The 54927-nt window shown below is 71.6% G+C and carries 53 protein-coding genes and 2 pseudogenes (2 of these 55 cut by a window edge); 25 read left to right on the forward strand and 30 right to left on the reverse strand.

Features of this window, described 5'->3' with window-relative positions:
* The 3 genes in view from ACFW9O_RS33110 to ACFW9O_RS33120 are tightly spaced (each overlapping or abutting the next) and all read right to left on the reverse strand, a layout consistent with a single transcriptional unit that may run on beyond the window.
* Positions 1-170, reverse strand: partial view of an ABC transporter substrate-binding protein gene (locus tag ACFW9O_RS33110; protein ID WP_384614500.1) — the start only. Its footprint begins 1132 nt before the window's first position; 170 of the gene's 1302 nt are visible here — the first part of the coding sequence; its start codon is at positions 168-170; its stop codon lies beyond the left edge, outside the window.
* Positions 170-1009 (reverse strand): carbohydrate ABC transporter permease, encoded by an 840-nt coding sequence (locus ACFW9O_RS33115; protein WP_384614502.1) that lies wholly within the window; start codon positions 1007-1009, stop codon positions 170-172. Before ACFW9O_RS33115 ends, ACFW9O_RS33110 begins: the two co-directional genes overlap by 1 nt.
* Positions 1006-1953 (reverse strand): sugar ABC transporter permease, encoded by a 948-nt coding sequence (locus ACFW9O_RS33120; protein ID WP_351173705.1) that lies wholly within the window; start codon positions 1951-1953, stop codon positions 1006-1008. The genes ACFW9O_RS33115 and ACFW9O_RS33120 overlap by 4 nt, the downstream gene beginning before the upstream one ends.
* 125 nt (positions 1954-2078) lie before the next feature.
* On the opposite strand from ACFW9O_RS33120, the gene ACFW9O_RS33125 reads away from it, so the two are divergent.
* The 6 genes from ACFW9O_RS33125 to ACFW9O_RS33150 all read left to right on the forward strand — a co-directional run bounded on the left by ACFW9O_RS33125 (position 2079) and on the right by ACFW9O_RS33150 (position 6377).
* Positions 2079-2945 (forward strand): phosphotransferase enzyme family protein, encoded by an 867-nt coding sequence (locus ACFW9O_RS33125; protein ID WP_384614504.1) that lies wholly within the window; start codon positions 2079-2081, stop codon positions 2943-2945.
* Between the two features lie 97 nt (positions 2946-3042).
* Positions 3043-3450, forward strand: coding sequence for a hypothetical protein (locus ACFW9O_RS33130; RefSeq protein ID WP_351173699.1), 408 nt, complete (start codon positions 3043-3045; stop codon positions 3448-3450).
* Between the two features lie 10 nt (positions 3451-3460).
* The gene (locus tag ACFW9O_RS33135) at positions 3461-4792 is read left to right on the forward strand and encodes a hypothetical protein (protein ID WP_384614506.1); all 1332 of its coding nucleotides are present in this window, start codon (positions 3461-3463) and stop codon (positions 4790-4792) included.
* 58 nt (positions 4793-4850) lie between these two features.
* Positions 4851-5348, forward strand: coding sequence for a hypothetical protein (locus ACFW9O_RS33140; RefSeq protein ID WP_384614508.1), 498 nt, complete (start codon positions 4851-4853; stop codon positions 5346-5348).
* Between the two features lie 61 nt (positions 5349-5409).
* Positions 5410-5922: a hypothetical protein gene (locus ACFW9O_RS33145; RefSeq protein ID WP_384614510.1), complete on the forward strand. Its 513-nt coding sequence runs from the start codon at positions 5410-5412 to the stop codon at positions 5920-5922.
* A 98-nt stretch (positions 5923-6020) separates the two neighbouring features.
* A complete protein-coding gene (locus tag ACFW9O_RS33150; RefSeq protein ID WP_351173687.1) occupies positions 6021-6377 on the forward strand; it encodes a DUF4333 domain-containing protein in 357 nt (118 codons plus the stop codon).
* A gap of 81 nt (positions 6378-6458) precedes the next feature.
* Here the strand turns inward: ACFW9O_RS33150 and ACFW9O_RS33155 are convergent, their stop codons facing one another.
* Complete coding sequence (locus tag ACFW9O_RS33155) at positions 6459-7172, reverse strand: 3'-5' exonuclease (RefSeq protein ID WP_384614511.1); 714 nt, start codon at positions 7170-7172, stop codon at positions 6459-6461.
* 78 nt (positions 7173-7250) lie between these two features.
* Positions 7251-8483, reverse strand: a complete 1233-nt coding sequence (locus ACFW9O_RS33160) for an SAV2148 family HEPN domain-containing protein (protein ID WP_384614513.1) — start codon at positions 8481-8483, stop codon at positions 7251-7253.
* Between the two features lie 383 nt (positions 8484-8866).
* Here ACFW9O_RS33160 and glgX point away from each other — a divergent pair, with 383 nt between their 5' ends.
* Both glgX and treY read left to right on the forward strand, forming a co-directional pair.
* On the forward strand, positions 8867-11023 hold the full coding sequence (gene glgX, locus ACFW9O_RS33165; RefSeq protein ID WP_384614515.1) for a glycogen debranching protein GlgX: 2157 nt from the start codon (positions 8867-8869) through the stop codon (positions 11021-11023).
* A 97-nt stretch (positions 11024-11120) separates the two neighbouring features.
* Positions 11121-13529 carry a malto-oligosyltrehalose synthase gene (gene treY / locus ACFW9O_RS33170; RefSeq protein WP_384614517.1) on the forward strand — a complete coding sequence of 803 codons (2409 nt, stop codon included), beginning with the start codon at positions 11121-11123 and terminating at the stop codon, positions 13527-13529.
* A gap of 13 nt (positions 13530-13542) precedes the next feature.
* Here the strand turns inward: treY and ACFW9O_RS33175 are convergent, their stop codons facing one another.
* Positions 13543-14109 carry a DUF1707 and FHA domain-containing protein gene (locus ACFW9O_RS33175; RefSeq protein ID WP_329206252.1) on the reverse strand — a complete coding sequence of 189 codons (567 nt, stop codon included), beginning with the start codon at positions 14107-14109 and terminating at the stop codon, positions 13543-13545.
* A 180-nt stretch (positions 14110-14289) separates the two neighbouring features.
* Between ACFW9O_RS33175 and ACFW9O_RS33180 the strand changes: the two genes are divergently transcribed.
* Positions 14290-15234 (forward strand): GNAT family N-acetyltransferase, encoded by a 945-nt coding sequence (locus ACFW9O_RS33180; protein WP_384614519.1) that lies wholly within the window; start codon positions 14290-14292, stop codon positions 15232-15234.
* 187 nt (positions 15235-15421) lie between these two features.
* A complete protein-coding gene (locus tag ACFW9O_RS33185) occupies positions 15422-16333 on the forward strand; it encodes a GNAT family N-acetyltransferase (RefSeq protein WP_384614520.1) in 912 nt (303 codons plus the stop codon).
* A gap of 23 nt (positions 16334-16356) precedes the next feature.
* Here ACFW9O_RS33185 and ACFW9O_RS33190 read toward each other — a convergent pair whose 3' ends face one another.
* From ACFW9O_RS33190 to ACFW9O_RS33200, 3 genes are all read right to left on the reverse strand, one after another.
* Complete coding sequence (locus tag ACFW9O_RS33190) at positions 16357-17715, reverse strand: GH1 family beta-glucosidase (RefSeq protein WP_351170998.1); 1359 nt, start codon at positions 17713-17715, stop codon at positions 16357-16359.
* Between the two features lie 143 nt (positions 17716-17858).
* Positions 17859-18863, reverse strand: a complete 1005-nt coding sequence (locus ACFW9O_RS33195) for an NADP-dependent oxidoreductase (RefSeq protein WP_384614523.1) — start codon at positions 18861-18863, stop codon at positions 17859-17861.
* A gap of 117 nt (positions 18864-18980) precedes the next feature.
* Positions 18981-19667 (reverse strand): SDR family oxidoreductase, encoded by a 687-nt coding sequence (locus ACFW9O_RS33200; protein ID WP_384614525.1) that lies wholly within the window; start codon positions 19665-19667, stop codon positions 18981-18983.
* Positions 19668-19780: 113 nt separating this feature from the next.
* On the opposite strand from ACFW9O_RS33200, the gene ACFW9O_RS33205 reads away from it, so the two are divergent.
* From ACFW9O_RS33205 to ACFW9O_RS33215, 3 genes are all read left to right on the forward strand, one after another.
* Positions 19781-20341 carry a TetR/AcrR family transcriptional regulator gene (locus ACFW9O_RS33205; protein WP_384614527.1) on the forward strand — a complete coding sequence of 187 codons (561 nt, stop codon included), beginning with the start codon at positions 19781-19783 and terminating at the stop codon, positions 20339-20341.
* 208 nt (positions 20342-20549) lie between these two features.
* On the forward strand, positions 20550-22310 hold the full coding sequence (treZ, locus tag ACFW9O_RS33210) for a malto-oligosyltrehalose trehalohydrolase (RefSeq protein WP_384614529.1): 1761 nt from the start codon (positions 20550-20552) through the stop codon (positions 22308-22310).
* A gap of 95 nt (positions 22311-22405) precedes the next feature.
* Positions 22406-23422 carry an aldo/keto reductase gene (locus ACFW9O_RS33215; protein ID WP_384614531.1) on the forward strand — a complete coding sequence of 339 codons (1017 nt, stop codon included), beginning with the start codon at positions 22406-22408 and terminating at the stop codon, positions 23420-23422.
* On the opposite strand, the gene ACFW9O_RS33220 is transcribed toward ACFW9O_RS33215, so the two are convergent.
* The gene (locus ACFW9O_RS33220; protein ID WP_384614532.1) at positions 23423-24553 is read right to left on the reverse strand and encodes an aminopeptidase P family protein; all 1131 of its coding nucleotides are present in this window, start codon (positions 24551-24553) and stop codon (positions 23423-23425) included. It abuts the gene before it with no gap.
* A 138-nt stretch (positions 24554-24691) separates the two neighbouring features.
* On the reverse strand, positions 24692-25219 hold the full coding sequence (locus tag ACFW9O_RS33225; RefSeq protein ID WP_384614534.1) for a MarR family winged helix-turn-helix transcriptional regulator: 528 nt from the start codon (positions 25217-25219) through the stop codon (positions 24692-24694).
* A 60-nt stretch (positions 25220-25279) separates the two neighbouring features.
* Here ACFW9O_RS33225 and ACFW9O_RS33230 point away from each other — a divergent pair, with 60 nt between their 5' ends.
* Together ACFW9O_RS33230 and ACFW9O_RS33235 are read left to right on the forward strand one after the other, a co-directional pair.
* The gene (locus ACFW9O_RS33230; protein ID WP_384614535.1) at positions 25280-26755 is read left to right on the forward strand and encodes an MFS transporter; all 1476 of its coding nucleotides are present in this window, start codon (positions 25280-25282) and stop codon (positions 26753-26755) included.
* A gap of 12 nt (positions 26756-26767) precedes the next feature.
* Entirely contained in the window at positions 26768-28333 is a 1566-nt protein-coding gene (locus tag ACFW9O_RS33235) for an LLM class flavin-dependent oxidoreductase (protein ID WP_384614537.1), read from the forward strand.
* A 46-nt stretch (positions 28334-28379) separates the two neighbouring features.
* On the opposite strand, the gene ACFW9O_RS33240 is transcribed toward ACFW9O_RS33235, so the two are convergent.
* The gene (locus ACFW9O_RS33240) at positions 28380-29015 is read right to left on the reverse strand and encodes a nucleoside/nucleotide kinase family protein (protein ID WP_384614539.1); all 636 of its coding nucleotides are present in this window, start codon (positions 29013-29015) and stop codon (positions 28380-28382) included.
* 108 nt (positions 29016-29123) lie between these two features.
* On the opposite strand from ACFW9O_RS33240, the gene ACFW9O_RS33245 reads away from it, so the two are divergent.
* Positions 29124-29510: a VOC family protein gene (locus ACFW9O_RS33245; RefSeq protein WP_351171030.1), complete on the forward strand. Its 387-nt coding sequence runs from the start codon at positions 29124-29126 to the stop codon at positions 29508-29510.
* 55 nt (positions 29511-29565) lie between these two features.
* On the opposite strand, the gene ACFW9O_RS33250 is transcribed toward ACFW9O_RS33245, so the two are convergent.
* From ACFW9O_RS33250 to ACFW9O_RS33275, 6 genes and pseudogenes are all read right to left on the reverse strand, one after another.
* Entirely contained in the window at positions 29566-30471 is a 906-nt protein-coding gene (locus ACFW9O_RS33250; RefSeq protein ID WP_351171033.1) for a LysR family transcriptional regulator, read from the reverse strand.
* 34 nt (positions 30472-30505) lie between these two features.
* Positions 30506-31699: a glycine C-acetyltransferase gene (locus ACFW9O_RS33255; RefSeq protein ID WP_384614541.1), complete on the reverse strand. Its 1194-nt coding sequence runs from the start codon at positions 31697-31699 to the stop codon at positions 30506-30508.
* A 53-nt stretch (positions 31700-31752) separates the two neighbouring features.
* The gene (tdh, locus tag ACFW9O_RS33260; protein ID WP_384614543.1) at positions 31753-32781 is read right to left on the reverse strand and encodes an L-threonine 3-dehydrogenase; all 1029 of its coding nucleotides are present in this window, start codon (positions 32779-32781) and stop codon (positions 31753-31755) included.
* Positions 32782-33081: 300 nt separating this feature from the next.
* Positions 33082-34032, reverse strand: a pseudogene (locus tag ACFW9O_RS33265) (serine/threonine-protein kinase); the annotation flags it as partial.
* 7 nt (positions 34033-34039) lie between these two features.
* Positions 34040-34198 carry a hypothetical protein gene (locus ACFW9O_RS33270; protein ID WP_384614545.1) on the reverse strand — a complete coding sequence of 53 codons (159 nt, stop codon included), beginning with the start codon at positions 34196-34198 and terminating at the stop codon, positions 34040-34042.
* 164 nt (positions 34199-34362) lie between these two features.
* Entirely contained in the window at positions 34363-34818 is a 456-nt protein-coding gene (locus tag ACFW9O_RS33275; protein WP_351171042.1) for a MarR family transcriptional regulator, read from the reverse strand.
* A gap of 171 nt (positions 34819-34989) precedes the next feature.
* On the opposite strand from ACFW9O_RS33275, the gene ACFW9O_RS33280 reads away from it, so the two are divergent.
* Positions 34990-35463, forward strand: coding sequence for a MarR family winged helix-turn-helix transcriptional regulator (locus ACFW9O_RS33280; RefSeq protein ID WP_384614546.1), 474 nt, complete (start codon positions 34990-34992; stop codon positions 35461-35463).
* 145 nt (positions 35464-35608) lie between these two features.
* A complete protein-coding gene (locus ACFW9O_RS33285) occupies positions 35609-37201 on the forward strand; it encodes a DHA2 family efflux MFS transporter permease subunit (protein ID WP_384614548.1) in 1593 nt (530 codons plus the stop codon).
* A gap of 35 nt (positions 37202-37236) precedes the next feature.
* On the opposite strand, the gene ACFW9O_RS33290 is transcribed toward ACFW9O_RS33285, so the two are convergent.
* Entirely contained in the window at positions 37237-38058 is an 822-nt protein-coding gene (locus ACFW9O_RS33290; protein WP_384614550.1) for a hypothetical protein, read from the reverse strand.
* 102 nt (positions 38059-38160) lie between these two features.
* Positions 38161-39360, reverse strand: a complete 1200-nt coding sequence (locus ACFW9O_RS33295) for an MFS transporter (RefSeq protein WP_384614552.1) — start codon at positions 39358-39360, stop codon at positions 38161-38163.
* A gap of 73 nt (positions 39361-39433) precedes the next feature.
* On the opposite strand from ACFW9O_RS33295, the gene ACFW9O_RS33300 reads away from it, so the two are divergent.
* The gene (locus ACFW9O_RS33300; RefSeq protein WP_351171057.1) at positions 39434-40192 is read left to right on the forward strand and encodes a DeoR/GlpR family DNA-binding transcription regulator; all 759 of its coding nucleotides are present in this window, start codon (positions 39434-39436) and stop codon (positions 40190-40192) included.
* 60 nt (positions 40193-40252) lie between these two features.
* Here ACFW9O_RS33300 and ACFW9O_RS33305 read toward each other — a convergent pair whose 3' ends face one another.
* Positions 40253-41098, reverse strand: coding sequence for an alpha/beta hydrolase (locus tag ACFW9O_RS33305; RefSeq protein WP_351171060.1), 846 nt, complete (start codon positions 41096-41098; stop codon positions 40253-40255).
* A 263-nt stretch (positions 41099-41361) separates the two neighbouring features.
* Here ACFW9O_RS33305 and ACFW9O_RS33310 point away from each other — a divergent pair, with 263 nt between their 5' ends.
* Positions 41362-43806: a GTPase-associated protein 1-related protein gene (locus ACFW9O_RS33310; protein ID WP_384614554.1), complete on the forward strand. Its 2445-nt coding sequence runs from the start codon at positions 41362-41364 to the stop codon at positions 43804-43806.
* 82 nt (positions 43807-43888) lie between these two features.
* Here the strand turns inward: ACFW9O_RS33310 and ACFW9O_RS33315 are convergent, their stop codons facing one another.
* Positions 43889-44761, reverse strand: a complete 873-nt coding sequence (locus ACFW9O_RS33315) for a peptidoglycan-binding protein (RefSeq protein ID WP_384614556.1) — start codon at positions 44759-44761, stop codon at positions 43889-43891.
* Positions 44762-45009: 248 nt separating this feature from the next.
* Between ACFW9O_RS33315 and ACFW9O_RS33320 the strand changes: the two genes are divergently transcribed.
* Positions 45010-45480 carry a hypothetical protein gene (locus ACFW9O_RS33320; protein WP_351171069.1) on the forward strand — a complete coding sequence of 157 codons (471 nt, stop codon included), beginning with the start codon at positions 45010-45012 and terminating at the stop codon, positions 45478-45480.
* Between the two features lie 82 nt (positions 45481-45562).
* Here ACFW9O_RS33320 and msrB read toward each other — a convergent pair whose 3' ends face one another.
* The 4 genes from msrB to ACFW9O_RS33340 form a co-directional block, all read right to left on the reverse strand.
* Positions 45563-45970, reverse strand: coding sequence for a peptide-methionine (R)-S-oxide reductase MsrB (gene msrB / locus ACFW9O_RS33325; protein WP_351171072.1), 408 nt, complete (start codon positions 45968-45970; stop codon positions 45563-45565).
* Positions 45971-45979: 9 nt separating this feature from the next.
* Positions 45980-47374, reverse strand: a complete 1395-nt coding sequence (gene murC, locus ACFW9O_RS33330; RefSeq protein ID WP_384614559.1) for a UDP-N-acetylmuramate--L-alanine ligase — start codon at positions 47372-47374, stop codon at positions 45980-45982.
* 44 nt (positions 47375-47418) lie between these two features.
* Positions 47419-47871: an indole-3-glycerol phosphate synthase gene (locus ACFW9O_RS33335; protein WP_351171077.1), complete on the reverse strand. Its 453-nt coding sequence runs from the start codon at positions 47869-47871 to the stop codon at positions 47419-47421.
* A 157-nt stretch (positions 47872-48028) separates the two neighbouring features.
* The gene (locus tag ACFW9O_RS33340) at positions 48029-48826 is read right to left on the reverse strand and encodes a pyrimidine reductase family protein (RefSeq protein ID WP_384614561.1); all 798 of its coding nucleotides are present in this window, start codon (positions 48824-48826) and stop codon (positions 48029-48031) included.
* 37 nt (positions 48827-48863) lie between these two features.
* On the opposite strand from ACFW9O_RS33340, the gene zapE reads away from it, so the two are divergent.
* The 4 genes from zapE to ACFW9O_RS33360 all read left to right on the forward strand — a co-directional run bounded on the left by zapE (position 48864) and on the right by ACFW9O_RS33360 (position 53010).
* Positions 48864-49955, forward strand: coding sequence for a cell division protein ZapE (zapE, locus tag ACFW9O_RS33345; protein WP_384614563.1), 1092 nt, complete (start codon positions 48864-48866; stop codon positions 49953-49955).
* Between the two features lie 83 nt (positions 49956-50038).
* A complete protein-coding gene (locus ACFW9O_RS33350; protein WP_384614565.1) occupies positions 50039-50464 on the forward strand; it encodes an OsmC family protein in 426 nt (141 codons plus the stop codon).
* 134 nt (positions 50465-50598) lie between these two features.
* Complete coding sequence (locus ACFW9O_RS33355) at positions 50599-51975, forward strand: alkaline phosphatase PhoX (protein WP_384614567.1); 1377 nt, start codon at positions 50599-50601, stop codon at positions 51973-51975.
* 171 nt (positions 51976-52146) lie between these two features.
* Positions 52147-53010 (forward strand): polysaccharide deacetylase family protein, encoded by an 864-nt coding sequence (locus ACFW9O_RS33360; protein WP_384614569.1) that lies wholly within the window; start codon positions 52147-52149, stop codon positions 53008-53010.
* A 9-nt stretch (positions 53011-53019) separates the two neighbouring features.
* On the opposite strand, the gene ACFW9O_RS33365 is transcribed toward ACFW9O_RS33360, so the two are convergent.
* The 4 genes and pseudogenes from ACFW9O_RS33365 to ACFW9O_RS33380 all read right to left on the reverse strand — a co-directional run.
* Positions 53020-53199 (reverse strand): hypothetical protein, encoded by a 180-nt coding sequence (locus ACFW9O_RS33365; RefSeq protein ID WP_351171095.1) that lies wholly within the window; start codon positions 53197-53199, stop codon positions 53020-53022.
* A gap of 14 nt (positions 53200-53213) precedes the next feature.
* The gene (locus ACFW9O_RS33370) at positions 53214-53924 is read right to left on the reverse strand and encodes an ABC transporter (RefSeq protein WP_384614606.1); all 711 of its coding nucleotides are present in this window, start codon (positions 53922-53924) and stop codon (positions 53214-53216) included.
* Positions 53925-54542: 618 nt separating this feature from the next.
* A pseudogene (locus ACFW9O_RS33375) lies at positions 54543-54911 on the reverse strand (ATP-binding cassette domain-containing protein); the annotation flags it as partial.
* 11 nt (positions 54912-54922) lie between these two features.
* Positions 54923-54927, reverse strand: the 3' portion of a protein-coding gene (locus ACFW9O_RS33380; RefSeq protein WP_384614571.1) for an AIM24 family protein. The gene runs 673 nt beyond the window's last position; the window shows 5 of its 678 coding nt (coding positions 674-678); the start codon falls outside the window, past its right edge; it ends in the stop codon at positions 54923-54925.

Raw genomic sequence — 54927 nt, forward strand, 5'->3', positions numbered from 1 at the left:
AGCTGCTTGTTGGCGTCGACGGACTCCTTCTGCCAGGCCAGCGACTGGAAGCTCAGCCGGATCGTGCCGTCGGCGTCCCGGCCGCCGCCGTCGCCCGAACAGCCGCTGAGCAGGAGTACCAGCGCGGTGGCCACAGCGGCGGCCGCCCTCGTCACGGTGGATGCGCGCATCAGTTCTTCACCGCCCCGGCCGTGAGTCCGCCCGTGATCCGCTTCTGGATGACCGCGAAGAGGACGAGGGAGGGGAGGGTGGCGAGGAACGCGGCGGCGGCCAGCGGCCCGAGGTCGGCCGCGCCCTCCGCGCCGAGGAAGTGGGTGAGTACGACCGGCAAGGTCTGCTTCTCCGGTGTCTTGAGCAGGACGAGAGCGAAGAAGAACTCGTTCCATGCGGTGATGAACGCGAAGAGTGCGGTGGCGACGATTCCGGGTGCCAGCAGCGGGGCGGTGACCGAGACGAGTATGCGCACCTTGCCCGCCCCGTCGACGGCGGCGGCCTCCTCCAGTTCGGGCGGCACGGCCCGCACGTATCCGGCCAGCATCCAGAGCGCGAAGGGCAGCGACCACACCACGTAGACCATGACCAGCCCCCCCAGCGAGTTGATCAGATGCAGGTTCTTGAGCACCAGGAAGAGCGGAATGATCACCAGCACGAACGGGAACGCCTGGCTGACCACGACCCATCCGGTGGCGGCGGTGGAGAGCCTGCCCCGGTGGCGGGCCATCACGTACGCCATGGGTGTGGCGATGACGACCGCGATGACGGCCGCCGAGAGCGCGGTGACAAGCGAGTTGGCGGCGGCGGAGAGAAGCGGCTGCTCGTCGAAGGCCTGCCGGAAGTTGTCCAGCGTCGGGGCCTCCGGAATCCACGTGGGATGCAGCGACCCCAGCTCGCGGGCGGGCTTGAACGCGGTGGAGATCAGCCAGAGGAAGGGGAACGCCAGGAACACGAGGTAGCACAGGAGAGCGGCGTACTGCCCCGCCCGTGCGGTTCGGCCGGTGCGCAGACTCATGCGTCGTCCCCTCCCCTGAGCCGGCCGACGAGATAGAACGCGAGGATCACGGAGATCACCGCGACCATCACACAGCCCATCGCCGCGGCATACCCGAACTGTCCGTAGCGGAACGCCTCTTCGTAGGCGAAGAGCATGGGAAGCCGGGTTCGCCCTCCCGGACCTCCGCTGGTCAGCACGTAGACCAGGGCGAAGGAGTTGAAGTTCCAGATGAAGTTCAGCGCGGTGATCGCGAGCGCCACCGGCTTGAGCGCGGGCCAGGTGACGGTACGGAACCGGCGCCAGGCCCCCGCGCCGTCGAGCGCCGCGGCCTCGTGGAGTTCGTGCGGGGTGTTCTGCAGTCCGGCCAGCAGCGCGACGGTGGTCTGCGGCATGCCCGCCCAGATGCCCACGACGATCACCGCGGGCAGGGCGGTCGCGAGCCCGGTGAGCCAGTCCCTGCCGTCGCCGAGGCCGAGGTCGCGGATGGTCTCGTTGAGGATGCCCGCGTCGGGGTTGTAGACGAGGCGCCACATCATGCCCACGACGACCTCGGGCATCGCCCAGGGGATGATCGCCAGCGCCCTGGCCAGCCAGCGCATCCGCAGGTTCGCGCTGAGGAGCAGGGCGAGGCCGAGCGCGAGCACGAACTGCGGGACCGTGACGCCGACGGCCCACAGCAGACCGATCCGGAAGGAGTCCCAGAAGAGGGTGTCGTGCAGCAGGTCCTGGAAGTTGAGTCCGCCGATCCACTGCGTGGAGCGGGTGCGGCCGGACTGGGCGTCGGTGAAGGCCAGTGCGATCCCGTACAGAAGGGGTCCGACGCTGAGGATCAGGATCGGTATCAGCGCGGGCAGCACCAGGAACCAGGAAGCCCTGTCCCGTTCACCCCGTTTACCCCGTTCGCCCCGTCCGTTCCGTGGAGCTCCGCGCCCGGACCGCGTCACTGCGGTCGCCGATGTCATGAATACGACCCCTTCCCATCATTGGATCGGTTTCGTACCCGTATGGCCGATCGGGCGGCCTCCGTCATCGTGCTGACGGGCCGTCCGTTCGTCAAGGTGGCCTGCACGGATGCGAAAATCGGGCCATGGACGAATTGCGTGCGCGTGAGGTACTGACCGCCGCCGGGCTGCCCGGCGGCGCGGAGCTGCTCGCGCTGGGCGAGAACGCGGTGTTCGCCGTGGACGACCTGGTGGCCAAGGTCGGCCGGGATGCCACGCTGCACCCGGAACTACGGGAGCGCGCCGAGCGCGAGACGGCCGTCGCCCAGTGGCTCGCCGCCTCGGGGGTACCTGCCGTACGGGCAGCGGAACCCGGCGTACGCATGGCCATGGGCCACCCGGTCACGCTGTGGCACCGGCTCCCCGACGCCGTGCGCCCGACCGAGCCACAGGATCTGGCCCCCCTGCTCGCGCGGGTGCACGCCCTGCCCGCCCCGGACGGCTTCACACTGCCGCGCCGGGAGCTGCTCGGCGGGGTCGAACGCTGGCTGCGGCTCGCGGGCGAGGCGATCGACCCGGCCGACGCCGACTATCTGCGCGGCCGGCGCGACGGCTTCGCGAAGGCCGCCGCGGCACTTGCCCCGCACCTGACGCCTGGCCCCATCCACGGCGACGCGCTCCCCCGCAACGTCCATGTCGGCCCCGACGGGCCGGTGCTGGTCGATCTGGAGACCTTCTCCGCCGATCTTCGCGAGCACGACCTGGTGGTCCTCGCGCTCTCCCGCGACCGGTACGGCCTGCCTGCGGCGTCCTACGACGCGTTCACCGAGGCCTACGGCTGGGACGTCCGCACCTGGGAGGGCTGTGCGGTCCTGCGCGGCGCCCGCGAGACGGCCAGTTGCGCGTGGGTCTCCCAGCACGCCCCGGCCAACCCGAAGGCACTGGCGGAATTCCGGCGCCGGGTGGAGTCCTTGCGCGAGGACGATCCCGAGGTCCGCTGGTACCCCTTCTGAGAGAACCCGGGGGTGCCGGTCCGGCGTCAGGTGATCCTTCCGTACTATGCCTCTTGGCCGGAAGGCCGAACAGGTGCGATTGCAACGGGGGTTGCCCATGGGAACCGGAGAAGGCGGCGAGCAGAAGCTCGCGAGCTCGGCGAGCGACAAGAAGCGCGCGGCGACGTACATGGAAGAGCACCTGATGCCCGACACCCAGGCGGCCGGCCGCATGGCAGCCGGCGGCGGAGCGGTGCGGACGCCCTTCCTCGCCCCGTCAGCGGCTCCCCCGAGCCCTCTCATCAAGCAGGACACCGGACTGAAGGGCCTCTCCGGCTGGGCCGCGGACCAGGGTGTCTCCGACGCACTGGGCGCCTGGCAGGGGCAGGCGAACCGGCTGATGGGCCGGTTGCAGCAGGAGCTGAACGGGCTGAAGGGCGCGAAGAACATCCTGCACAACCAGGACCTCGCCACCGGCGCGCAGGCGAACTCCATACGCCTCCCCAGCAGTTTCGACGGGATGTGACGGGCACACCATGACGCTGAACTACCAGGACGTGGTGACGGCCGACCTGTCCTCCCTCGCGGACGTGTCCGGGGCGTGGAAGAAGATGGGCGAGCGCTTCGGTGAGCTGAAGACCGATTACGAGCAGAACGTGCAAGGCGTGCTGGCCAACGGGAACTGGCAGGGCCAGGCCTTCGGTGCCCAGCAGAACAACGCCGCGGCCACGGCCTTCGAGTTCGGGGCCGCGAAGACGGAGGCGCTGGCGATAGCCAGCCTCATCACGGATGCGCAGACCGAGCTGACCCGCCTGCAGAAGGCGGTCAAGGACCTGGTCGAAGAGGCCGAGAAGAAGGAATACAAGGTCGACAGCTCCGGCAAGGCGACCTACGTCGGGTACGACAACCTCTCCACTCAGGAGCGGTTCGCCTTCAACCACGACCCCGATCACGGCCGGCTGCTGGCCGATGCCCGGGTGAAGGCGCAGGGCTGGACCGACGAGATAGCCAAGGCGGTCAAGGCCGTCGACGCCGCCGACCAGAGCGTGAAGCGGGCACTGTCCCGCGCGACGAGCGATGTCTCGTTCGACGGTATCGGGATCGGCGGGTTCAACACGCAGGCCGAGGGCGATCTGGCGAAGGCCGGTAAGCCCGACCCCAAGCCCGAAAAGAAGGACGGATGGGTCGCCGAGGGCGAGACCGAGGCCTCTGGACCGGGAGTCGGGACGGACGCCAGCGGTCCGAACATCGGGAAGGGCAAGCTGGCCGAGGCGGAGGCGCACGCCGACCTGGGCCGCGCCAAGGCCGAGGGAACGCTCACCAACGGTCCGTTCAAGCTGGCCGGAGAGGCCGAAGCCTATGCGGGCGCCAAGGCCTCGGCGGCCGCCGGCGTCACCAATGAGGGGGCCCAGGCCGAGGCCATGGCCTTCGCGGGCGGCGAGGCTTCGGCCAACGGCACCGCCGACGCCGGCCCCGTCGGCGTGTACGCGCGGGCGGAGGCCATGGCCGGCGCCGAGGCCGGGGTCAGCGCGCAAGCGGGTCTGGACGGCATACAGGTGGGCGCCGAAGCCTTCGCCGGCGCGAAGGGCAGCGTCGGCGCTGGCGCGGACATCGGTGGAATCGGCGCGGGTGTCACGGCCGAGGGCTGGGCAGGTCCCGGCGCGGAAGCCAGTCTGAACGCCAGCAAGGACGCCAACGGCGTGTGGCACTTCGGCCCGAAGGTGGGCATATCCCCCGGCCTCGGTGGCGCCGTGGGCTTCGAGTTCACCGTCGACCCGGGGAAGGTCGTCGATACCGTGGGCGATGCGGCCGGGGCCGTGGGAGACGCCGCGAACTGGGTAGGCGACGGAATCGGCAGCCTGTTCTGACACTCGCAACCGCGGACCCGCTGCCGTAAGCACACCGTTGCCGTAAGGAGAGACCGGGATGACCACCACCCTGCCCGTACAGATCGCGTTCGAACTGCCCGACGGCTGGCGCGCCACACCGCCGGACGGAGTGGGAGCGACGGGTTCGGCGTTCGTCGCGCTGCACCCGCATCCCGACGAGGGATTCACCGCGAACATCACGATCGACGGCGAGTTCCGCCCGGACGAGGCGACGCTCCCCGAGATCGCCGACGAATCGGTGGAGAACCTGCGCCGGTCCGCCGCCTCGGTCGAGGTCGTGGAACGCCGCGAGGTCGGTTCCGAGGACGCTCCCGGCCTCACCCAGACCCTGGCCGTCTCGGCCGTCGCCGGCGGCTCGCTCCGCAACCTCGTGCAGTCGCAGGTCTACCTGTCCCTGCTGGACGTCACGGACCCGAACAAGCGCGCGGTCATCCGTCTGATCCTGACGGTCACCGCGTCCCAGCACCGCGACGTCGTGGAGGACTTCCGGGACTTCGTGCGCACGGTCCGCCCCGACACCGACGCGGCCTCCTAGGTCGTCCCACCGGGACGGCCCCTCCTTGCACCCGCAATCCGACCCCTCATAGGTTGACCTCATGGGATTCTTCGACATGCTGACCGGAACCAAGCGCCCCGAGGACGGGGTCGTGCCACGATCGGCCGAGGAGTTGCGGACGGCCCTGCTCGGTCTCAACCGGCCCGATGCCCCCTTCGTCATCAGCGACGGCGCAGCGCACGACGCCGATCTGGTGGCGGAGTGGCGGCTCTCCGAGCCCGCCTGGCAGACCTTCTTCATCGGGTCCCAGCTGACGCACGCCATCCGGATCCGGATGCGCCTGGCCGAGGACGTCCCCGAGGTGCGTGCCATCGAGGAGCAGTGGGAGGTCACCCGCGTCGGGAATCCTCCGCGGCTCCAGACCTCGGCGGAGTACGGGCGCGGCGCGGGCAGGACCGTCTCCCGCCGGTGGTCGCTCCAACGGGGTGAGAACGGCCGCCTCGAAGCGACGGAGACCTTCAGCTTCGACAGCGCGCAGCTGACCGGCCCCCTGCGGAACACCGCCGTCGAATCGGGCTGGACCTGGCGCGGCGTGATCTTCGGCAAGCTCTGAGTGTGCGGGTGCCGGCGTCGCCGGCAGCCTCCCGGCAGTACGGTGCCGCGTATGATTCCGGCATCTTCCTCTCTTGATCACCCGGAAATGGACTCCCCATGCCCATAGCCCGCTTGACCACAGCAGCGACGTGGAGTCTCTCCGCCGCGGCAGCCGGCGTGCTGCTCGTCGGCTGCTCGGGGTCGGTCAGCGTCGGAAGCTCCGACCCGAAGCTGTCCTCGGACAAGCTGGCCGACACCGTCGCCGAGAAGCTCGCCAGTACGACGGGTCAGCCGAAGCCGGACATCACCTGTCCCGAGGACCTCGCCGGGAAGGTCGGCACCACCACCCGCTGCACCCTCACGGCGAAGGACGGCAGCACGCTGGGCGTGTCGGTCAAGGTCACCTCGGTCGAGGGAGACCAGATCAACTTCGACATCAAGGCCGACGACACCGCTTCCCCGGCCACGAACTGATCTCCGGTCCTCCCCGGCCACGGCGTCGGGTCGTCCGCACGCGCGAACAGGCTCTCTCCCGGACGGCGGTGACCGCACGGGTCATCGCATCCGGGGGATGAGCGGCCAGGCCGGTTCGACGACCGCCGCCGGATCCGCGGTGCGCCGCAGATAGGCCTGCAGGGAGAGCGACTGCTCGGCCGCCGCGTGCACCTGAAGGCCGTGCAGGTCCTCCAGCGGCATCACTCCGACCGGCTCGTGCTTCTCCCCCATGCGTCGCACCACGCGGGCGGCGGCCACGGCGTCCGCCCGCGCGTCGTGCGCGTCGTCGAGCGACACCCCGTAGTGGGCACACAGCGCGTGGAGGGCCCGCTTCCCCTTCCGGTACTTGTCGACGTGCTTGTCGATCACCAACGGATCGATGACGGGCGAAGGCGCGTCGCCCAGCCGCTCGCTGACCGACTCGATCCCGTACCGCAGGCATTCACGGTCCAGCAGGGACAGGTCGTAGCGCGCGTTCATCACCACCAGCGGCGTCCCCGAGCGCAGCCCGTCGGCGACCGCGCGGGTGATCTCCTCGACCGCGGAGGCGGCCGGCAGCCCGTACTCGCGGGCGCGCTCCGTCGAGATGCCGTGAATGGCCGATGCCTGCTCGGGTATGGCCACACCGGGATTCAGCAGCCAGGTCCGCTCCTCCGAGATGGATCCGTCCGCCTCCAGCCGGACGACCGCCGCCGTCACGATCCGGTCGGTCTCGACGTCCGTCCCCGTGGTCTCCAGGTCGAACGACATCAACGGGCCGCTGATCCAGCTCACTCCCGTACCTCCTTCTGTGGTGCTTTCCCCCAAGTGACGACCACCTTCGCACGCACCACTGACAACGCGGGTGGAGCGTCAGGAGACCGGCCTGGAGTCCGTCCACACCGACTCGAACTCCTCGCGGTACGTCTCGAAGAGGCCGTGCTCGTTGTCCTGCCCCGCCCGGACGACCGCACGCCCGCCGCCCCGCAGCACCAGCACGGGTGCCTCCATGCCGCGTGCGCGCCGCAGGTACGGCTGGATGACCCCCACGGCGTCCGGCCCGTCGCCGTCCACCAGGTAGGCCGTGAAGCGCGGGGTCTCGTCGAAGACATGGATCTGGAAGGCGCCCGGGTCGCGGAGCTTGGAGCGGACCCGGCGCATGTGGAGGATGTTCATCTCCACGGAGCGGCTCAGCTCGCCCTTCTTGAGGCCCAGTTCCCGCTCCCTGCGCTTGACCGCGCTGCTCGCCGGGTTGATGAACAGCAGCCGGACCCGGCAGCCCGACTCGGCGAGGCGGACCAGCCGGCGCCCGGAGAAGTTCTGCACGAGCAGGTTGAGCCCTATGCCGATCGCGTCCAGCCGGCGTGCTCCGCCGAACAGGTCCTCTGCGGGCAGCTGACGCTGGAGCCGCACCCGGTCCGGGTGGACGGAGACGACGTCGGCGTACCGGTCGCCGACCAGCTCCTCGACCGCGTCCACGGGCAGCCGGTCGGCGGACGGGACCGCCGCGCCGCTGCCGAGGATCTCCAGGAGCCGGGCGGAGGCCCGCTCGGCCTGGGCGAGGACCGCCTCGTTCAGCGCCCGGTTGCGGGAGACGACGTTGCGCGCCACCTCCAGCTCGTCCAGAGCGAGCTCCACCTCACGGCGGTCGTCGAAGTACGGCTCGAAGCACGGCCAGTGCTGGACCATCAGCTCACGGAGCTGCGGCAGCGTGAGGAAGCTCAGGACGTTGTCGTCGGCCGGGTCGAGCAGGTACCCCTTGCGGCGCGAGACCTCGCGGACCGCGACGGCGCGCTGCACCCACTCCTGCCCGGCGGGTCCCGCCGCGGCCACCACCCAGTCCTCGCCGTGCACCGGCTCGTAGATCGGCCGGATCACGGCGGCGACCACGGCACGCAGCCGCTGTTCCACCAGATTCAGCCAGATGTACGCCCGCCCAGCGCGCTGCGCCCGTGTGCGCACCTCGTTCCAGGCGTCCGCGCCCCAGTCCAGTTCCGCACCGATCTCCATGGGCTGCGCCAGGGACACCGCCCCCGGCGGGGCATCGGTCGATTCCCCCTCGTGACCTGCGTCACCTGGAGGCAGCTCGAACCCGCCCGAGCTCACCCGCGTACCGCCTTCCACTCCCCCACCAACGATCAAGGAAGGGTACTCCGGGACCGGGAGCCGGTGCAGCCGGATGCACAGGCTCCTCACTCAACTCCCCTATGGCACAGGCTTGTTCCTTTCGGCAGGATCGGGTGGAGTGAGGCGATTCATAGGGGTTAGGCACCCCCGCGCATGCCGCATACCGGACGGGTGCCCCTGCCTGTTACCCGCGGTCCCTGTACGGGCGACACCGAAGTGTCCGAAGTTGACCGGTCCGGCGGGGCGCGAGCCGACCGGACCCGGCCGCACCGGTCGACGTACTAGGTAGGCGCACTTCTTTCGGGGAGTATTCGGGTCAATAAGCCCGCAGCACCCGGATCAGAAGTGGAAGAGTCATATCTATGCAGGTCTGGCCGGGACAGGCGTACCCCCTCGGTGCCACGTACGACGGCGCCGGGACCAACTTCGCGGTCTTCTCGGAGGCCGCCGACCGAATCGAGTTGTGCCTGCTGCACGACGACGGTTCAGAAACGGCGGTGGAGCTCCGCGAGACCGATGCCTTCGTCCGTCACGCCTACCTGCCCGGAGTGATGCCGGGTCAGCGGTACGGCTTCCGGGTGCACGGCCCGTACGAGCCGCAGCGCGGGCAGCGCTGCAATTCGGCGAAGCTGCTCCTCGATCCGTACGCGCGTGCGATCTCCGGGCAGATCAAGTGGGGCGAGGCGGTGTACGGCTACCCCTTCGGCAGGCCCGACGCGCGCAACGACCTGGACTCCGCGCCGCACACCATGAGCTCCGTGGTGGTGAACCCGTACTTCGACTGGGGCGACGACCGCCGCCCCCGTACCGACTACCACCGCACGGTGATCTACGAGGCCCATGTGAAGGGCCTGACGATGCTCCACCCGGGCCTGCCCGAGGAGCTGCGCGGCACCTACGCCGGGCTCGCCCACCCGGAGATCATCGCCCACCTCACCGAGCTCGGCGTCACGGCGATCGAGCTGATGCCGGTGCACCAGTTCGTCCAGGACCACCGTCTCGCCGACGCGGGACTCGCCAACTACTGGGGCTACAACACCATCGGGTTCTTCGCCCCGCACAACGCGTACGCCTCCTGGGGCGACCGCGGCGAGCAGGTGCTCGAGTTCAAGCAGGCCGTGCGGGCGCTCCACCAGGCCGGCATCGAGGTGATCCTCGATGTCGTCTACAACCACACCGCCGAAGGCAGCCATCTGGGGCCGACGCTCTCGTTCCGGGGTCTGGACAACGCCTCGTACTACCGGCTGGCGGACGACCAGCGGTACTACATGGACACCACGGGCACCGGGAACTCGCTGCTGATGCGGTCTCCGCACGTCCTGCAGCTGATCATGGACTCCCTGCGGTACTGGGTGACCGAGATGCACGTGGACGGCTTCCGCTTCGATCTCGCCGCGACACTGGCACGCCAGTTCCACGAGGTGGACCGGCTGTCGTCGTTCTTCGACCTGGTGCAGCAGGATCCGGTGGTCAGCCAGGTGAAGCTGATCGCCGAGCCGTGGGACGTGGGCGAGGGCGGCTACCAGGTGGGCAACTTCCCGCCGCTGTGGACCGAGTGGAACGGCAAGTACCGCGACACGGTGCGGGACCTGTGGCGGGGCGAGCCCCGGACGCTCGCGGAGTTCGCCGGGCGGCTCACCGGGTCTTCCGACCTGTACCAGGACGACGGCAGACGTCCTCTGGCCTCCATCAACTTCACCACCTGCCACGACGGCTTCACGCTGAACGACCTGGTCTCGTACAACGACAAGCGCAACGACGCGAACGGCGAGGGGAACCGGGACGGCGAGAGCCACAACCGCTCCTGGAACTGCGGTGCGGAGGGCGAGACCGAGGACAAGGAGGTCCAGGAGCTGCGCAGCCGTCAGATGCGCAACTTCATCGCCACGCTGATGCTCTCCCAGGGCGTCCCGATGCTGAGCCACGGCGACGAGTTCGCCCGCACCCAGCGGGGCAACAACAACGCGTACTGCCAGGACAACGAGCTCTCGTGGGTCCACTGGCCCGATCCGGCCGCCGCGGTCGCGCAGGACGGCGACGGCGCGGCCACCGGCGGCACGGACACGAGTCTGCTGGAGTTCACCCGGTCCATGGTCTGGCTGCGCCGGGACCACCCGGTCTTCAGACGCAGGCGCTTCTTCCACGGCCGTCCGGTGGAGGGCACGCACGACGAGCTGTCGGACATCGCCTGGTTCACCCCCAGGGGTGAGGAGATGACGCAGCGGGACTGGCAGGCCGCGCACGCCAAGGCCATGACCGTCTTCCTGAACGGTCGTGCGATCTCGGAGCCGGGGCCGCGCGGCGAGCGGATCTCCGACGACTCGTTCCTGCTGATGTTCAACGCGGGCGCCGACACCCTGGAATTCGCCGTTCCGATGAACCACGGGAGGCAGTGGCAGGTCGTCGTGGACACAGGCGTCCCGGACGGAGTGGCACCGGGTGCGGGTCCCAAGGTGTCCGCGGGTGACCGGGTGACGCTCATCGGGCGCAGCCTGACGGTGCTCAAGCGTCCGGCGTAGGCCAATGGTGTGCCCGGGGCGACCCGGGCGCCGCCGGTGGAGCCCTGGTACGTGGTCGAGTGACACAGAAGCCGTCAGGCTGGGTACGTACGTGTCCATGACGCCCACCGCCACGTACCGGCTCCAGCTCCAACCGGACTTCCCGTTCGCCGCCGCCGGACTCGCCGTGCCGTACATCGCCGCGCTCGGCGTCTCCCATCTGCATCTGTCCCCGGTCCTGGAGGCCGTGCCCGGCTCCGGGCACGGCTACGACGTCGTCGACCACGGCCGGGTGCGGGCCGAGCTCGGCGGGGAGGAGGGGCTGCGGCAGCTGGCCGCCACGGCACGCGCGCACGGTCTCGGGCTGATCCTGGACATCGTGCCCAACCACATGGCCGCCGCGCCCAGGCACAACCGGCAGCTGTGGGAGGTACTGCGTGAGGGGCCTTCGTCGCCGTACGCCCACTGGTTCGACATCGACTGGGCGGCGGGCGGCGGCAAGGTGCTGCTGCCCGTGCTCGCGGGGCGGATCGGCGACGAGTCCGGCCGCTTCGAGGTCGGCGCCCGCGACGACGGCTCGCCGGTGCTCCGCTACGGCGACCAGGAGTTCCCGCTGCGCGAGGGCACCGCGGACCTGCCCCTGCCGGAGCTCCTCGCCGCCCAGCACTACCGGCTCGCCTGGTGGCGACTGGCCCGTACGGAACTCAACTACCGGCGGTTCTTCACCATCTCCGAACTGATCGGCGTCCGTGTCGAGCACCCGGAGGTCTTCGCCGCCACCCACGCCAAGGTCTTGGAGCTGGTCGGTGAGGGACTCATCGACGGTCTGCGCATCGACCATCCGGACGGCCTCGTCGACCCCGCCGCGTACCTGGAGCGGCTCGGCGGGGCGACCGGCGGGCGGTGGACCGTGGTCGAGAAGATCCTCACCGGCTCCGAACCCCTGCCCGCCGGCTGGGCGGTCGCGGGGACGACGGGCTACGACGCGCTCCACCGGATCGACGGTCTGTTCACCGACCCGATGGGCGCGGCGGACCTGCTCGGCCGCTACCGCGACTTCGCGGGCCCGCCCGGCGACCGCGGCGGCTACTGGACCGCGACCGTCCGCCGGGCGGCGTACCGCGTCGTCACCCATGAGCTCGCCGCGGAGACGGAGTGGCTGACCCGCCTCGCCGTGCAGGCGTGCTCCGGGGATCCCGCACTCGTGGACCACGCCCCGTGGGCCCTGCACACGGCGGTGCGCGAGCTGCTCGTCCGGGTCCCGGTCTACCGTCCGTACGTCACGGCGGGCGGCCCGCTCACGGAGGTCGCGGAGTCGGCACTTCCGGCCGAGGCGGTCCAGGAGGCCAAGGCGGTCTTCTCCGTACCGCAGGAGGCGGCGGCCGTCGACGTGGTGCGGGACCTGGCGCTGGGCCGGCTCGGTGACGGGCCGGAGCACACGGCCTTCTGCGCCCGGTTCGCACAGACGGCGTCCGCGCTGCACGCCAAGTCCGTGGAGGACACCGCCTTCTACCGCTACGTTCCGCTGATCTCCGCGACCGAGGTGGGCGGCGATCCCGGACGGCCGGCGGTGAGCCCGGAGGAGTTCCACGCCTTCTGCGCCCGGCTGTCCCGCGACTGGCCGGCCACCGGCACGGTGCTGACCACGCACGACACCAAGCGCAGCGGGGACGTACGGGCCCGGATCGCGGTCCTGTCGGAGTGCCCCGAGCGGTGGGCCTCGCTGGTGGCGCAGCTGGCCCGGGCGACGACCGTGTCCGCTCCGGACCCTCAGCTGGCCTGGCAGGCCTGGCAGTCGGCGTACGGCTGCGCGAGCCTGCCGGCCGGGGAGATGACGGGCCGACTGGAGCCGGCGCTGCTGAAGTCCGTACGGGAGGCGGGCCTGTTCACCAGCTGGACGGAGCCGGATCCTGCGTACGAGCACGCGGTGAGCGAGTTCGTCGCGGCGGGCCCGGGCGCCGACACGGGCCAGGCGCGGGCGATGGTGACGCGGTTCGCCGACACCCTCGCCCCCTTCGTGCGGGCCAATGTGCTGGGCGCGGCGCTGGTGCATCTGACGATGCCGGGCGTCCCCGATTTGTACCAGGGCACGGAGCGGGAGTACATCGCCCTGGTCGACCCCGACAACCGCAAGCCGTTCAGCCGGCCTCCGGCCGACGTGCCCGACGAGAAGGCCGGTCTGACCGTGGCGGCGTTGGGGCTGCGGCGGGAGCGGCCCGGGCTCTTCGGCGAGTCGGGCACGTACGTCCCGCTGGCGGCACACGGGCCGGCCGCCGCCCACTGCCTGGCGTTCTGCCGCTCGGGCGAGGCCGTCACGGCGGTGACCAGGCTCTCGCTGAGGCTGGAGGAGGAGGGCGGCTGGGGCGATACGGCGCTGACGCTGCCCGACGAGGGCCCGTGGCACGACCTGCTGTCCCCCGGGCGGGAGTTCACGGGAACCACGGTCGCGGTGGCCGAACTCTTCGCCGAACGGCCGGTGGCGCTGCTGGTGAAGGCGGTGGGAGGAGAGCCCGCGGACGGCGGCTGAGCCGCGCCTCCGCTCAGGCCGGGGGTCCGGGCAGGGGGGCGGAGAGCCGGAAGGTCATCCGGCCGAAGCTCACCTGGTCGCCGTCGCGCACGGCTGCCGACCCGATGACCCGCTGGCCGTTGACGCAGGTGCCGTTCGTCGAGCCGAGGTCGCGCAGGATCCACCGGCTGCCGTGCGCGGTCAGTTCGGCGTGCAGCCGCGACACCGTCTCGTGGCTGAGCCGCAGTCCGTTGCCCGGGTCCCTGCCGATGCGCAGCGGGTGCGGGCCCGGCACGGGCAGGAGCAGTTTGGGCAGCCGCTCGGACTGCCAGGCCCTGCGCACCCCCGCGGGGAACGCGGAGACGCCGCCCACCGCACGGAAGAGCCTGCGGGACCAGCGCCCGCGGGTCTCCAGGTCGGAGGTGAGCGCCGCCAGTTCCTCGGAGCGCCGGGCCGTCAGGGCGAGTTCCATGCGTCGCAGGAAGGTGTCGTGGGACAGCTTCCCCTGCGCCGCGCCGTCTCTGAGCACACCGAGGACACGGTCGCGCTGGGCGTCGGACAGCCGCGCGGGGTACGTGTAGGGCTCGAAGGAGGACGTCACAGCACCGATTGTCGGGCCGAGAGGCCTGGGGTGTCCAGAAGGAGCCCGGTTCCTGTCGTTCTGACCTGCGGGGCGGCGGATAAATACCGCACACCGGCCGCACGGATGTTGTTATCGTCGCCCGCTGCCGTCCTTCGGCGGCCCACACCGCATCCAGGAGCCTTTGTGACCCTTGCACCAATGGAATTGACCGTCCGTCCGCTCACCGGAGCGGACGAGCTCGGTCTCTTCTGCCGTCTTCCGTACGTCCTCGACCACGAGCTCGCCGACGACCTCGCCACCGGCCGCCGCCGCCCCGAGTGGATGTGGGTGGCCCTGCGCGGCGACCGTCTCGTGGCCCGGATCGCCTGGTGGACGGGCCAGGACGGGGGCGCCCCGCAGTTCCTGGACTTCTTCGACCTGGACGACACCCTGCCGGAGCCGGAGCGCGGCGCGATCGGGCTGGAGCTGCTGGAGAAGGCGTCCGCCGCGGTCGTGCCCGCCGGGACGGTCCCGCCCGAGTACGGCCGTTACATCCCGCCGGACTGGCGCGAGGACCCGGCGGCGCGCGATGTCGTCGAGGCCCGGATACGGGTCATGGAGGCGAGCGGCGCGCGGATGCTGGTCGAGCGGCTCCGGCTGGAGTGGCGGGCGGGCACGCCCGTACCCCAGGACACCGGCCGGCTGGTGTTCCGCCCGGTCACCGGACGCGAGGACCTCGTGGCCCTGATGACCCCGGTGATGGCGGGCACCCTGGACGCGCACGGCCAGGCGGACCTGGCGTCCGGCCTGAGTGCCCGCGAGGCCGCGGAGAAGCAGTACGACGAGGAGTTCGCGGGTCTCAGGACTCCGCAGGAATGGTGGCGTGTCGCGGAGCTGCCGGACGGCCGACCGGTGGGCTTCGTCATTCCGGCCCGCAACAACTACCACCCGATGATCGCGTACATCGGGGTCCTGCCGGCGCACCGCGGGCACGGATACATCGACGACATCCTGGCGGAGGGCACGCGGGTGCTCGCCGCGCAGGACGTGGAGCGCATCAGGGCGAGCACCGACGTCGGGAACGTCCCGATGGCGAAGTCGTTCGAGCGCCTCGGCTACATCAACTTCGAACGCTCCTTCGACATGGTGTGGGACCGACCGTAAATCGGGTGGACGACCGGGCTCGGGGGCCGTACCGTCGGTGCGGAACCCAGGCCCCGGATGCGGAAGGAGGCGAGTCGGATGCGTACAGCTTCGTTCCCGCGCTCCCGTCCCGCCCGCAGGGCGGTGTCGGACTCGGTCTGACCGGGAGCGCACCACGCTTCTCGTCACGAGTCCCGGAGGACACCCAGTGACCGATACGGTCATCCGCGCGCTCACCCAGAGCGACGCACATCTTTTCCATTCCCTGCAGGCTCCCTGCCTCGTCGGCCGCGCCGCGTTCGGCCACCGCTACGCCACGGTTCACGACGGCGGTGAGTACCGCCCCGAGTGGACCTGGGTCGCTCTGCGCGACGGGGTCGTCGTCGCCAGGGCGGCCTGGTGGGGCGGCCCCGACGACACCGAGCCCGTGCTGGTCAACTACTTCGACTTCGCCGAGGGCGAGGAGGGGGCGGCCGCCGAACTGCTGCGCCGTGCGCCGTGGTCGGTCGAGTACGAGCTGATCGTGCCGGCCGGCTGGCGGGACGCCCCCGAGGTGCGGGCAGCGGCCGGGGCACGGATCGCCGCGGCCGAGGCGGCCGGTATGAAGCTGCTGGTCGAGCGCTACCGCTACGAATGGACGCCCGGCGACGGTCTGCCCGAGCGGCCCGGCAGGCTCGACTTCCGGGAGGAGCCGGACGACGCGGTGATCCTGGACGTCCTGCGGCGGGTCCACTCCGTGACGCTGGACGCCCATGCCCGGCGTTCCATCGAGGGCCCGGGCGGCCTGGAGCAGGCGGCCCGGGAGGAGCTCGACTTCTTCAACTGGTGCCCCTCACCACGCTCCTGGTGGCAGCTCGCCCACACCCGGGACGGCAGGCTCGCCGGAATCCACGTTCCGGCGCGCAATCCGGGCGGGCCGTGCGTCGGCTTCATCGGGGTCGTGCCCGAGGCGCGGGGGCACGGCTACGGATACGACCTGCTCGTGGAGACCACGCACTTCCTGGCCGGTCAGGGTGCGACGTCGATCGCGGGCGCGACCGACCGGGGCAACACGCCGATGGCTGCCGCGTTCTCCCGGGCCGGTCACCGCATCGTGCAGGAACGCATCCACCTGGTGTGAGCCACCCGTTGCCGCCGGGGCGTTCAGCCCGTCCCGGCGGCGCGCTGGGCGCTGATCACGTCGCGGTACCAGGCGTACGACTGTTTGGGAGTGCGCCGCAGGGTCTCGTAGTCGATGTGGACGAGACCGAACCGCTTGCTGGCGCCCTCGGTCCACTCCACGTTGTCGGTCAGTGACCAGGTGAAGTAGCCGCGCACGTCGACGCCCGCGTCGATGGCCGTGCGCAGCGCCCCCAGGTGTCCTTCCAGGAAGGCGATGCGCCGGCCGTCGGCGACGGGCTCGTCGACCGCGCAGCCGTTCTCCGTGATGTAGACGGGCGGCAGCCGGTCGCCGAAGCGGCTCTGCAGCTCGCCGAGCGTCTCGGCGAGCCCTTCGGGGACGACGGGCCAGCCGAAGTCGGTCGTGTCGTACCCCTCGATCTCCCTGATTCCGAAGGGGAGTTCGGAGGGCATCGTGTAGCCGGAGAAGGAGTCCAGCGCCTCGGGCCTCGGGGCGCCCACGAGGGTGGGGTTGTAGTAGTTCACCCCGTACCAGTCGAGCGGCGTCGAGATCACCTTCAGGTCGTCCTCGACCGGGCCCGGCATCAGGGCGGCGAAGCCCTCGTCGGGGTAGCGGCCGGTGAGGACGGGGTCGGCGAACAGCCAGTTGGTGAGGGTGTCGTAGAGCTCCGCCCCCAGGCGGTCCTCCTCGGTCTCCCCCGCGGTCCACACGGGCGTGTGCGAGAGGGCGATGCCGATGTTGTCGGCGCCCGCGGCACGCAGCGCCCGTACGGCCAGTCCGTGGGCCAGGAGTTGATGGTGGGCGGCGGGCAGCGCGTCGAACAGGAGGGTGCGTCCGGGGGCGTGCTCACCGAGTGCGTAGCCGAGCATCGTCACCTCGGCCGGCTCGTTGATGGTGATCCACATGGGTACGCGGTCGGCGAGGCGCTCCGCGACGATGCCCGCGTACTCGGCGAAGCGGTAGGCGGTGTCCCGGTTGAGCCAGCCGCCGGCCTCGTCCAGCGGGAGCGGGGTGTCCCAGTGGTAGAGCGTCGGGGCGGGGGTGATGCCGTGGGCGCAGAGTTCGTCGACGAGCCGGTCGTAGAAGTCCAGCCCCGCGGGGTTGAGCGCGCCGCTGCCGCCCGGCACGACGCGGGGCCAGCTGATGGAGAAGCGGAAGGCGTCCGCGCCGAGTCCGGCGAGCAGGGCGACGTCCTCGCGGTAGTGCTCGTGGAAGCCGGTGCCGCGGGTGGTGTCGGTGCCGTCCTTGATCCGTCCGGGCTGCGCCGCGAAGGCGTCCCAGCCGGAGGGCCCCTTGCCGTCGGCGTCGAACGCCCCTTCGGTCTGGAAAGCGGACGCGGAGGCTCCCCAGAGGAATCCGGGTGGGAACGTCGGCACGGTCATCTCGGCCTCCAGCAGCCGTAAGGGGGATCTTGTGTATCACTCTCCGGGGTGCCACGGCTACCGTCGCCCGCCCGACGGTGCCGGACCCCGGAACTTCCCTTCGCGGAGGCGGCCTTCACGGGTCGTCGGGCGGGGGCGGTCGCTCACATCATCGCGACGACGACCTTCCCGGCCTTCGCGCGGCCCTTCTCGACGTACTCCATGGCTTCCCGGGTCTGCTCGAACGGGAAGACGCGGTCGACGACGGGACGGATCCTCCCGGCGTCGATGAGCGGTGCGAGTGTCCGCAGTTGGTCGCCTCCGGCCGTCATGAACAGGAACGAGTACGTCACGTTGCGGCGCTTGGCGCGCCGCCGCGTCCGGAAGCTCAGCGCGCTCATCGCCAGTCGGAGGACCGCGTTCAGGCCCAGTTCGCGGGCGAGGGCCGCATCGGGCGGACCTGCGACGCTGATGACCTTTCCGCCCGGTCTGAGTACCCGCAGGGACTTCTCGAGCGTTTCGCCGCCGACGGTGTCCAGGACGACGTCGTAGCCGTGGAGGACCGTCTCGAAAGCCTGCTTCCGGTAGTCGACGACGACGTCCGCGCCGAGCTCCTTCACCAGGTCGACGTTGGCCGTGCTCGCGGTGGCGGCCACGTGCGCGCCCAGGTGCTTCGCGAGCTGGACGGCGACGGTGCCGACGCCGCCGGAGCCCCCGTGGACGAGGACCTTCTGGCCCGGCTGCACCTGGGCCCGCTCGACCAGCGCCTGCCACGAGGTCAGGGCGACCAGCGGAAGGGACGCGGCCTCCTCCATGGTGAGCGTGGCCGGTTTGATCGCCACGTCGTCCTGGTGGACGGCGATGAGTTCGGCGAACGTGCCGATGCGGTCCTTGTCGGGCCGCGCGTAGACCTCGTCGCCCACCGCGAACCGCGTGACGGCCGGACCCACCCGGACCACCACTCCGGCGAGGTCGTTGCCCAGGATGAGCGGAAGGCGGTACGGCGTGACTGCCTTGAAAGCTCCGTCGCGGAGCTTGAGGTCGAGCGGGTTGACGCTCGCCGCGTGGATCCGCACCAGGATGTCGTCGGCACCCACCTGCGGGTCGGGCACCTCACCGGCGTGCACGCCGGCCTTGTCGCCGTACCGCTCGATCATGAAGGCCTTCATCGTCGTCTCCGTCCTCTCCTCGTCCGCGAAGGGACGGGGTCCGTGCTCATCCTGGGCTTCCTTCCTTACGGGACATCTTCTTTCGGACATCGGTTCATCGGTGCGGCGGTCCGCTTCTCACGCCGCCTCCGGCGAAGCGGCCAGGTTCCGCCTGACGTACCGGGTGGTCTCGTCGGCGAGGATCTCGGGCAGGCCCGTCTCGATGCCGTGCAGGGCCTGTGCGGCAACGGCGGCGGGATCGGCCTTCTGATCGGCGGGAACTCCCGCGGCCATGTCGGTGTCCATGTATCCGACGTGCAGTGCCGAGACGGTGATGCCGCGGGGTGCCAGTTCCTCCCGGGCCGCGTCGGTCAGCGCCCATGCCGCGGCCTTGGCCGCGGCGTAGGACCCGAGGCCGGCCGGGTGCAGCCAGGACAGGACGGACAGGACGTTGAGGACCGCGCCGCCGCCGTTGCCCTCGATGACGGGGGTGAAGGCCCGCGTCACCACGAGCGGCCCGAAGAAGTTCGTCTCCATCTCCAGGCGGACCGCGTCCAGGCCGCCCGCGATCAGCGGGGTGGCGGTGGAGATACCGGCGTTGTTCACCAGCAGCGTGGCGTCGGATGCCGTGCGGGCCGCGGCCCGGACCGATTCCTCGTCCGTCACGTCCAGCCGCAGGGGGATGACACCCGGCAGGTCCACCGTCTCCGGTCGGCGGGCAGCCCCATACACCTTCGCTCCGCGCTCCACGAGCTGGGCTGCCAGATGCCGCCCGAGCCCTCGGTTGGCGCCGGTGACCACCACGATCGCGTCCTTGAGTTCCATGCCTGCTCCCAGGTGTTGCGGGCGACGAGCGGCCCGTGAGAATTAGATTATGACTGCAATCTAAACACCGGTCTAGAATAGATGCCAATCGACATCCAATCGGGAGGTGGCCCATGGGCCGCGTATCGCAGGCACAGGCGGAGGAGAACCGCAGGCGGGTCGTGGAAACCGCCTCCCGGCTGTTCCGGGAGCAGGGGACCCACGTCAGCGTCGCCGATCTCATGAAGGCGTCCGGCCTGACGCACGGCGGCTTCTACAAGCAGTTCGCCTCCAAGGAGGCGCTCGTCGACGAAGCCACCGCCCACGCGTTCGCCGAGCTCACCCGGCGCCGCGACGACGGCCTCGAGCGGTACGCCGGGCAGCGCGACGCCGCCCAGCGGGCGCTGATCGACACCTATCTCTCCGTCGAGCACCGTGACGGCAGGGCGGACGGGTGCCCCGCGGCCGCACTCGCCGGCGACATGGCGCGCGAACCCGGAGACCGTGAGGCCCGCCGCGTCTACACCGAGGGGGTGGGCGACTTCGCGGAGTGGCTCGCGACGGAGGACCAGGACGGCATCGCCCGGCTGTGCACCATGCTCGGCGCACTCGTCCTGGCCCGGGCCACCGAGGGCTCCCCGCTCTCCGAGGAGATCCTCACCGCCGCGCGCGCTTCGTTGACGGCCGGCGACTGAGCCCACGGACCGAGGAACCCCATCCGGTCCATCCTCGTCACCACTTCCCGGGCACTCCACGTATGAGCGGAACCCGGTAGGGCAATGATCAGAACCAGACGCTGATCGCCAGAACGGGCTCGCTCCGGTCCCCCGGTGCCCCGAGTGCGACTTCCGCCGATCACGGGGCCCGTCGCCGGGCATCCGGTTCATGGACGAGGAGTGGTGAATGCAGTTCGACGTGTGGGCCCCGCGAACCGAGTCGGCCGTGCTGCAGACCGCGGACGGGCGGCAGCCCATGGAGCGCGATCCGCTGCGGGAGGGCTGGTGGACGGCCGAGGCCGAGGCGGCCGACGGTGACCGCTACGGCTTCGTGCTCGACGACGGACCCGTGCTCCCCGATCCGCGTGCGCGCCGCCAGCCGGACGGACCCGACGGCGAGAGCGCGGTCGTCGACCACGAGGCCTACACCTGGCGCGGCGACTGGGCGGGGCGGGGGCTGCCGGGCGCCGTCCTGTACGAGCTGCACATCGGTACGTTCACGGAGGCGGGTACCTTCGACGCCGCTGCCGAGCGCCTGGGCCATCTCGTGGAGCTCGGTGTCACCCATGTGTCGCTGATGCCCGTCTGCCCCTTCCCCGGAACCCATGGCTGGGGGTACGAGGGGGTGTCGCTGTGGGCCGTGCACGAGCCGTACGGCGGCCCGGAGGGACTGAAGCGCTTTGTCGACACGGCGCACGGCCTGGGTCTCGGGGTCGTCCTGGACGTGGTCCACAACCACCTCGGCCCCTCGGGCAACTACCTGCCGGCCTTCGGCCCGTACTTCACCGACACGCATCACACGCCCTGGGGCTCGGCCGTCAACCTCGACGCCCCGGGCTCGGACGAGGTCCGCTCGTATCTGCTGGGCAGCGCGCTCGCCTGGCTGAGGGACTACCGCCTGGACGGGCTGCGCCTGGACGCCGTGCACGCGCTGGCCGACAGCAGGGCGCTCACCTTCCTGGAGGAGCTGTCCGGGGCCGTCGACGCCCTCGCCGCCGAGCTCGGCCGGCCGCTCTCCCTGATCGCCGAGTCCGACCTCTGCGACCCGCGCACGACCACCCCGCGCGAGGAGGGCGGCCTCGGGCTGCACGCCCAGTGGAACGACGACTTCCACCACTGCCTGCACACCGCGCTCACCGGCGAGTCCACGGGCTACTACGCAGACTTCGCCTCCGCCCCGCTGGCCGCCCTCGCCAAGACCGTCACCGGCGCGTTCTTCCACGACGGTACGTACTCGAGCTTCCGGGGCCGTACGCACGGCCGCCCCGTCGACGTCACCCGCACCCCCGCCCACCGCTTCGTCGGCTACGCCCAGACCCACGACCAGATCGGCAACCGGGCCCTCGGCGACCGGCTCGCCGCCACCCTCTCCCCCGGGCTCCAGGCCTGCGCGGCGGCCCTCGTGCTCACCGGCCCCTTCACCCCGATGCTCTTCATGGGCGAGGAGTGGGGCGCCCGCACCCCCTGGCAGTTCTTCACCGACCACACCGACCCGGATCTCGCCAGGGCCGTACGCGACGGCAGGCGGCGTGAGTTCGCGGAGCACGGCTGGGCGGAGGAGGACGTCCCCGACCCGCAGGACCCGCTCACCCGCGCCCGCTCCTGCCTCGACTGGAGCGAACCCGAGCGCGAACCGCACGCCCGCGTCCAGGCCTGGTACCGCGAGCTGATCGCGCTGCGCCGGGCCATGCCCGACCTCTCCGATCCCGATCTGGCCTCCGTCAGGACGGCGTACGACGAGGAGGCGCGCTGGCTGGCGTTCCGCAGGGGCGATCTGCGGGTCGCGGTCAACCTCTCCGGGAAGCCGGCCACCATCGCGCTGGGCGGCGGACGTCACCGCACCGGCGGGGGCAGGGTCCTGGCCGCCTGGGAGCCGGTCGACGCACCGGGCAGCGACGGGCTGCTGCACCTGCCGCCGGAGTCGTGCGTGGTTCTGGCCGACGACTGAACAAGGCACTCGGGGCTGAACAAGTCCCTTGCCTTCGGGTGCACTTCAACTCGTAGCTTCGTCACCGGGCAACGGGAACAAGTGAAGGGGACCCCATGAAGCAGCGATTCCTCGGCCGTTCGGGGCTGCGCGTCAGTGAGCTCTGCCTGGGCGCCATGACCTTCGGCCAGGACACGGACGAGGCGAGCGCCCACCGGATCCTGGACGTCTTCACGGAGGCGGGCGGGACGTTCATCGACACCGCCGACGTCTATCACCGCGGCGTCTCCGAGGAGATCGTCGGCCGCTGGCTGAAGGGCCGCAGGCGGGACGACCTGGTCGTCGCCACCAAGGTGTTCGGGACGATGGGCGAGGCGCCCAACGCGGGCGGCCTGAGCCGCAAGCACATCGTGTCGGCCGTGGAGGCGAGCCTGCGACGGCTCGGCACGGATTACATCGACCTCTACCAGACCCATGTGTGGGACGCCACGACGCCCGTGGAGGAGACCCTCTCGACGCTCGACACCCTGGTGAAGGCGGGGAAGGTGCGCTACCTCGGCGCGAGCAACCTCTCCGCCTCCCAGCTCCAGCGTGCGCAGGACCTGGCCGGGAGGAACGGCTGGGAGCGCTATGTGAGCCTCCAGCCGCTCTACAACCTGCTGGCCCGCGAGCTGGAGTGGGAGCTCGTCCCGGTGAGCCTGGCGGAGGGCGTCGGCATCATCCCCTGGAGCCCGCTCCAGGGCGGCTGGCTGACCGGGAAGTACCGGCGGGGCATGACCGCCGCGGCGCCCGGCACCCGCGAGGCCCGCTACCAGGAGGAGTTGGGTCGCGAGGCCTGGCGGGAGCGGGACAACGAGGAGACCTGGCGGGTCGTCGAAGCGCTCGTCGCGGTCGCCGAGGAGGCGGAGCGCACCCCCGCGCAGGTGGCGCTGCGCTGGCTCCTCGGCCGTCCCGGCGTGACCGCGCCCATCATCGGGGCCCGCACCGTCGAGCAGCTGGCCGACAACCTGGGCGCCGTGGGCTGGGAACTGACGCCGGACCAGGAGACGCGGCTGGACGAGGCCGGCGCGCGTCCGCTGCCCTACCCGTACGACGTGCTGCACCGCTTCCGCGACCGTGAGCCGCAGGATTGATCAGTCGACGACCGCCAGTTCGCGCGGGGTGTTGTTCAGCCGCCGGCCACCGTCCTCGGTGACGGTGACGATGTCCTCGATCCGGACACCGAAGCGGCCCGGGAGGTAGATGCCGGGCTCCACGGAGAAGCACATGCCGGGTACCAGCGGCTGCTCCTCGCCCTCGATCATGTAGGGCGGCTCATGGGTGGTGACACCGATGCCGTGGCCGGTGCGGTGGATGAAGCGCTCGCCGTAGCCGAATTCGGTGACGACGGCGCGCGCCGCCCGGTCGATCTCCTGGCAGGCGATACCGGGCCGCACCGCGTGGAAGCCCGCCTCCTGCGCCTCCCGTACGACGTCGTGCACCCGCTGCTCCTCCGCGGTGGGTGCGCCGACGTGCACCGTACGGGAGGTGTCCGAGCCGTAGCCGTGCTTGAGGCCGCCGAAGTCGAGGACGACCATGTCGCCCTGCTCGATGGTGCGGTCGCCGGCCTCGTGGTGCGGGTTGGCACCGTTGGGACCGGAGCCGACCACGGTGAAGTCGACCTGTGAATGGCCGAATTCGACGAGCAGGGCGGAGAGATCCGCGGCGACGTCGGTCTCCTTCCGGCCGGAGAAGCGGACCTTCAGGATCCGTTCGTACGTGGCGTCGGCGGCGGCCCCCGCCGCGGCGAGCCGCTCCAGCTCGGCGGCGTCCTTGACCGCGCGCAGCATCGGCAGGGCTGCGGTGAGGGAGGCGTACGAGGTGGCGGGAAGGAGCTCCTGCAGCGCGAGCAGGTGCAGCGCCCAGGCGTTGTCGCTGACACCGAACCGGCCCTTGTCGCCGAGCAGTTCGGCGGTCAGGGCGTACGGGTCCGCGGCGTCGGTCCAGTCCCGCAGGGTGAGGACGGGAGCGCCGACGGCCCGTTCGGCGTCCGCGGCCTCCAGGGCCGGGACGACGAGGACGGGGTCGTGGCCCGCCCTGATGACGAGCAGGGTGAGGCGTTCGGTGGCGGCGGTCGGCCGGTACCCGGTGAGGTGGACCAGGTCGGGGCCCGGCGCCACCAGGACGCCCGCGAGGCCTGCGGCGTCGGCGGACTCGGCCGCCCGGGTCATCCGGGCCCTGTAGTCGTCGGCGGTGAAGGGTACGGGCTGGTCGGGGCTGGGCATGGCGGACCTCCTGGCGGGACGACGCGGCACACAGCATCCTGCCCGTACGTGCCGGTGGACGCGAACGCATTCGGGGCGCGCCGTGAAGCCGTACGACCGGGCCGCCCCGGCGCGACGCCGGGCGGTCGACCGGGCCGGCTACTTCGTCCGGGCGCCTGCCGCCGTGCCGCCCGCCCGGTCGTCGGCGTCCAGCATGCGCCGGAGCAGCGCGGTCAGCGTCTCGCGTTCGGCGGGTGACAGACACGCCAGGAACGCCTCCTGGGACTCCTCGGCCACCTTGAGCAACCGGCGCTGGAGCGCGCCGCCTTCCTCCGTCAGACCGACCACCTGCCGCCGCCGGTCCGCCTTGTCCCGGGCCCGGTACACCAGGCCGCGCTCCTCGACGAGGTCGAGGTAGCCCCCCAGGTGGCTGCGCTGGAATCCCAGCCGTTCCGCCAGTACGTGCTGCGGCAGCGGCCCGAAGTCCGCGAGGGCGGTCAGCGTGGCGAAGTGGGGCAGCCGCAGGTCGTACTCGCCCACGGACGCGACCAGTGCGTCGTGGCCGATGCGCCCCACATGGCTGGCGAGGTACGAGGGCAGTGCCAGCAGGCCCGGCGGGCGGGAGCCCCGCTCCGTGGCCTCGGAAGGGACCGCGCCGTCGGGCCCGCACTCGGGGGATTCGCTCATGCACGCATGCTATCCGGTCAGTGACTGGACGTAAGAATTACGTCATGTAATGATTCCGCCGTGCTATTAATTCGACGCTCCGCCCGCACCCCTGCCCAGCCGCCGACGGCGGACCCGCGACGCCGCACCGCGGCACCTTTCGCGGCCCTCCTCCTCGCCGTGCTGTCCTTCTCGCTGATGCAGACGATGGTCGTCCCGGCGCTCCCCGGCCTCCAGCGCGAGTTCAACGCCTCCGCGACCGCCGTCTCCTGGGTTCTCAGCTCCTTCCTGCTCACCGCATCGGTGGCCACCGCACTGCTCGGCCGGGTGGGCGACATGTTCGGCAAACGGCGGGTGCTCCTCGCGAGCCTCACCGTCTTCGCGGCCGGCACCCTGCTGGCCGCGCTGTCCGACTCGCTCGGGCTGCTGATCGCGGCCCGCGCCGTCCAGGGCGTCGGCTCGGCCGCCTTCCCCCTGGCTTTCGGGATCGTGCGCGACCAGTTCCCGCGTGAGCGCGTGCCTCTGGCGATCGGCCTGATCTCGTCGACCTTCGGCATCGGCTTCGGCGTCGGGCTCGTCATCCCCGGCCCCCTGATGGATGCCCTGAACTGGCACTGGATCTTCTGGACCGGCCTGATCGTGATCCTGGCGGGCATCGTGGCCGTGGCCGCGTTCGTCCAGGAGCCCCCGGGACGCTCACCGGGGCGCATCGACTGGGCCGGCGTGGTGCTGCTGAGCGCCGGCATCGTGGCCCTGCTGATCGCCATCAGCCAGGGCAGGTCCTGGGGTTGGGCGTCGGGCGGCATCATCGCCCTCTTCGCGACGGCCGTCGTACTCCTCGCGGTCTTCACGTACGTCGAGAAGAAGGTCCGCGAGCCCCTGATCGACATCGAGCTGCTGCGCCGTCCCGCTGTCCTGTCCAGCCACATCACGGCCCTCGTCATCGGCTTCGGCATGTACGGCGCGTTCACTCTCGTACCGATGCTCGCCCAGACCCCCACCGGGGCCGGGTACGGCTTCGGGGCCTCCGTCACCGAGTCCGGACTGTTCATGGTCCCGATGGCCGTGACCATGTTGATCGCCGGCCCGCTCGCCGGACGGATCGGCGCCGCCGCGGGCTGGAAGCTGCCGCTGGTGCTCGCCTGCCTGATCGGGGTGGCCGGCTTCGCCGTCTACGCCACGGCCCACGACAGCGAGTGGGCGATGTACGCCGGCTCCGCGGTGCTCGGCACCGGTGTCGGGTTCGCCTTCGCGGCCCTGGCCAACCTGGTCGTCAGCGCGGTCGACCGGAACCGGACCGGAGAGGCGACCGGCATCAACACCGTCATGCGGACCGTCGGCGGTTCGCTCGGCGCGCAGATCGCGGCCTCCCTCGTGGCGGCCCGGACGGTCCCGGGCACCCGGCTGCCCGCCGAGTCCGGCTACACCACCGCCTTCGCGATGTCGGCGATCGCCCTGGCCGTGGCCGCCCTCGTGGCGCTCGCCGGCCCGGGAGCACTGTGGCGCACGGCCACCCCACCCGTTACCACCCCGGACGAAGACCCGTCCACCGCCTAGGAGTTGGCCCACATGCCCGACTACGGACACAACCTGCTCTTCGGCACCGTGCTGATGCCGTCGGCCGGACAGGCCGAGGACGCGGTGGCCTCGGCACAGGCCGCCGACCGGGCCGGCCTGGATCTGGTGAGCGTCCCGGACCATCCGTACCGGCCCGGTCTGCTCGACGCCTGGACGGTGCTCTCCTTCATCGCCGCGTCCACCTCCCGGGTGCGGGTCTTCCCCAACGTCGCCAGTCTGCCGCTGCGGCCACCCGCCCTACTGGCCCGCGCCGCGGCCGGCCTGGACCGGCTCAGCGGCGGCCGGGTGGAGCTGGGGATCGGAGCGGGGGCCTACTGGGACTCCATCGCCGCCGACGGCGGGCCGCGACGCACCCCTGGCGAGGCGGTGCGGGCGACCCGAGAGGCCGTCGAGGTCATCCGGGCGCTGTGGACCGAGGGCGGTAGCGTCCACGTCGACGGCGAGCACTACAGGCTCGATGGCGCGTCCTCCGGCCCCGCTCCCGCACACCCCGTCGGAATCTGGATCGGCGCGATCGGCCCCCGGATGCTGGACCTGACCGGGTCCGTCGCGGACGGCTGGCTGCCCAGCGTGCCGCACGTGCCGCCGGGGCGACTCGCGGCAGGACACCGGATCATCGACGAGGCAGCCGTCCGTGCGGGCAGGCCCCCGGAGGCGGTGCGCCGCCTCTACAACCTCTCGCCGGGACCGGGCGGCTTCCCGGAGGGGCAGCCCGGGGCCTGGCCCGAGCAGCTCGCCGCTCTGGCGCTGGAGCACGGGACGAGCGCCTTCCTGCTGCCCGTCCAACAGCCGCGCCTTCTCGAACTGTTCGCCGCCGAGGTGGCGCCGGCCACCCGGGAACTGGTGTCCGCGGCACGCCGGAGCGGTACGGACACGGCGTCCGGCGACCGTCCGCGTCCCCCTGCGGAGGAGGCGGGCAGCGACCTGCCGCACGGGCGCGGAGGATCGCTGCCGGAACGCCTGTCCGTCCGTGCGACGCCCGACGACCGCGTGCGCCTGTCGGCCGAACGGCTGTGGGACGAGTCGACCCGCCCCACGGGGCCCGCCGTCGACCCGGATCGACGGTATGCACGCAGCGCCCAGGAGCCGGCCCGCAATCTCGTCGCCGCCCACGACCGGCTCCGCTCGGACCTGGACCGACTGCGCCACGTGGTACGGCAGGTACTGGAGGACGGTGCGGATCCCGGTGGGGCCAGGTCCGGGATCCAGAAGCTGAGCGTGCGCCGGAACAGCTGGGCGCTCGGCGCGTACTGCGCCTCCTACTGCCAGGTGACCACCCTGCACCACACACGGGAGGACCAGGACCTCTTCCCGCACCTGCGCCGGTCCGAGCCGCTCCTGGCACCGGTGCTCGACCGGCTGGCCGAGGAGCATCACGCCGTGCGGGGAGTCATCGACAGGCTCGACCGCGCGCTCGTCGCCTTCATCGGGGACGGTTCGGGCAGGGACGGCCTGAAGGCCGCCGTCGACCTGCTCGCGGACGCGCTGCTGTCCCATCTCGCCTACGAGGAGCGCGAACTGATCGAGCCGATGGCGCGGTTCGGCACCGGCTGGTGACAGCAGGCCCGCCGACCCGGCTCCTCGGGGCGGGAGCCCGGAGGTGTCAGGGCGTGTCCGGCAGCCGCACGACCAGGTCGGCGCGGTCGCGGTACCGCTCCACCAGCCGGGCGTTGGGTTCGTCGGAGCGGGCGACCCAGCGCTCCGCGTACGGGCGGGGCTTGCCGAACCGCACGTGCCGGTCGACGAGCCTGCGCGTCCGCAGCCCGGGATCGACGTCGACGAACCACACCTCGTCGAGCAGCGCGCGGACCGGCGTCCAGGGCCCCTCGGCCAGGAGCAGGTAGTTGCCCTCGGTCACCACGAGCGGGGTGTCCTGAGGGACGGGTACCGCCCCGGCGATCGGCTCCTCCAGACTCCGGTCGAACGCCGGCGCGTACACAGGGTCCGGACCGTCGGGGAGGCGCAGCCGCCGGAGCAGGGCCGCGTATCCCGCGGCGTCGAAGGTGTCCGGGGCTCCCTTGCGGTCGGCACGGCCGAGGCGCTCCAGCTCGGCACCGGCCAGATGGAAACCGTCCATCGGGACGAGGACGGCGTGTCCTTCGAGCGACTCGACGAGCCGGGCGGCCAGGGTGGACTTCCCGGCTCCGGGCGGTCCCGCGATGCCGAGGATGTGGCGCCCGCCCGGGGAGGCGAGACGGCGGGCGCGGGCCGTCAGCTCGGTGAAGTCGCTCGTGGCCATGCCGGGCATTGTCCACGGGTGCGCCGTGGCGGCGTTAGTGTTACGTATAACCGACGTGCAGCCGTACAGACGCGCGTATCCGTCCCTCCGAGGAACCCGAGGCCCCCCATGTCCCATATCGCCCTGGTCACCCTGGTCGTTCGCGACTACGACGAGGCTCTCTCCTTCTATACGGACGCGCTCGGATTCGAGCTCGTGGAGGACACGGACCGGGGCGACGGCTCGCGCTGGGTCGTCGTGCGTCCGCGCGGCACGCAGGGCACGGGGCTGCTGCTGGCGCGCGCGAAGGGCGACGCCCAGCTGGCGGCCGTCGGGGCGCAGGCGGGCGGCCGGGTCGGCCTCTTCCTGCACACCGAGGACTTCGCGGGCGACCATGAGCGGATGCGGGCCGCCGGGGTCCGCTTCCTGGAGGAGCCGCGCCACGAGGTCTACGGCTCGGTCGCGGTCTTCGAGGACCTGTACGGCAACCGGTGGGACCTGCTGCAGCCCGCCTGAGCTGCGCCGGGGCGTGCGCGGGAGCTGCCATGCTCCGCGCACGCACGGCCGCGGGCTACGCCAGCCCCGCCGCCGACCCCAGTGCCTCCAGGACCGGCCTGATCAGCGGATGCCCCTCGGCGCCCTGCCGCACCGCGGCGAAGACCCGCCGGGTCGGGGCGCTGCCCTCCACGGGCCGTACGACGACGCTGCCGAGGTCCATGCCGCGCAGCGCCGAGCGGGGCACCAGCGCCACCCCGGCGCCCGCCCCGGCCAGTGCGACCACCGCGTGGAAGTCGTCCGAGGAGTGCTCCAGCTGAGGTTCGAACCCGGCGTACTCACAGGCCAGGACCACCACGTCATGGCAGGGGTTGCCGGGGTACGGGCCGATCCACGGGTCCTTGGCGAGGTCCGCGACGGCGACGTGCTCCTGCCCGGCGAGGCGGTGGCCGACCGGCAGCACCGCGTCGAAGGGCTCGGAGTAGAGCGGCACCCGGGTGAGGCGCCGGTCGTCGTCACCGGGCGCGCCCCGGTACTCGACGGCGACGGCCACGTCGACCTGCCGGTCCAGCACCATCGGCACGCTCGCGTCGCCCTCGGCGTCCTGCACACGGACCCGGATGCCGGGGGCGGTGCGCGTCAGCTCGGCGATGGCGGGGGCCAGGACGAGGCCGATGCCCGTGGCGAACGCGGCGACCGTGACCGTGCCCGCCACACCTGCGCCGTAGGCGGCGAGCTCCGCCTCCGCCCGCTCCAGCTGGGCGAGCACCTCGTTGGCGTGGGTCAGCAGGATCTCCCCTGCCGCGGTGAGCCTGGCACCCCGCGCACCGCGCTCGACCAGGCGGTGTCCGGTCTCCTGCTCCAGGGCGGCGAGCTGCTGGGAGACGGCGGAGGGAGTGAGGTAGAGCGCGGCGGCTGCCGCGGTCACCGTGCGGTGGTCTGCCACCGCACGGAGAATGCGCAGCCGCCGTGCATCGATCATGCGCTCATTGTCCCAGGTCGGCGGAGACCGGCGACTACTCCCCCAGCGCGGCCCGCGCGTCGATGAACGCGTCCACCGCGCGGTTGACGTCGTCGGTGGAGTGGGCGGCGGAGAGCTGGACGCGGATGCGCGCGGCTCCCTGCGGGACGACGGGGTACGAGAACCCGATCACGTACACACCGCGCTCCAGGAGCAGCTCCGCCATCCGGCCTGCCTTCGCCGCGTCCCCGATCATGACGGGGGCGATGGCGTGGTCACCGGGCAGGATGTCGAAGCCCTCCGCCGTCATCCGGGACCGGAAGAGCGCGGTGTTGGCGTTGAGCCGCTCGCGCAGGTCGCCGGCGGACTCCAGCAGGTCGATGACCTTGAGGGAGGCGGCGGCGATGACCGGGGCGAGCGAGTTGGAGAAGAGGTACGGGCGCGAGCGCTGGCGCAGCAGGGCGACGATCTCGGCGCGCGCCGCGACGTAACCGCCGGAGGCGCCGCCCAGCGCCTTGCCGAGCGTGCCGGTGATGATGTCGACGCGGTCCATGACGCCGTGCAGCTCGGGGGTGCCCCGGCCGCCTGGCCCGACGAAGCCGACGGCGTGCGAGTCGTCGACCATGACCATGGCGTCGTAGCGGTCGGCCAGGTCGCAGATCTCCGCGAGCGGGGCGACGTATCCGTCCATGGAGAACACGCCGTCGGTGACGACGAGGCGGCGCCGGGCCCCGGAAGCCTCCTTGAGCTGCTGCTCCAGGTCTGCCATGTCGCGGTTGGCGTAGCGGTACCGCTTCGCCTTGGAGAGCCGGATGCCGTCGATGATGGAGGCGTGGTTGAGGGCGTCGGAGATCACCGCGTCCTCGGGGCCGAGGAGGGTCTCGAAGACACCGCCGTTGGCGTCGAAGCAGGAGGAGTAGAGGATCGTGTCCTCCTGGCCGAGGAAGGCCGAAAGGCGCTGCTCCAGCTCCTTGTGGACCTCCTGGGTGCCGCAGATGAAGCGGACCGACGCGAGCCCGTAGCCCCAGCGGTCCAGCGCCTCGTGGGCGGCGGCGACGACCTCGGGGTGGTCGGCGAGGCCCAGGTAGTTGTTGGCGCAGAAGTTGAGGACCGCGCCTGAGCGCCCCCCGGAGGTGACGCCGACGGTGGCGGACTGCGGGGTCCCGATCACCCGCTCGGGCTTCTGGAGTCCGGCGTCCCTGATCTCGTCGAGGGTGAGGCGCAGGTCGTCGCGTACGGAGTCGAACATGAAGGATGTCTCCCAGGTGGGTACGGGCCGGGGTGCGAGGTGGGGCCGGTGGGTCAGGCGGCCCAGTCGAGCAGGACCTTGCCGCCGAGGCCGCTCGCGGCGTCGTCGAAGGCGGCTTCGAAGTCGCGGTACCCGTACCGCCCGGTGATCACGGGGGCGAGGTCGAGTCCGCCCTCCAGCAGGACGGACATGGCGTACCACGTCTCGTACATCTCACGGCCGTAGATGCCCTTGATCGTGAGCATCGAGGTGACGACGCGGGACCAGTCGACGGGGAATTCGGTGGCGGGCAGCCCGAGCATGGCGATGCGGCCGCCGTGCGTCATGTTCGCGATCATGTCCTGCATCGCCTCGGGGCGGCCGGACATCTCCAGACCGATGTCGAAGCCCTCGCGCAGGCCGAGGTGGCGCTGGCCGTCGGCGATGGTCTCCTTGCTGACGTCGAGGGCGAGGCTGACGCCGACCTTCCTGGCCAGTTCGAGACGGGCCTCGCTGACGTCGGTGATGACGACACTGCGGGCGCCCGCGTGGCGGGCGACGGCGGCGGCCATGATGCCGATCGGTCCCGCGCCGGTGATCAGCACGTCCTCGCCGACCAGCGGGAACGACAGCGCGGTGTGCACGGCGTTGCCGAACGGGTCGAAGATCGCGGCGATGTCGAGGTCGACCTTGTCCCGGTGCACCCACACGTTGGAGGCGGGCAGCGCCAGGTACTCGGCGAACGCCCCGTCCCGGCCGACACCGAGGCCGAGGGTGGAGCGGCAGAGGTGGCGCCGTCCGGCCAGACAGTTGCGGCACTTCCCGCAGACCAGGTGGCCCTCACCGCTGACCAGGTCACCGATCTTGATGTCGACGACGTCGGCCCCGAGGTCCGCGACCTCGCCGACGAACTCGTGGCCCAGGACGAGCGGGGTGCGCACGGCCTGCTGCGCCCAGCCGTCGTAGTTCCGGATGTGCAGGTCGGTGCCGCAGATTCCGGTGCGCAGGACCTTGATCAGCACGTCTGCGGGGCCGATCTCCGGCTCCGGCACGTCCATCAGCCAGAGTCCCGGCTCGGCCTTGTGCTTCACGAGTGCCTTCACGGCTGCGGCTCCCTGTACCTGGTACCTGGTGAATACCCCGGGCCGGGGGCATGCCGAAGGCGGCCTGCGGCCCGGGGTGCATGGGGGTACGGCGACGGGAAAGGGCGAAACACCTGCGTTCGTACGTCCTACGAACGCCGTGATCCGCCGCCCACTGCCGTCACAACGACAGTGCCGTACGCCGGGCCCCAGGTCCATCGAGGATTTCTTAAGCTCCGCCGCAGCTGTGCTTCACACCGCGGTGGCGGAGGCGCCGCGCCGCTGCCGGCCGGTTCGTCACGCAGGGCCTCCCGTGCGGCGAAAGCGGCGTCTGCCCGGTGGTGCGGGCACGGGCTCCTCGGCGATCGTGGGCTCGATGCCGGGCAGGGCGAGCATCACGGCGGACCGGTCCGCTATCAGCCGCACGACGTCCTCGGGCAGCCAGCCGATCGACCCGTGCGGGGCCTCCTCGACGATGCGCTCGTCGAGCTGTCGCGCTGTCGGCCGGTCCGCGGGGTTCTTGGCCAGGCAGTCGGCGACCAGGGCGCGCAGTGCGGTGTCGCCGATCCCTTCCAGGTCGGGTTCGTCGTGCACGGTGCGGTACAGCAGTGCGTCCACGGCCCCGCTGCCGAAGGGCGGCCTGCCTGTGGCGGCGTACGCGAGGAGGCAGCCCAGTGAGAACACGTCGCTCGTGGGGCCCGGGGCCGTACCGTCCGCGGAGGCCTGCTCCGGCGACAGGAAGCCGGGGGTGCCGACGACGATGTCCGTGGCGGTGAGCACGGTGGCGTCACCGGCCCGCGCGATGCCGAAGTCGATGAGCCGCGGCCCGTCGACGGCGAGCAGGACGTTTCCGGGCTTCACGTCGCGGTGGACGAGTCCGGCCGTGTGTACGGCGGTCAGGGCACGGGAGAGCAGCTGACCGAGCACCCGCACGCTGCGGGCGGGCAGCGGTCCGCAGCGGGTGACCGCCTCGGCGAGCGAGGGGCCGGGTACGAACACGGTGGCCAGCCAAGGGCGTTCGCCCTCGGTCTCGGCACCGATGACCGTGACGGCCCACGGGCTGCGCACGCTGCGCGCGGCCTCGACCTCACGGCGGAACCGGGCCCGGAACTGGTCGTTCCCCGCGTACTCCGGGAGGATCACCTTGATGGCGGCGGTCGCTCCCTCGTCCGTACGGCCGAGGTAGACCACCCCCATGCCACCTGCGCCGAGGCGTCCGAGCAGCCGGTGCTCGCCGATGCGTGCGGGGTCCGTGGGCCGAAGCTCGTCCACCGGTTCCTCAGCTCCGCTTCCCGAGGCCGGACCCGAGCCGTACCAGCATGTCGGCCTGCCTCTCGGCCACCAGTTCTGAGAACTCACCGGCCTCGCGCGTCGTCTCCTCGGGCGACTCGGCCGTCTCCCACCGCGCGTCAGCGGGAATGCGGTGTCTGCGAATCATCCCGAGGTGCGCCACGAGCCCCTGACCCCCATCTCCCGGATGCGGCTTCGATCATAGGAGGGCCGTTTCGACGGGCACGGGGATCCGGCCAACTGCTGCACCCGTAGGAGAGCGGGGACACGGTGCAACGGACCGGCCGGTCACCGCACTCGGCTCCTGCCGGATCAGGGGCGGGGCCAGGGGCGCCCGTCGAGGTGCTCGATGTCGGTGTTGAAGCGCTTGAGATACGTGGCGAAGGCGGCGACCTCCTCCGGATCCCACTCGGCCATGACCTTCTCCAGGCCGCGGATGTTGGCGGACCGCTCGGCGTCGAGGTCGTGCGCGCCCTCTTCGGTGATGCGGAACTTGCGGGCGATCCCCCCGTCGGGGTCCGGGATGCGCTCGACGAGCCCGGCCCGCAGCATGGCGGCGGTCTGCCGGTTCAGCGTGGAGGCGTCCAGCCCGAAGGCGTCGCTGAGCTGCCCGATGGACATCGGGCCCTCCATCCGAATGCGGCTGAGCAGGGTGTACGCGCTGCGGTCCAGGTTCTGGCTGTTCCGCCTCAGCCGGGGCGCGCTCAGCTGGAGGTGCCGCCCGAGCAGCATGGTCTCGAACTCGATCAAGTGCGTGGGCTTGTCCATGGTCCTTCTCTCGGCTGTCTTGCCGTGCGCCGGGGCTCTCAACTGCAGATATACCACCACGGCGAAGGGCCCCACGTCAGCCGCCCGACCGGTGCCGGGGTTCACGGCAGCCGGCCGACCGGGCATTTAGGTATGTTGACATAGGTATCCTGGAGTACCTATGCTGCGGACATGCCCGACTCCAGCGCGCCCTCCCAGGACGTCGACCGCGTGGCCTCCGCGCTCGTGACGGTCCTGCCCGCGCTGCAACGGAGTCTCGAACGGCATGTCGGCCGCGAGTTCCCGCACCCCCGTCTGCCGGAGGGCCAACTCGCCCTGCTGTTCCTCGTCGAGGAACGTGAGGGCATCACCGTCCGCGAGGCCGCGGAAGCACTGATGATGAAGCCGAACAACGCCAGCGCCCTCGTCTCCCGGCTCACCGAGCTGGGACTCCTGGAGCGCAGGCAGGACACGGCCGACAAGCGGGTCGCCCATCTGTATCCCACGGCCACGGCCCGGGAGCGGCTCGCCGAGGCGCGGCTGCTCAAGGAGGGCTGTGTGGCGCACGCCCTCCACACCCTCACCGATGGTGAGCTCGACGCTCTCGGCGCGGCTCTGGGCGCGCTGACGTCACTGAACCTGCGGCTCCGCGCCTCCGCCGGCTGACACCCGGTCCCTGACCGCGGCGACTCCTGTCGCCGCGGCAGCCTTTGTCACGGCGGCAGCTGTCGTCACCGCGGCCTCGCGCGCCCCCGGCGCCTCTCTCCGTCTTCTTCGCTTCCCGAAGTACGTACACAGACAAGGCATTTCCATGTCCTCCACGACAGTGGACCAATCCCCCCTGCCCGCAGCCGCTCCCCCGGACGCCCCCGCGGGCAGGCGAGCCAACCCCTGGCTGACGCTGATCGCCGTGGCCATCGGTCTCTTCATGGTCAACCTCGACAGCTCCGTCGTCGCGATCGCCAACCCCGAGATAGGCCGGGACCTCGGCGCGTCCACCGCCGACCTGCAGTGGGTCACCAACGCGTATCTGATCGCCATGGCCGCCCTGCTGATCCTGGGCGGCAAACTCGGTGACCGCTTCGGGCGGCACACGGTCTACCTCGTGGGCACCCTCGGCTTCACGCTGGCCTCGGTGGCGATCGCCCTCTCCGGTTCGATCGAGGGTGTCATCAGCTTCCGTGCGGTGCAGGGCCTCTTCGCCGCCCTGCTGATCCCCAACACCCTCGGCCTCCTGCGCGCGGTCTTCCCGCCCCGGAAGTTCGGCATGGCCGTGGGCCTGTGGGCCATGGTGGCGTCGTGCTCCACCGCGCTCGGCCCGATCGTCGGCGGTCTGCTCATCGAGCACGTCAACTGGGAGTCGGTCTTCTACATCAACGCCCCCATCGGTGTCGTCGCCCTGCTCTTCGGCCTGTTCGTCCTCCCCAGGAGCAAGGACTCCACGGGAAGCCACCGCTTCGACGTACCCGGCGTACTCCTGCTCGGCATCGGCCTGGTCGCCCTGATCTTCGGCGTGGTCAAGGGTGAGACCTGGGGCTGGACCTCGGGCGGAACGCTGGGGTCCCTCGCCGCGGGCCTGGTCCTGCTGGTCTTCTTCTGCCGGTACGAGAGCCGCCTCGACCACCCGCTGCTGCCGATGCGCCTCTTCCGCAACCGTTCCCTGGCCATCGGCACGATCGTCACCGCGATCAACTTCTTCGTGATGCTCGGTGTCATCTTCTTCGTGATGCTGTACCTGCAGAACGTGCGCGGCTTCTCCCCGGTGGAAGCCGGTGTCCGCACCCTGCCGTTCAGCCTGGCCACCGTGGTGGCGGCACCGCTCGGAGCCGCCCTGACCCAGCGCTTCGGCCCGCGGCTCACCATGCCGGTCGGCATGACCCTCCAGGCCGCGGCGGCCCTGTGGATGCTGACCTGGGACACCGGTTCCCCGTACGCCGCCCTGTGGCCGCCGTTCCTGGCCATCGGCCTGGGCGTCGGCATCGTGATGTCCGCCTCGTCCGACGCCATCGTCGGCAACGCGCCGAGGAAGGACGGCGGAGTGGCGGGCGGGCTGCAGGCCACCTCGCTGCAGATCGGAGGTGCGTTCGGCACGTCCGTGCTGGTCTCCCTGATCAGCGGGAAGGTGGGTTCCACCCTGACCGGCGAGCTGACTTCCGCCGGTGTCCCGGCCGGGGCCGCGAGGGGCTTCGAAGAGGCCGAGGACGCGGTGTCCATGGGTGTCCCGCCCGTTTCGGCCGACATGCCCGCGCAGCTGAGGGCCGCGGTGATCGAGGGCAGCGGAAACGCGTTCATGAACGGTGTGCACGCCGCCGTGGTCGTCACCGCCGCCCTGTGCGCCGCCGGCGCGCTGCTGGCCGGGTTCGGCATGCGCCGTCGCACCGGGGCGGAGGCCGTGGAGGACTGAGGACCCCGTCCTCCCCGTCTCCGCGTCTCCCGGCGTCAGGCGGCGGAGTCCACCCGCTCGTGGCGCTCCCGCATGCGGGCGATGACGCGCTCACGTCCCAGCTTCTTTGCCTGGCGGAGTTTGGCTTCCGCGACCAGTACCGGGAACCAGAGCAGCCAGCCCCACAGGCTGTACGTCAGGGTGCCGCTCAGCACCAGGGCGTAGTTGACGCCGACACAGAGCGTGAGGATCAGCACGTGCGCCGGAGCCCGATGGGCGAGGAGCAGGCGCAGAGGGGCGTTGCGGGGCCCTTGCAGGAGCTCGACCGCCGCCGCCAGTTCGGCGGCGGCGAGGTCCTCTCCGGATTCGTCGGCGGACTCACCGCGAGCGGCTCGCCGCAACGCGTCGGTGACCAGAACTCTCTGTGCCGCAGCCCCTTCGTGCCGCGCACGCCCCTCCGCGGTGGCCGCCTTGATGTCGTCCCAGTACCCGCGGCCGGCCCACCCCGTCACCTCGTCCACGCGCGCCCGTTCCGCCGACCCGGGCGGGGCCAGCTCCTCGAGCCGCACCTTCATGGCCGCGGCACGGGCCGCGCGCCCCGGATAGGTGAAGGAATCGGACCGGAGGCACAGCTCCAGGTACGACACCAGGAGCCCCAGGTCGTCCGCCGCGAGCGCAAGCCCCTTGCGGTACGCGCCCTCGGCTTCGGTGTCGTGGTCGTCCTCGTCCTCCGCGGCGTGCCCCTGCCCGAGCCAGCGGAAGAGGACCGGGTCGGGACCGAGCTCGGCGAGCCCGGCCTCCGCCGTTTCCCTGACTCCTGCGTAGCCGCCCACCGCGTACAGCTCCGAGCACCGCTGTATGTACTGCTGCCGTTCCATGTTCCCGCCCCATCGGTTCGAACCAGCAGCGTCCCCAACGCGCCGTGCCACGGTCAATGATCCCTTGATCACGATTTACCCGGGCACGGACGGCGGGAGTTCTCAGGCCTCCTGGGGTGCGGGCTCCTTGGTCGCGGCCCCGGCGGGCTTCGCGGAGTCGGTCATGAGGATCGGGGCCGTGAGGCAGGCGATGACGCAGAAGACCACCGGCAGGAAGAAGGTGAGGTTCAGCGGCATGAAGTGGGTCATCGGCCCGATCACCGCGGGGCCCGCCAGGATGCCGATGTAGCCGAGGCCCGCCACGCGCGAGACGTTCGTTCCCGCGGCGGCCGGGTCGATGTGGCCCGCGGCGCTGAAGAGTTGCGGGATGGTGCCGGACAGGCCGATACCGAAGAGTGTCCAGCCGATCAGGGCCGGAGGGATCGTGGGCGAGAGCGCGGCCAGGACGAGCCCCGCGGCGGCCAAGCCGGATCCGTAACGGAGGATGGCGACCGGTCCGAAGCGGGCGGAGACCCGGTCGGCGAGCAGGCGGCCGATGGTCATCGCGGTGGCGAAGGCACCGTAGGCGAAGGCGGCGGTGGACGGGGAGGCGTCCAGGACGTCCTTGAGGTGCAGGGCACTCCAGTCTCCGGCCACACCTTCGGAGAGCATGAGCATGAGGGCGAGTGCCGCCATGATCCAGATCCGGCGGGGCACGGGGCCCTTGGCGGCCTTCGGGGCGTCGTCCGCCTCCGCCGGGGCGGCGTCCGGGGGCAGCAGCGCCGGCATCGCGGCCAGGGTGACGACGAGGCTGAGCACGGCCATGGCGCCGAGCGTGACCGCCGGACTCCAGTTCCGGCCCAGGGTGAACGCGCCGACCAGCGCCGCGAAGACCCCGCCGATGGAGAACATGGCGTGGAAGGCGGACATCACGGGCCGGCCGTAACCCCGCTCCACCTGCACCGCATGGGCGTTCATGGCCACGTCCAGGCATCCCGTGACGCAGCCGAGCACGAACAGCGAGGCACCCAGGGTCCAGGCATCGGTGGCAAGGCCCGGCAGGACGAGAGCGGCGCAGGACAGTACGGCGCTGACCGGGACGACCTTGCGGGCGCCGAAGCGGTCGCTGAGCGGACCGATCAGCTGCATCCCGGCGAACGCTCCACCGCCGAGCAGCAGGAGGAGCCAGCCGAGGACGGCATGGCTGATACCCACCCGGTGCTCGATGGTGGGGATGTGGACGATCCACATCCCCAGGATGAAGCCGCAGAGGGTGAAGTACACGAAGGTGGCCAGCCGGCCGACCCGCAGAAGTCTTTCCATGCGCGCAAACCTAACAAACAGATTTTCTGTTTGTAAGTTTGTTTTACGCACATCTTTGGTGTTCACTTTGTTCATGGCGAGCGCAGACCGACTGAAGCAGATCACGCACGCGGTACTCGGCGCGGGCCGGCAGACCGTGACGGAACTGGCCGAGCTCACGGGCGCCTCGGAGATGACTATCCGCCGCGACCTGGAGACCCTGGCCGGCCAGGGGGTCCTGGAGCGCTACCGGGGCGGGGCCAGAAGCCTGGTGCTGCGGGGCGAGGAGCCGCCGTTCGCCCTTCGGGCGCAGGAGGGCCTGGAGACGAAGCGGCGCATCGCGGCGGAGGTCGCCTCACTGATCGCGGACGGTGAGTCGGTCGTCATCGACAGCGGCACCACGTGCCTTGAAGTGGCCCACGCCCTCGCCCACCGCCGACTGACCGTCATGCCGCTGTCCCTGCACGCGGCCAACGCCCTCACCGGGGCGGACCGGCTGACGTTGTTGCTGCCCGGAGGCCGCCCGCGACCCGGCGAGCTCGCGCTGACCGGCCCGTTGACCGAGGCGTCCCTGGCCTCGCTGCGCTTCGACACCGCGGTCATCGGCTGCTGCGGCCTGACCGCCGCCGACGGGCTGACCGCCTACGACCTCGAGGACACGGCGGTCAAGCGCGCGGCGATCACGTCGGCCCGCCGCGTCATCGCCGTGGCGGATGCCCCGAAGCTCTCCCGCACCGCCCTGGCCCTGGTCACCCCCGCCGCCGCCCTGCACACGGTGGTGACCGACGCGGCGGCACCCGATGACGAGGTCGAGGCGCTGAGAGCGGTGGGCGTGGACGTACGGAGGGTGTGACACGGCAGTCCGGTCCCGTGGGGGCCGTGCCGCAGGATCACCCGGCGCCCGGGAGAGGGCTCAGGCCCCCGCGGTCTTGAGCAGGAACGCTCTGATCGCCGCGCTCAGCCGCTGCGGCTGGTCCTCCGGGATGAGGGTGTAGCTGTCGGCGATCTCCACGAGTTCGCCCTGCGGCAGCAGCTCGGCGAGTCTGCGTCCGTGGTCGAGCGGCATGACCTTGTCCTCCGTCGCCCAGACGACGAGTGCGGGACGGTCGAACGCGCGCAGCCCTTCCGCCCATCGCAGGAGTTCGTCCTCGGGCGGTACCCCGAGAACATACGCCCTGAGGTCCCGTCGGATCTCGGTGGACGTCCACAGGGGCTGGAACCACGCGTCCATCACCTCGTCCGGGACGGGCCGCTTGCTCATCCACCCCCATGTCATGGGCAGTCTGCGCAGCGGCTTCAGCTTGAGGAGCGCGAAGGCGAGCTCGATGCCGCCTGGCATCTTCGCCGCGGCGTACAGATTGCGCCCGGGCAGACCGGGCGGGAAGTTGCCGAAGGCCTCGCAGGACGTGATCACGAGCTTGCCGATCCGCTGGTCCCGACCGTCCGCGACGAGGGCCTGTGCCCCGCCCCAGTCGTTCATCACCAGCGTGACGTCGGTCAGGTCCAGTGCGTCCAGGAACTCCGCCACCAGCCGCGCGACCCCGGGGACCGTCAGATCGGCGTCCGGGCGCATGGGCCTGCGGTGGGCCCCCAGGGGCAGCGTGGGCACGATGCACCGGAAGTCGTCGCGCAGCTCGCCGACGACGTGCCGCCAGAGCGAGCCGTTCATCGCGACCCCGTGCAGCAGAACCACCACGGGTCCGTCGCCACCGGTGTCCTCGTACTCCACCACTCCTGCGGAAAGCAGCGCATCGGTCATGCGACCAACCTAAACCGCCGTCACCGCCCGGGAGGGGTGGCGCGGGATGCGGGTTCCGGCCATGTCGAGGGTGCCGCGGATGCCCCGGATTCCGGTACGTCCGGCGCCGCACAGTGCCCGCGCACCGCCCTCGTACCGCGACAACGAGAGCTCATGGCCCGGGCCTTGATAGCGTCGCCCACGCGACTACGGACCGCTCCCTTCACGGAGTTGTGACCGCGGTGGGCCCGGACGGACGTGGCACGGAAAAAGGACCGACTCACATGAGCCTCGCTCAGCTGCACTACACCTCCGCCGCGGCCGGGGACGGGGAGCCCGGCGGCCGGTTCACCGCCGTCGATCCCGCGATACCCGGGCCGGTACGCGCGGAGGCCGGGCAGCTCCTCGGGTACGAGCCTCCGGCAGGGACGCCGGACACCTCTGGGATACCTGGGGCATCCGGGCGCCTCACGGATGCCGAACTGCGCGCACTGCCGGTCGCGTTCAGCTTCAGCGCGCTGTCCGACGGCAGTCATCTCCTCGGCCGCACCGTGGCCGTCGGCGCCGGAGCGTTCCACGCGCACGGCATACACCTGCCGGCCGGGACGCCGCTGCCGGGCGGTGCCCTCCCGGTCGCCGCGTGGGGAGCCGCGGGCTGGCTGGCCTCCACACCCGACCGTGTGCTGCCCGATCCGCTGACCGCGCGCTCCACATCGCCGTCCGCCTCCGGCGGCCTCTCCCGCGAGGGGCTGGGCGACTTCGCCGTGTCCCGGAGCCCGTGGCTCGCGGCCGTACTCGCCGACCTGCGCCGGGTGAGCGAGGATCCGTCCGAGCCGCCGGTCGTCCTCGTCGAGCGCCACAGCGCGGACGTGGCCCGGTGGGTCGCACTGGCCGCCGCCGTACTGCCCCGGGGGCACGCCGAACGACTGACGTTCACCACGTACACCCGGCATCCGGAACGCGCGTCGCACCAGGTGATCGGCGTGCTGCCGCAGGACGCCCCCGACGCGGGCAACCCCCGCTTCCGGGTGCACGCGAGCACCGGTCCGCGCCCCGCGTCGCCCGTCGACGACGCCTGGGCCGGGACGGCTGCCCGCATCTGGCGCAGCCGGGCACCCGAGCTCTTCCGGGACGCGGCGGAGCTGCCGGGCGAGCCGTTCGCCGCCGGACCGCTCGCCGTGACGGCGCTCGGCGCCGGCATCGCGCTCGGGTCCAACGAGCGTGCCGCGGCAGCTGATTGGGCGGCTGATCGGCCGTACGCCCTGGACGAGAAGCAGACCCGGCAGCTGACCGACGCGCTGACGGCACCCGCCGACGACCGGACGGCCGCCGAATGCGCCTCCGCCCTCCGGCTGCTCACGGCGCTCGACGGCCGCTCCCCCGCCGCTGTCACAGCCCCCTTGGCCGCGCTGCTGGTGACGGAGGCGGTACGGGGCACCGAAGTCGCCCTCGAACCGCCCCCGCGTTCGGCATTCGCCGAGCCGGCCGGGGAGCGTGCCGTCGCCGCGCTGGTCGCGGAGCTCGGCGAGGACCTGCTGGCGGAGCTCGCGGCCGGAGTTCCGCGGGGTGTCGCGCGGACCGTGCAGGTGCTGCGGATCGTGCGGCTGCTCGGCATGGACTGTGCGGAGCTGCTGCCCGGTGTCGTACGCAGGCTGGCGCGTGCGCTGCTCGACGATCCGGAGGCCGGCGCCTGCCCCGCCCTGCTCGACCTGCTGGACGAGCAGTTCGACGTGCGTACGGCGCTGCTGGGCGAGCTGGACCGGCTCGCGCCGGACGACCCCGCCGGGACGGAGCGGCTGTTGGTCCGGGTCGCCCTGCCGTTCACCGGGACGCAGGCGCTGCCGCATCTGCGGATGTGTGCCGAGGCTCCCGGTGCCAAGGCGCGCGGCGCCGACCGGGTGATGGTCCTGCACACCGTGCTGCGGGCGGCCGGCATGTCCCCGTTCGCCGAGCCGCTGGTGCTGCGGACCGCGGTGGGCCTGGTGTGGGGCGAGGACACCCCGACGGCGGGCGAGGCACGTTCGCTGCTGGGCGAGACGACGTCGGACGCGCACCGGACGGCCGGCACCTGGAGGCATCTCGTCGCCGCCGCGCTCGCCGCGCCCTTCGACGACGAGGCCGCCCCGGAACTCGCCCACGACCTGCTGCGCAGCTTCCCGCAGGACATCGGCGCCCGGGTGCGTGCCTCACTGCTGCTGCTGGACTTCGCCCGGGACGTCCGCTCCGGTGCGGTCGAGCCCGGCTGGGCCGAGCGGGCCAGGTCGCTGCGCGCCCTCGCCGAGCCGGTGGAGCCGCTGGTGCTGGAGCACGCCTACGGTGCCCTGGCCCAGCGGCTGCTCGCCCCGGACCGGCCGGAGGCGGAGCTGTACGCGTTCGTGCACAGCGGGGACGAGGACCTGTTCGCGGCCTACGGCAGGGTCGCCCGCCGCGACGAGGTCCTGACCCGGCTCCGGGCCGAACCCGCGTACGTGGCGGACTGTTTCACCGTGTGGACCGCACACCCCCATGCCGGCGACGCCTGGACCAGGACCCGCACCGCCCTGCTGGTCGAGGTGCTGCACCCGGCGGTGCGCGCCCTGTCTCCCGAGGGGGTCACGGCAGTGGAAGGGGCCGTCGAGCGTGAGGGGAACAGCCGCACGCTCGACGCCTTCCGCGCCTGGAACCGCCGGCCGTCCCGCTCGATCGGGCGGCTGGGCAAGCGGATCGTGCGGCGGGTACGCCGGGGTTGATCCGGGCGGTCCGGCACCCGGGGTACCGGACGCGGCGGGTGATCCGGGCGGTCCGGCACCCGGGAGTACCGGACGCGGCGGCTCAGACGTTGGGCACCTTGAGCCTGTCCCAGCTGGCCTTGCCCGGAATGCCGTCCGCGCCGCTTCCCGAGTAGCCCAGCTTGCGCTGCCAGGCGGCGTACGACGTGCGGTCCGCCTCCGACCAGTCGGGGCCGGGGCCGACCTCGTACCTTCCGCAGCCCTCGGCCACCAGTCTCTTCCCCATGGCCGTGATGACGGCGCTGCTCCGGCCGGCCCGGAAGTACGCCGCACCGGGGAACGGCTCGTACTTCGGCGCGGGCGGCTCGGAGGGGCCGTCCGGCTGTCCGCCGAGGCGTGCCTTGATCCGGCTGCGCATCGAGTCCATCGTGAACCCGCGCGGGTCGATCTTCCCCGGCTGCCACTCCTTGTGGCCGATCACCGAGCGGTTGTTCCAGCCGTGCGCCCGGCAGAGCGCGGCGGCGGCCTTCTCGATGGCCTCCAGCTGAACGGCCGGCCACGGGTCCTTGCCGTCGCCGAGGTTGACGCACTCGAAGCCGTAGAAGGAGCGGTTGCCGTCGGTGTTGGCCTCGTTGTCTGCGGGCAGCGCCGTTTCGTTGATCACCGCCCGCAGGACGTCGTCGTCGCCGAGTCCGGCGTGGTTGGCGCGGCCGTGCCCGACCAGGTGGACCGAACCGTCCTTGGCGATCACGCCGTGGCACAGCGGGCCCGGCAGGGTCGAATGGCCGTCGTAGCAGAGGTCGACGGAGCTCTGGGTGCCTGAGGTCACGGTGTGATGGATCATCACCCCGTGGACGGGCCCCCACGGGCCCTTGTGGTTGCGGTTGTGCGTGCGCCAGCTCCGGTGCTCGACGACGTGCAGACCTTCGTCCCGGAGGGCCTTGAGCAGTTTGTCTGCGGACAGAGGCGTTGCCATCGTGGTGCTCCTTCTACCCAGGTGGTGCGACAGCTCTCGGGCTGTCCACCGTCGTCCTGCCCCGCCGTGCGCCCGCCCGAACCGGCGGTTCCGGCCGTCTTCGGCGCCTTGGCCTCCGCAGGTGTGGCGCGCATGCGGGCCCACTGGGCTTCGGGCCGGGGCGGAGCGGCGGGTGCGGTGCGCCAGGTACCGTAGGGAGAACGATTTCGTGGGCCTCCTGACGGGCTGCGTACACCCAGGAGGAAGACATGACGACGAACCGCGGGCGCAAGGACGTCATCCGGGACCGGATGGCCGCGACCGGCGAGTCGTACAACGTCGCCGCGCGCAATCTGAAGGCCATGAAGGACATGGGCGCGACCCGCGAGGCCAGGCTGATCCAGCGCTGGCAGCCCGCGGAGTCGCTGGATGTTCCCTGTCCGTGCGGCGGCACCTGTGAGCCGGGCGAGACGTGCGACCACTGCCATGCCCGGCACCTGCACGTGAGGCGGTATCCGGGCAGCGTCACGGACGTGGAGATCTGGGCCGACCGCTACGAGTGCACCGGCTGCTCGTCCTCGTACACCCTGACCGTGCGGCTGGCCGGCCGGCCGTGGGGTGTCGCGGAGACGGTGGTCCAGGGCGGATCCGCCGAGGAGGTCGTGCGGGCCCGGGTGTTCCCCGGCGTCGCGCACCCCCTGCTGCGCCCCGAGGTCTCCGCCGAGCCCGACGAGGACTGACCGGCGGCATCCGGGTGCGGCTGACCGGCGGCGCCCGCGGAGTCCCAGGAGGACCGACCTGTGCGCCGCCCCGCCCCCGTGCTCAGCCCTCGTCCGGCGCCAGGGTCAGTGAGATCGAGTTGATGCAGTAGCGCTGGTCCGTCGGCGTGGAATAGCCCTCGCCCTCGAAGACGTGGCCCAGGTGCGAGCCGCAGCGTGCGCAGCGCACCTCGGTACGGGCCATGCCCAGACTGTTGTCCTGGATCAGCTCGACCGCGTCGGTGTCCTTCGGGTCGTAGAAGGACGGCCAGCCGCAGTGCGACTCGAATTTGGTGTCGGAGCGGAACAGCTCCGCCCCGCAGGCGCGGCAGGAGTAGACACCGGCGGTCTTGGTGTCGGTGTACTCACCCACGAAGGCGGGCTCGGTGCCTGCCTTGCGCAGCACCGCGTACTCGGCAGGGCTCAGCTCCGCCCGCCACTGCTCGTCGGGCTTCTCGACGTCGTAGGACACGGTGGCTCCTCAGCTCGACAGGTGGTCCAGGATCTGCGGGCCGAGGTCGGTGACATCGCCCGCTCCCATCGTGAGAACCAGATCGCCCGGCTTCGCCATTCCCGCGACGACGGCGGGGATCGCCGCCTTGTCGTGGACGGCCGTGACGTCGGCCCCGGCCGCCTTGGCGGCGTCGACGATCAGGGTGCTGGTGATGCCCGGGATCGGGTCCTCGCGGGCCGGGTAGATGTCCAGGACCACCGAGGCGTCGGCGAGGGCGAGTGCCTGGCCCATCTCGGTGCCGAGCTCCTGGGTGCGGGAGAAGAGGTGGGGCTGGAAGACGACCAGGAGGCGGGCCTCGGAGGCCGCGCCGCGCATGGCTTCCAGGTCGGCGGTCATCTCCGTGGGGTGGTGCGCGTAGGAGTCGATGACCTGGACCCCGGCGGCCTCGCCCTTGAGCTGGAGACGGCGCTTGACGCCGGTGTACTTGCCGATGGCGGAGGCCAGGTTGTGCGCCGGGATGCCGAGGGCGACACCGGCGGCGAGGGCGGCGACCGCGTTGTGGGCGTAGTGGCTGCCGGGCACGGAGACCGTGAAGGTGAGGTACTTGCCGCCCAGGACGACGGTGACCTCGCTGGTCAGCCCGCGCGGGGTGACCTTGTGGACCCGTACGTCGGCGGTGTCGGACGCGCCGTAGGTGACGACGTTGAGCGAGGAGATGTCGCGGACCCGCTGCACCAGCTCCACCGCGCCCTGCTGGTCGGCGGAGATGACGAGGGTGCCACCGGGAACGACCTTGCCGACGAAGGTCTCGAAGGAGTCGTAGATCTCCTCCATCGACGCGTAGTTCGCGTGGTGGTCCAGCTCGACGTTGAGGACGATCGCGACCTCGGGGTCGTACTTCTGGAAGCTGCGGTCGCTCTCGTCCGCCTCGGCGACGAAGATGTCGCCGCCGCCGTGCGCGGCGTTCGTGCCCGGACCCTCGAGGTCGCCGCCGATGGCGTACGAGGGGTCGAGTGCCAGCTCGGACAGGGCGACGGCGAGCATCGACGTGGTGGTGGTCTTGCCGTGCGTACCGGCGACCGCGATGGGGCGCAGGCCCTGCATCAGTGCGGCAAGCGCGTCGGAGCGGTGTACGACGGGCACGGACAGCTCGGCGGCGCGGACCAGCTCGGGGTTGTCCGGGCGGATGGCGCTGGAGACGACCACGCAGGACGCGTCGTCCGCCAGGTGACCGGCGGCGTGCCCGATGTGGACGGTGACCCCCAGCGCCCGCAGGGCCTCGGCGGTGGCGGACTCCTTGGAGTCACTGCCTGCCACCTTCGCTCCTCGCTGGGCGAGGATCTTCGCGATGCCCGACATCCCGGCGCCGCCGATGCCGATGAAGTGCGGCCGTTCAAGGGCGGCAGGAATACCGGGTGCCATGCGTGTGTCTCCCGAAGGTGTGACGTGGATGTGGTCCGCCCAGCCTATTCGCTGTGCGCGAAGAGCTTGAGCACCGGTACGCCGACCTTGTGACGGGCCCGGGACGCCCAGTCGCGGTGGAAGAACTCCTCCACGTAGTGCGGTGCGGTCAGCACGATGACCTCGTCCGCCCCCGCGTCGTCGACCACGGTCTTCAGCTTGTCCAGGGGGTGGTCCTCGATCACCTGTCCGACGGCCTCGGACCCTGCCTTGCGCAGTTCCTGGAGCGAGTACTCCAGGGCGACCGCGGCGGGCTCCTGCGCCGCCTTGCCCTCCGGCTCCTCCCCCTCGCGGACCGCTTCTCTCAGTTCGCCGAGCGCCACGTCGTCGATCGCCCGCAGCAGGACATCGGCCTGGTCACCGCGTGGCTGCATCAGTACGACGAACGAGATCCGCTCCTCACCGTGGAGGGTGGTGACGAACTCCACGTCCTCGGGAGTAAGCGGTTTCTCGATCATCAAAACGCTTGTGAACACGGCAGGCGCCCTTCCGTTTCATCTCGTCGGCCCTGGACGGCCGCTGCTGCTGAAACCATCCTTCCCCGCAATTGCACGGGGTCTGCAGGACTAAGTGTGCCCATCCGAAGCTAACCGGAACGGAAAATTCCGCTAAGTGTCAGATCTTCCCGTACCGGGTGAAGAGGAATCCCGACTCTTCCAGCAGGGAGGTGAGGGAGAAACGTTCCGGCAAGGTCACCCCCGGGCCTCCCGCGATGCGCTGCGCATCCCCCGCGGTGAGCATCGGGGACACGGTCAGACAGAGCTCGTCCAGCACCCCGGCCGCCACGAACTGCCCCAGCAGCCGGGGGCCGCCCTCCGTGAGCAGCCGGGTGAGGCCGCGCGCGGCCAGCTCCTCGACCGCCCGCGCCGGCTCGACGGCGGCGCCGTCCCCGGCGATCAGCACCTCGGCACCCGCGTCCCGGGCCGCGTGGATCCGGTCGGAGGGTGCCGCCGCCCCGGTGATCACCAGGGTCGGGACCAGGGGGGAGGTGAAGAGCGGGAGCGAGAAGTCCAGGTCCAGGCTCGCGCTCACGACGGCGATCGCGGGGGCGGGGCCCTGCCCGGCCGCCGCGCGCCGGGCGGCGAAGGCATCGCGGGCCCGGGCGGGCCGGTACCCCTCCAGCCGCACCGTCTCCGCGCCGACGACGATCACATCGGCCAGCCCGCGCAGCGTGCCGAAGATCCGCATGTCCGTCGCGCTGGAGATGCCCTGGGAGCGGCCGTCGTGCTGGGCCGCGCCGTCCAGGGTGGAGACCATGTTGGCGCGAAGCCAGGGGCGGCTGCCCTCGGGGTACGCGTAGGCGTCGGCCAGCTCGTCGAGTGTCCACTCGCGATCGCTGGCTGCGGATGTCCTCCCGGCAGCCTTTGCCGGGTCCGCGATTGTCAGGTCCGTCACAGGGAGCAGGCGTCGCATGCCCCGCAGTCTGGCACGGCCCTTAAGGTGGAGAGTTGTGTCGTCCTCCACCGCCGTGCCGGGGCAGAGCCCCATAGCCGAAACGGCCCCGCAGTCCCTGTGCGCCCTCGAGCCGCGCGTCCCCGCCGACCGCCTGGTCGCGGAGATGGTGCCGCCGCCGCGCTTCGACGCGGTGCGCTTCGATACCTACGTACCCGACCCGAACCGGCCGAGCCAGACCGAGGCCGTCAAGGTTCTCGCCGAGTTCGCCGGCGGGCTCGGCGGGGCGCACGCGAGCGGTGCGGGCAAGCGCAAGTGGTTCAGCAAGAAGCCCGCGCCGCCCACCGGCCCGCGGGGTGTCTACCTCGACGGCGGTTACGGCGTCGGCAAGACCCATCTGCTGGCCTCCCTCTGGCACGCCACTCCGGCCGCCCCCTCGCTCAAGGCCTTCGGCACGTTCGTCGAACTCACGAACCTGGTCGGTGCGCTGGGCTTCCAGCAGACCGTGCAGACACTGAGCGGTCACCGGCTCCTGTGCATCGACGAATTCGAACTGGATGACCCGGGCGACACGGTTCTGGTGTCGTCGCTGCTCAGCAGGCTCGTCGAGGCCGGTGTCGCGCTGGCGGCCACGTCGAACACCCTGCCCGGCAAGCTCGGCGAGGGCCGTTTCGCCTCCGCCGACTTCCTCCGCGAGATCCAGGGACTGTCCTCGCACTTCCGGCCGTTGCGGATCGACGGCGAGGACTACCGTCACCGCGGGCTCCCCGAGGCCCCGCCGCCGTACTCCGACGAGCAGGTCACCAGGGCCGCGTACGCCACCCCGGGCGCCGCCCTGGACGACTTCCCCGGCCTGCTCGACCATCTCGCCCGGGTCCATCCGAGCCGCTACGGAGCGCTGACCGACGGCATCACGGCAGTCTGCCTGACCGATGTGCAGCCGGTGCCGGACCAGTCGACGGCCCTGCGCCTGGTGGTACTCGCCGACCGGTTGTACGACCGCGAGGTCCCGGTGCTCGCGTCCGGCCTTCCGTTCGACCGGCTGTTCAGCGACGAGATGCTGAACGGCGGGTACCGGAAGAAGTACTTCCGGGCGATCTCCCGGCTGACGGCACTGGCGCGTGACGCAAAGGGACTGGTGGCGCAGTAGGTTCGGGGCGTACCACGTACGAGCGGCGTCACAGCGGCTCGTACGTCCCGCATAACCGCGCACACCGTTTGAAGGGATCCAGCATGGCTACCACGCGTCAGGCGCACACGGTCTGGGAAGGCAACCTGCTCGAGGGCAAGGGCGTTGTCACCCTCGACTCCTCCGGGAGCGGGGAGTTCCAGGTCTCCTGGCCGTCCCGCGCGGAGGAGGCGAACGGCAAGACCAGCCCGGAGGAGCTCATCGCGGCGGCGCACTCCAGCTGCTTCTCGATGGCTCTGTCCAACGGCCTGGCCAAGGCGGGCACCCCGCCGACCAAGCTGAACACCCAGGCGGACGTCACCTTCCAGCCCGGTACCGGCATCACGGGCATCCACCTCACCGTGGAGGGCGAGGTCCCGGGTCTGGACGAGGCGGGCTTCGTGAAGGCCGCCGAGGACGCCAAGGTGAACTGCCCGGTCAGCCAGGCGCTGACGGGCACGACGATCACGCTCAGCGCTTCGCTGGCCTGATCCCACCTGCCCTGGGGGCCACGTCCGTCCCTGGGGCACATCGAGGCACAGTGGCCCGCATGGTTCCCGCGCGACACTACGCGTGGTACACACATGCGGGTCACTTCACCTGTCCGCCAACAGGGAGTTGCCTCATGTCATCAGCACCTCAAGGACACGCGACACGACGACAGGTCCTGGCCGGCACCGGCGCGACCGCCGCCTCGATCGCCTTCGCCGGGGCCTTCACCGAACTCTTCGCCGGCACGGCCGCCGCCCGGGGCCACGGCGACTACGGCCCGCTCGTGCCCGACCCCGACGGACTGCTCGATCTGCCGAGGGGTTTCCGCTACCGGGTCCTCTCCCGGGAGGGCGACCCGCTCAGTTCCGGCGAGGGCCGGGTCCCGAGCAACCACGACGGCATGGCCGCCTTCGCCGGCCGCCGGGGCCGGGTCCACCTCGTGCGCAACCACGAGAACCGGCCGACCGGCAAGATCGGCGTACCGACGGTCGAGGGACTCACGTACGACCCCGCGGCCAAGGGCGGCTGTACGGCCCTGGAGCTCGACAGCCGGGGGAACGTACTCGGGGAGCGCGTCGCCATCGCCGGTACGGCGGTCAACTGCGCGGGTGGCCCCACCCCGTGGAACACCTGGCTGACCTGCGAGGAGACCGAGGACAAGGCCGGCACCAACGGCTACACCAAGGATCACGGGTTCATCTTCGAGGTGGACGGCGCCGATCCGCGTCGTACCGGAGCCGTACCGCTGACCGCGATGGGCCGCTTCCAGCACGAGGCGATCGCGGTCGATCCGAAGAACGGGATCGTGTACGAGACCGAGGACGCGTTCCAGAAGCCGTTCGGGCTCTTCTACCGCTTCCTCCCCGAGAAGCCGCTCGGCGGCACGGGCTCGCTGCGGGCGGGGGGCGCGCTCGAGGCCATGCGGGTGCCCGGGGTACCCGACCTGTCCGCCGTCCAGGAGACCGGGGCGAGCTTCGACCGGATCGAGTGGGTACCCGTCCCCGATCCACAGGCCGCCGGAACTCCGATTCGGCTGCAGGACTTCGGACCGAAGGGCATCACGCACGCCCAGAAGCTGGAGGGCTGCTACTGGGGCGGTTCGTCCGTCTACTTCGTCTCCAGCTTCGCCCACAGTTCGGAGGGGTCGGCGGCCGACCACTTCGGCCAGGTCTGGCGGTACGAGCCGAAGCGGCGCCGGCTCACGCTGGTGGTGGTCTTCGGCCCGGACTCGGACATCCAGCTGCCCGGCGAGTCCCCGGACAACATCTGCCTGGCCTCCGACGGCGGGCTGATGGTGTGTGAGGACGGCGGCGGTGCACAGCATGTCCTCGGGGTGACCCGGCGCGGCGAGGTCTATCCGATGGCGCGGGGGCGGCAGAACATCGGAACGGCCGAGGAGCCGGAGTGGGGCGAGTTCGCCGGGGTGACGTTCTCTCCGGACGGCGAGACGATGTTCCTGAACTGCTACACGCCGGGGACGACGTTCGCCGTGACGGGCCCCTGGCGCTGAGCGGCCGGTAGCGGGACCGGGGCCGGGCAGCACGTCGCTGCCCGGCCCCGGTGCGTTGCGGCAGGGCCGGACAGACCGGCTCCGGGCCCGTGGGCCGGAGTGCCGGAGTGCCGCGAGGGATGTTGAGCACCCATCAGCTAGCGTCCTCCAGTGATCCAATCAGTTCGTACGATGACCATGCTGATGATTCTGAGTGCGGTGCTCTCCGGCTGCGGGACACCGGAGGCCGCCCGCACCCATGCCCTCGCGCCCTCGACCACCCCGAGTCCGAGTCACACGGCGAAGGCGCGGGGCACGCAGTCCGAGCCGCCCACGATGGCTCCGGGGCCGGCCGGGCTCACTCCCGTCTTCGAGCGCCGCTCCGACGGATCCGGCCGGCGGAACGGCGAGCCGGGCAGCACCGACAAGGTCGTGGCACTCACCTTCGACGCGGACATGACGGCAGACCAGGGACCGCGCGCCGCCGCGGGCGAACACTTCGACAACCCGGGTCTGATCACGCTGCTGCGTCGGCTGAAGGTGCCTTCGACGGTCTTCATGACCGGTCGGTGGGCCCAGGAGTACCCGGTTCAGGCCCGCTCGATCGGCACGGACCCGCTGTTCGAGGTCGCCAACCACTCGTACAGCCACTACGCCTTCTCCTCCCCCTGCTACGGGCTGCCGACCGTCGCGAAGGGCGACATGCGCGGCGAGGTGGAGAGGGCGTTCACCGCGATCCGCGAGACGGGGGCGCGCAATGTCGTGCCGTACTTCCGCTTCCCCGGCGGCTGTTACGACGACGTCTCGCTGAAGGCCCTGGCGGCCACCGGGGTGACGGCGGTCCAGTGGGACGTCGTCAGCGGCGACGCGTTCGCCACGGACGCGGACGCGGTGGCCGAGCAGGTACTGGCGGGCGTGAAGCCGGGCTCGCTGGTCGTCATGCACTGCACGCGCAGCGCGGCGCCCGTCACCGACGAGGCGGTACGGCGCGTGGTCCCGGAGCTGCGCGCGCGGGGTTACCGCTTCGTCAAGGTCTCCGAGCTGATGCGGGGCTGAGGGGCCGAGTCAGCCCGAGCAGGCGGTGCGCCCCGCCTCCTGCCACTCGCAGACGGGGCAGAGGGTGCTGCCCTTGGTCGCCTCCGGGTACTCGGTCGGCTTCCGGCACAGCACGCACTCGGCGTACGGCGGGCCCGCGTCGACGGGTACGGGGGCCGGTGCGGGCGTCTCGCAGTACGCATCGTCCATGCCCACGAGCGTACTCACCCGCGCAGTGAGGTGAGCCGAGAGGTGACGGCGGCCACCGCTGCGGCGATGACAGCGGCCCCGGCAAGCGGAAGGACGGGGACCGGGACGGTCCCGGCCGACGAACCGGTGACCAGGCTCGTCACGGCGTACCTCGCGGGTGAGCCGACGGACACCAGGGCGAGCAGGCTCCCGAACACGGTGGCGACCAGCGACCAGCCGTGGCGCCGCAGCAGCGGCCGGGAGCAGAGCGCCCCGACCGCCGCTCCCAGCAGGGCGCAGCAGGCGACGGCGAGCAGGCCGGCACAGGCGGCGGGCACGATCGGCAGGTCGACGGTTCTGTCGGTGCTGGTCGGCCTGCTGATGAGGAGCACGAACCCGTCGGCCACGACACCCAGGGCCAGTGCGGATCCGAGGGCGGTGAGCAGGGCGGCGCAGTGGACCCGCGGCTGCCCGGCGGCGGCGGCCGCGACCGTCCGGGCGGCGGGCGGTTCCTGGGTGACGCAGAGCCGTACGAACCACGCGGCGACGGGCAGCAGAGCGGCGGCCGCGTAACCGAGCGAGTCCAGCAGGGGCTGCCCGGCCCCCACACCGACGCCGAGAAAGGCCGCGTAGAGGAGGACGGGCGCGAGCCAGCGCTGCGAGCGCGCCAGCAGTCCGGCCTGATAGCGCGTCAGAGCAGTCGTGGCGCCCCCGCCTGCGGGCCGGGGCGCCGGGGACGACGCGATGACGGGGGCAGGGGCGGGGTCCGGGACCTGTACCACTGCCACGGCCAGGTCCGTTGCCGCCCCGCGGCCAAGGGCCAGGTCCGGCGCGGGGCCCGGTGCTCGGCCCGGTGCCGCGCCCCGGTCCGGGTCCCGGTCCCGCGTGACTGCCCGGTCCGTGAGCGGGATCGGCTCGACCCCGGCGATGTGCCAGGGCGGGCGGGCCTCGAGCAGGGCGCGCAGGGCCGCGTCCGAGTGTGCCGCGGCGACGGTGAGGCGCACCCGTTCCGTGGCGTCGCCCCCGGTCCGTTCCACGGCGAGCGCACCTCGGAGTCCGGACGGGAGGACTCCGCCCGCCGGGCCTGTCGCGTCGATCCGGACACGGGGGCCGGGCTGTCCGAGCGGAAGCGCCGGGAGCCCCGCCGGGGCGAGCGTGCGGTCCTCCAGCCGGTACGCGGCATCGACGCCGCCGGCCAGGCGGTGCGGGTCGTGGTCGACGAAGACGACGGTGGCCCCCGCCAGGACCCGCGCGCCGACGGCCCGGTCCAGTTCGTCCCGGGCCCCGGTGTCCAGGCCGGTCCATGCCTCGTCCAGGACGAGAAGGTCCGGCTCGGCCAGGAGCGCCTGGGCGACGGCGACCTTCTGGCTGGTGCCCTTGGACAGCTCCGAGAGCGGTGTACGGGCGTGCTCCGCCGCACCGAAGCGCGTCAGCCACTCCTCAGCACGCGAGGCCGCCTCGGCGGTCCGCAGTCCGTGGATGCGGCCGAGGTGGACGAGGTAGCCGGCCGCCGTGAAGGGCAGGGCGGCCGGAAAGCGCTCGGGGACGTACGCCGTACGCGGCCTGCCCGTGATCCGCCCCTCGGACGGCGCGTCGATACCGGCGAGCAGCCGCAACAAGGTCGATTTGCCCGTCCCGTTGGCGCCCTCGATCCGGACCAGGCCGCGCGCGGGCAGCACCAGGTCGACCCCGCGCAGCACCCAGGGGCCGCGGAGGCCGTACCGGCGGCCCACCCCGTGGAGGTTCAGT

The organism is Streptomyces sp. NPDC059499, from assembly GCF_042749285.1.
In the GTDB taxonomy this organism is placed as follows: domain Bacteria; phylum Actinomycetota; class Actinomycetes; order Streptomycetales; family Streptomycetaceae; genus Streptomyces.

What these genes read in the sequence shown, in the direction of transcription:
- ACFW9O_RS33195 (WP_384614523.1), bottom strand. Translation starts at nt 18,863, where the DNA reads ATGAAGGCCTTCATGATCGAGCGGTACGGCGACAAGGCCGGCGTGCAC.
- ACFW9O_RS33270 (WP_384614545.1), bottom strand. Translation starts at nt 34,198, where the DNA reads ATGATTCGCAGACACCGCATTCCCGCTGACGCGCGGTGGGAGACGGCC.
- ACFW9O_RS33285 (WP_384614548.1), top strand. Translation starts at nt 35,609, where the DNA reads ATGTCCTCCACGACAGTGGACCAATCCCCCCTGCCCGCAGCCGCTCCC.
- ACFW9O_RS33245 (WP_351171030.1), top strand. Translation starts at nt 29,124, where the DNA reads ATGTCCCATATCGCCCTGGTCACCCTGGTCGTTCGCGACTACGACGAG.
- ACFW9O_RS33145 (WP_384614510.1), top strand. Translation starts at nt 5,410, where the DNA reads ATGGGATTCTTCGACATGCTGACCGGAACCAAGCGCCCCGAGGACGGG.
- ACFW9O_RS33315 (WP_384614556.1), bottom strand. Translation starts at nt 44,761, where the DNA reads ATGGCAACGCCTCTGTCCGCAGACAAACTGCTCAAGGCCCTCCGGGAC.
- ACFW9O_RS33355 (WP_384614567.1), top strand. Translation starts at nt 50,599, where the DNA reads ATGTCATCAGCACCTCAAGGACACGCGACACGACGACAGGTCCTGGCC.
- ACFW9O_RS33225 (WP_384614534.1), bottom strand. Translation starts at nt 25,219, where the DNA reads ATGAGCGAATCCCCCGAGTGCGGGCCCGACGGCGCGGTCCCTTCCGAG.
- ACFW9O_RS33190 (WP_351170998.1), bottom strand. Translation starts at nt 17,715, where the DNA reads ATGACCGTGCCGACGTTCCCACCCGGATTCCTCTGGGGAGCCTCCGCG.
- ACFW9O_RS33360 (WP_384614569.1), top strand. Translation starts at nt 52,147, where the DNA reads ATGACCATGCTGATGATTCTGAGTGCGGTGCTCTCCGGCTGCGGGACA.
- ACFW9O_RS33135 (WP_384614506.1), top strand. Translation starts at nt 3,461, where the DNA reads ATGACGCTGAACTACCAGGACGTGGTGACGGCCGACCTGTCCTCCCTC.
- ACFW9O_RS33275 (WP_351171042.1), bottom strand. Translation starts at nt 34,818, where the DNA reads ATGGACAAGCCCACGCACTTGATCGAGTTCGAGACCATGCTGCTCGGG.
- ACFW9O_RS33215 (WP_384614531.1), top strand. Translation starts at nt 22,406, where the DNA reads ATGAAGCAGCGATTCCTCGGCCGTTCGGGGCTGCGCGTCAGTGAGCTC.
- ACFW9O_RS33140 (WP_384614508.1), top strand. Translation starts at nt 4,851, where the DNA reads ATGACCACCACCCTGCCCGTACAGATCGCGTTCGAACTGCCCGACGGC.
- murC (WP_384614559.1), bottom strand. Translation starts at nt 47,374, where the DNA reads ATGGCACCCGGTATTCCTGCCGCCCTTGAACGGCCGCACTTCATCGGC.
- ACFW9O_RS33340 (WP_384614561.1), bottom strand. Translation starts at nt 48,826, where the DNA reads ATGCGACGCCTGCTCCCTGTGACGGACCTGACAATCGCGGACCCGGCA.
- ACFW9O_RS33125 (WP_384614504.1), top strand. Translation starts at nt 2,079, where the DNA reads ATGGACGAATTGCGTGCGCGTGAGGTACTGACCGCCGCCGGGCTGCCC.
- ACFW9O_RS33335 (WP_351171077.1), bottom strand. Translation starts at nt 47,871, where the DNA reads ATGATCGAGAAACCGCTTACTCCCGAGGACGTGGAGTTCGTCACCACC.
- ACFW9O_RS33120 (WP_351173705.1), bottom strand. Translation starts at nt 1,953, where the DNA reads ATGACATCGGCGACCGCAGTGACGCGGTCCGGGCGCGGAGCTCCACGG.
- ACFW9O_RS33200 (WP_384614525.1), bottom strand. Translation starts at nt 19,667, where the DNA reads ATGGAACTCAAGGACGCGATCGTGGTGGTCACCGGCGCCAACCGAGGG.
- ACFW9O_RS33240 (WP_384614539.1), bottom strand. Translation starts at nt 29,015, where the DNA reads ATGGCCACGAGCGACTTCACCGAGCTGACGGCCCGCGCCCGCCGTCTC.
- ACFW9O_RS33320 (WP_351171069.1), top strand. Translation starts at nt 45,010, where the DNA reads ATGACGACGAACCGCGGGCGCAAGGACGTCATCCGGGACCGGATGGCC.
- ACFW9O_RS33180 (WP_384614519.1), top strand. Translation starts at nt 14,290, where the DNA reads ATGGAATTGACCGTCCGTCCGCTCACCGGAGCGGACGAGCTCGGTCTC.
- ACFW9O_RS33305 (WP_351171060.1), bottom strand. Translation starts at nt 41,098, where the DNA reads ATGACCGATGCGCTGCTTTCCGCAGGAGTGGTGGAGTACGAGGACACC.
- glgX (WP_384614515.1), top strand. Translation starts at nt 8,867, where the DNA reads ATGCAGGTCTGGCCGGGACAGGCGTACCCCCTCGGTGCCACGTACGAC.
- ACFW9O_RS33350 (WP_384614565.1), top strand. Translation starts at nt 50,039, where the DNA reads ATGGCTACCACGCGTCAGGCGCACACGGTCTGGGAAGGCAACCTGCTC.
- ACFW9O_RS33255 (WP_384614541.1), bottom strand. Translation starts at nt 31,699, where the DNA reads ATGTTCGACTCCGTACGCGACGACCTGCGCCTCACCCTCGACGAGATC.
- ACFW9O_RS33250 (WP_351171033.1), bottom strand. Translation starts at nt 30,471, where the DNA reads ATGATCGATGCACGGCGGCTGCGCATTCTCCGTGCGGTGGCAGACCAC.
- ACFW9O_RS33115 (WP_384614502.1), bottom strand. Translation starts at nt 1,009, where the DNA reads ATGAGTCTGCGCACCGGCCGAACCGCACGGGCGGGGCAGTACGCCGCT.
- ACFW9O_RS33150 (WP_351173687.1), top strand. Translation starts at nt 6,021, where the DNA reads ATGCCCATAGCCCGCTTGACCACAGCAGCGACGTGGAGTCTCTCCGCC.
- ACFW9O_RS33205 (WP_384614527.1), top strand. Translation starts at nt 19,781, where the DNA reads ATGGGCCGCGTATCGCAGGCACAGGCGGAGGAGAACCGCAGGCGGGTC.
- ACFW9O_RS33300 (WP_351171057.1), top strand. Translation starts at nt 39,434, where the DNA reads ATGGCGAGCGCAGACCGACTGAAGCAGATCACGCACGCGGTACTCGGC.
- ACFW9O_RS33235 (WP_384614537.1), top strand. Translation starts at nt 26,768, where the DNA reads ATGCCCGACTACGGACACAACCTGCTCTTCGGCACCGTGCTGATGCCG.
- ACFW9O_RS33220 (WP_384614532.1), bottom strand. Translation starts at nt 24,553, where the DNA reads ATGCCCAGCCCCGACCAGCCCGTACCCTTCACCGCCGACGACTACAGG.
- treZ (WP_384614529.1), top strand. Translation starts at nt 20,550, where the DNA reads ATGCAGTTCGACGTGTGGGCCCCGCGAACCGAGTCGGCCGTGCTGCAG.
- ACFW9O_RS33295 (WP_384614552.1), bottom strand. Translation starts at nt 39,360, where the DNA reads ATGGAAAGACTTCTGCGGGTCGGCCGGCTGGCCACCTTCGTGTACTTC.
- ACFW9O_RS33290 (WP_384614550.1), bottom strand. Translation starts at nt 38,058, where the DNA reads ATGGAACGGCAGCAGTACATACAGCGGTGCTCGGAGCTGTACGCGGTG.
- ACFW9O_RS33310 (WP_384614554.1), top strand. Translation starts at nt 41,362, where the DNA reads ATGAGCCTCGCTCAGCTGCACTACACCTCCGCCGCGGCCGGGGACGGG.
- treY (WP_384614517.1), top strand. Translation starts at nt 11,121, where the DNA reads ATGACGCCCACCGCCACGTACCGGCTCCAGCTCCAACCGGACTTCCCG.
- ACFW9O_RS33280 (WP_384614546.1), top strand. Translation starts at nt 34,990, where the DNA reads ATGCCCGACTCCAGCGCGCCCTCCCAGGACGTCGACCGCGTGGCCTCC.
- ACFW9O_RS33130 (WP_351173699.1), top strand. Translation starts at nt 3,043, where the DNA reads ATGGGAACCGGAGAAGGCGGCGAGCAGAAGCTCGCGAGCTCGGCGAGC.
- ACFW9O_RS33365 (WP_351171095.1), bottom strand. Translation starts at nt 53,199, where the DNA reads ATGGACGATGCGTACTGCGAGACGCCCGCACCGGCCCCCGTACCCGTC.